Below are 57671 nucleotides of genomic sequence, written 5' to 3' on the forward strand. Positions count from 1 at the left end.
GTCGTTCATGCACTGGGGGTTTCTCGCATGGGCCATCCTGGGAGCCCTCACCAGCATCGTGTTGATGCAGGCCCATTATCGCTACGGAAAACCCTTGCAGCCGCGGACCCTGCTCTACCCCGTCTTCGGCGAGCGGGTGATGCGCAACCCCTGGGGCGGCATCGTGGACGCAGTATGCGTGATCGCCGTGGTCGCCGGCACGGTAGGGCCCATCGGCTTCCTGGCCACCCAGGTAAGCTTCGGTGCGAACACGCTGTTCGGTCTGCCCGAGGGCTTCGCCACGCAGTTCGGCGTGCTCATCGTGCTCGCCCTGATCTACGTGACCTCCGCGGTGACAGGTATTCACCGAGGCATCCAGGTACTCAGCCGCTTCAACGTGTTCCTTGCCCTGGGCATCGGGGCGTTCATCTTCGTATTCGGACCAACCCTGTTTCTGGTCAACAGCTACCTGCAAGGGTTCGGGACCTATTTGAACGATTTCCTGCCCATGGCCACGGTGACCAGCGAGACGGCACCGGACTGGTGGATGCAGTGGTGGACGGTGTTCTTCTTCGCCTGGTTCCTGGGCTACGGGCCGCTGATGGCCATGTTCATCGCCCGCATCTCCCGCGGGCGGACCATCCGGCAGATGATCATTGCCCTGGCGGTGGCGGCTCCCATTGCCTCGACCATCTGGTTTACTCTGCTCGGCGGCGCCGGCATCCACTACCAGCTGACCGGCGCCATTGACCTTGCCGAGCCGCTGGCGGATTTCCAGTTCGACGTGGCGACGCTGACCGTCGCGCAGGCCCTGCCGTTAGGGGGGCTCATGGCGGTGCTCATCCTGGTGCTGACCACCATCTTCGTAGCCACCACCGGCGATTCCATGAGTTACACCATCTCCATGGTGGCCACCGGCGACCAGGAGCCGCACACTGCGGTGCGCGCGTTCTGGGGCGTCGCCATGGCGGTCACTGCCGGCGTCCTGCTGTTCATGGGAGAAGGTGGCATCTCGGCGCTGCAGCAGTTCATCGTGGTGACCGCGGTGCCGGTCTCGCTGATTCTGCTGCCGTCCCTGTACACAGGACCGAAGATGGCCTATGCCATGGCGCGGGAACAGGGGATCGTCCGCTGAACACCCCGTCTTCCACGAAGACGGATCGGGGGCGCCGCGGTTGCGCGGCGCCCTACTCTCCGGCGCCGCGCCGGGACGCCTGGGTGGCCTCCACCAGGATCCGGGCGGCCAGGCTCTTGAGCTGCTGCCACAGCGCCTCGTCCACGGCAATCTGGGTGGCCATTCGCTCCTGCGAGCACAGGGCAAGATCCTCCGGGACCGCCGAATAGTGAATCCGCGCCCCATCCACATCCGGGTGGAGTTGCGGCAGCAGGTCGAAATCGCGACTGAAAGCCAGGGTGATTCCCTGATCCTGCCGCGGCCCGGCCGGGCTGTCGTCCCAGTAGACGCGGAGGGTGGGGAGGGCGTCGCCCGCGCGCTGGGCCACGGTGTACGCCAGCGGATGATCCCCGTGGTCGTTGCGCCAGACTGCCAGGGCGCTGACGCCCCGACGGCTGGCGCGAGCGAGATCGGCGAGTATGAAAATGCGGTTGTGACACCCCTCCATGCGCACGGTTGCCATGGGGTGGCGCTCGGACATCGCGATACCGGCATCCACCGCGACGGAGCCCCGACACAGTGCGCTGGCACCGTCGGCGTCCATGACGTACAGCCCGGGGCCGCGGTGAAGCGTTGTCAGCGGACGCGCCCGCTCATCGGGCAGAAAGTCGAGCGCCTTGTGCAATTCGCGCAGCCCCTCCAGGCCGTGACTCTCGAGCCAGAGCACCATGTGGGCCGCATCCTCGCGCTCGCCCGGATCGAACCCCATCCCCTCGAACGCCTTGCGCGCCATGGACAGCAGTTCATTGTGGGAGATCTTCATGACGCGGGCGGGGCAACGGGCAGGAACCAGTCGGGATCGTCGCTGGCATCCATTTCATCCAGCAACGGGGCGCCCTGGAACAGCGTGATGCGAACCCAGCGGTCCGAGCGCGGGTCGAACTTGCTGGCACCGAAAAAGGACAGCTTGCAGCGCAGCAGGTGGATCGGTCGGCAGTCGCGAGCCAGCAGGTTGCCACGGATCTCCCCGTAGGCGAGCGGGGCCAGTGTCTGGATGCGACGGACAATGCCACGCAGATCCCGACGCTGCAGCACCAGGTCCAGGACAGTGGTCTGGGCGTCCTCCGCCAGCAGGGCCTGGCAGGCGTCGTAGCACCGACGCACGTCCCGCGCGATCCCCAGGGGCATTTCACGATCGGCGCCCGGCTCGACATACCGCTCACCCAGCCGCGGCTCTTCTTTCTCTTCCGAGCGGTACCAGAAATAGTACGAGGCGTCCGGGTGTTCGAAGTCCACCGCCAGCGCCCAGTCGTAGGAGGACTCCAGCCACGCCACGAGCGTGCGCAGGGACATTCCCGGCTCCAGATCGCTGCGCTCGTCGGTGCCCATGCTGTCTTCCAGATCGTCCACCAGCTCCGGATGCAGTTCCAGCAACAGGCTGTTGACCAGCTCCTGCCCCTGCAGGCCGTAGTGCGACCCGGCGCGCTGCACCAGCCGTTGCCACAGGTCCTGAGGCGTGGGCGTCCCCCCGTCCAGCCAGGCCTTCAAGTCGTCGAGATCGGCGATGGTGCGATCGTTGGCCGCCTGTTGCGCGGCGTCGTCGGTCCACCACTCGGTCATGTGCTGTCGCGCCCGGGCCGTGAGGGTGCGCAGGCGCTGGATGCGCTCCGGTGACGCCGTGCCGAAAGTGCGCACACGGGCCAGCGCCGTCTCGCGCATGAGCACCCACTGGTTGATGAGCTGCGGGTGGTTGACGAGGAACGGGGCCATGCCGAGCCCCGTGGAGTTGCCCATGCCGATGTAGCGCGCCAGATCGCGCTGCATGGGCACAGCGGTCCGGGGCGCCCGGGCCCGCGCCATGTGCTCCACCTGCTCGATGCTGAAGTGACGGAGCAGGTAGACCGCCAGCATTTGCGGGCTGAAGGGGCGGTCGAAGAGCCGCCATCGGCGCACATAGTCGTAGTCCGCGATGCCGAATTTGCCGTTGCCGTACACGGCGGTGGTGCGGTAGAGATAGCCTACCTTCTGGAACCAGACCGGGTCCGGCTGCTCGCCCCGCGCCAGGGCCTCCGTGACCTGCTCGAAATTGCGCTGGCTGCGATTGCCACGGGTCAGCACGAGCACCCGGCTGCTGCACCGTCCTGCTTCCTGTCGCGGCACATTCTCGGCAAGCTCGGCGAGCATGACGTCGTCCAGGGGTGCCGTGCACAACGCGCAAGCCACGTCCCACTGCTCGGCAATCACACGATCACTCCGCTGGCTCTCATCCAGGTTCTGACTGAAGATCACGAAGCTGAAGCGGTCTTCCGGGGTGTCCACGGTGTAGATGGCGCGTCCGCAACCCTGCGCGTCCAGGTCGAATTCGGCGCAGGCCACGTGCCAGCGCTCCCGCGCCATCTGCCGTATGAGGCTGCGGGCAAAGCTGAGGCGGGTCTGGTGCAGACTCCCCAGGCGCGCCGGATCCATCACCTGCGACGCGGGGCGCAACGGCAAGCGGGCTCCCGACGGGTCGAGCGGCGTCACGGACACATTGGACACGGACTCCCCTCCTCTGACTCAGTGCATTGCGGCAATGCCGTCATCCAGCACACGCAGCCAGTTCTCGCCCATGATTCCCGTAATCTCCTCCCGGCTGAAACCCCGGGCCATCAGCCCGGCGGTGAGGTTCGGGAAATCGCGGCCATCCCGCAACCACGCCGGCTGCGGCGGCCAGCGGGGCGGCTCCGGTTCGTCGCCGTCGAGCACGCGGCGCCAGCGCCCGTTGCGCATCCAGCGCAGCACCTCGTCCGGCTGTTGCTGGCACAGATCCGATCCGATGCCTAGGTGCTCCGGCCCCATGATCTCGGCGGTGCGGGCGATCATCTCGCAGTACGCCTCCAGGGTGCATTCGGACCCGTCCCCGAGATGCAGCGGATAGGCACTGAAGCCGAGCAGGCCGCCACTTTCGGCCAGCGCACGCAGCACGCGCTCGGACTTGTTTCGTGACACGTCGCGGAAGAACAGCGGGTTGGCATGTGACACCACCACCGGGCGTGTGGAGTACTCCACCGCCTCAAGAGTGGTCCGCTCGGCGCTGTGCGACATGTCGATCAGCATGCCGACCCGGTTCATCTCGCGGATGACCTCGCGGCCGAAGCGGGTGATGCCGGTGTCGTTGTCTTCGTAACAACCGGTGCCCAGCAGGCTCTGGTTGTTGTAGGTCAGCTGCATCAGGAACACGCCGAGCTCCCGGAATACCGCCACCAGGTCAATATCATCCTCGATGATGGAGCAGTTCTGGGCGCCGTAGAAAACGCCGACCCGGCCTTCGTCCCGGGCCGCGCGGACATCGGCACCCGCGCGCACCGGGCGGATGAGGTCACCGTTGGCCGCGAACCGGCGGTTCCACTCGCCGATGCGGCTCAGGGTCTCGCGGGCGTTCTCCCAGTAGGCGATGGTCACGTGGATGGCATCCACACCGCCTTCGCGCAGCTGTTCGAAGATGGCGCGGTCCCAGTTGGAATACTGCAGACCGTCCACCACCGTGAGTTGCCGGTGCAGCGCCCGTGCCGCCTCCCTGTCCATCGTGTCTGATGGCATGTTCATGGCGCGTCAACTCCGGACGTAGCTGGTCTTGACCGTGGTGTAGAACTCGCGTGCATAGCGGCCCTGCTCCCGCGGCCCATAGCTGGACGTCCGCCGACCGCCGAAAGGCACGTGGTAGTCGGTGCCCGCCGTGGGCAGATTCACCATGACGCACCCGGCGTGCGCCTCGCGCCGAAAACGGTTGGCGTAAGACAGACTGCCCGTGACGATACCCGCGGTGAGGCCGAACACCGTGTCGTTGGTCACGCGGATGGCCTCGTCGATACCGGCCACGCGGATGACGGTGGCCAGCGGGCCAAAGGCCTCCTCCTGGTTGATGCGCATGCGGTTGTCGGTGCCTGTCAGCAGGCACGGCGACAGGTAATGGCCCGGCGTGTCCAGCTCCACGCGCGTGCCGCCCACCACGCGGTGGGCACCCTCCGTCTCGGCCAACCGGATGTAGCCTTCGACGTTTTCCAGCTGCGCGGCGTCTGCCAGTGGACCGATCTCGGTGGTCTCGTCCACCGCCGGCCCGACGGTCATGGCCTCGAGGCGTACGGCCAGCTTGTCCACGAAGGCGTCGTGTACCGCCTCGTGCACCACCAGCCGGGAGGACGCCGTGCACTTCTGACCGGTACCGGAGTAGCCGCCGGCCACCGCCGCCTGCACGGCCAAGTCCAGGTCGGCGTCGTCCATGATCACCAGGGCGTTCTTGCTCCCCATCTCCAGCTGGCAGCGCACAAGGTTGGCTGCCGTCGCACGCGCGACGCGTCGTCCCACGTCCTGGGAGCCGGTGAAGCTGATCGCGTCAATATCCGGGCTGTTGATCAACGCCTCCCCCACGCTGCTCCCGCGACCCATGACCAGGTTGACGACGCCCGGGGGCAGCTCGTGGCGATGCAGAACCTCCACCATGGCCCACGCGCTGGCCGGCACGAGGTTCGCCGGCTTGAACACCACGGCGTTACCAAACGCCAGCGCCGGCGCCAGCTTCCAGGCCGCGGTGGCCATCGGAAAGTTCCAGGGGCTGATGATGCCGACAACACCAACCGGCTCACGACGGATGTCGATCTCGATCCCCGGACGCACGGAATCCGCGGTTTCCCCGAACTGGCGGTGAACCTCTGCGGCGTAGTACTGGAAGAACTGGCCGGCGCGGTAGACTTCGCCGACCCCCTCCGCCAGGGGCTTGCCCTCTTCGCGTGACAGTTCGCGCCCGAGCTCGCGGCTGCGTTCCATGAGCTCTGCCCCCGCGCCCATGAGGGCCCGGTGGCGCTGTTCCAGGCCGGCAGCTGCCCATTGCGGCTGCGCCGCCCGCGCCGCCGCAATGGCATCACGTACCTGGGCGGCCGTGGCCTGGGCGGCATGGCCGATGACCTCCTCCGTATTCGAGGGATTCACGTTCGCCACCGTGCCGTCCCCGTCGAGCCACTGACCATCGATCAGATTCCGGTACAGCTCCCCCATGCAATCCTCCTGCGGCTATCGATTCAGGGCGGTTGTCACCGCCGGACCTTGATAAAGCGTAGACGTCGCGCCTTCATCAGGGAAATCTATGTTTGCTATCTTTCGATAAGGCTTTCTTATGAGAAATCACCGCCCATGATCGATCTCAAGGTTTCGCAGATTCGCTACTTCCTGTTAGTGGTCGAGCATGGCGGCTTCCATGCGGCGGCCGAACATGCGCACCGGACTCAACCCGCCATCTCCCAGGCCGTTCGCGAACTCGAACGCAAGCTGGGCGAGCCGCTCCTGGAGAAAGGGGCGAAGATTCAGCTTACGCCGTATGGTGAGCAGGCCTTGCCCATGCTCCAGGGCCTTGTCGACCATCACGACCGGGTGGGAGAAGAGCTGCAGCGACTGGCCCGGCACGAAGTGGGCCAGCTGCACATTGCCGCGGTCCCGTCCGTCGCCAGCCAACTGCTACCGGCCCTGCTGGAGGAGTTCATTCGCGACTATCCGCAGCTTGACATCACCGTGCAGGACGGCTCCGCGGACACGGTGCTGGGGCTGCTCAAGGCGCGACAGGTGGATTTCGGGATCACCAGCGTCCTCGAACCGCTGGACGAATTCCGGGTGGACCCGATCTATCGCGACAGCATCGGTGTGGTCTTCCGCGACGATCACCCACTGGCCCGGGGCACGGGGCCGGTGGCATGGAACCAGCTCACCGGCTACAAACTCATCCGCAATGGAACCTCGCGGTTGCTGGAGCATACCGAAGCGGTTCCCCTGCTCGCCGCGAGTCAGCTCTACGTGTCGAACATGATTTCACTGCTGGCCATGCTGGAGGCCGGCATGGGCGTTACCACACTGCCGCGGCTGGCCGTCCCGGACGAACGCACGCGACTGCGGTTCCGACCCCTGGGGCGGCCGGCACTGGAACGGGAAATCAGTATCGTTCGCCCCATGCGCCGGAGTCTGGCCCCTGCCGCGGCGCTGCTCGAGAGGAAGATCCTGGAGGCAAGCGGGCACTGGCAACAGTAAGCGCCGATTGTGCCTCCACCCGGAGACGCCCTCAGGACGTCCCGGTAGAACGCGAGCTTTCCGCGGGCGCATGGTCGCTCACGACAGGCGCGATCGACACCGCACAGTACTTGAACCCGGGGATCTTGCCGTAGGGATCCACCGCCGGATGGGTGAGCACGTTGGCGCAGGCCTCCCGGAAGTGCATGGGCACGAACACCCCACCCCGCGCCACACGGTCGTCCACGCGAGCGCGGATGGTAATGGCACCGCGGCGCGAGCGCACTTCCACCCAATCGCCATCATCAATCCCCCGGGCGGCCGCATCGCCGGGATGAATCTCCACCCTGCCCTCCGGGCTAATCCGGTGCAGCGCACCGGATCGCCGGGTCATGGTTCCCGTGTGCCAGTGCTCCAGGACCCGACCCGTGTTCAGCACCAGTGGATATTCTGCGTCCGTAGGCTCCACCGGCGGCGACTGCCGGGCGGGCACCAGCAACGCCCGCCCTCGCGGGAAGGATTCGCTGAACACGATCGGCTCGCCTTCACTGTGCTCCGGATCCGGGCACGGGTACCAGCGGCCCCGATCACCCAGGACGCCGTGACTGAGACTGGCGTAACTGTTGGTACTGGCAGCGAACTCGTCGAAAACGGCGGCAACGTCGTCATGGTCCATGGGGTAACCCACCTGCGCGGCGATCTGGCAGATGATGTGCCAGTCCTGGCGGGCCTCGCCGGGCGGTTGCAGCGCCTGGCGGCCGATCTGTACCCGACGGTCGGTGTTCGTGAACGTCCCCGTCTTCTCGGCGAAGGCGCTGCCGGGGAGGATGACATCGGCAAACTCGGCGGTCTCCGTGAGGAAGATATCCTGCACGACCAGGAACTCCAGGCGACTTAGCGCCTTGCGCACCTTTTCCACGTCCGGGTCGGAGACAAACGGGTTCTCGCCCATGATGTACATACCGCGAATGGCGCCTTCCAGCGCACCATCGGTGATCTCGGTGACGGTGCGCCCCGGTGTCGCTGACAGGGGCCGCCCCCAGAGTGCCTCGAAGCGGGCGCGGGCGGCGGCATCATCCACTTTCTGGTAGTCCGGGAACACCATGGGAATCAGCCCGGCGTCCGACGCCCCCTGAACGTTGTTCTGTCCCCGCAGTGGGTGCAGGCCGGTTCCCGGCCGGCCGACGTTGCCGGTGATCATGGCCAGGGCAATGAGGCAGCGGGCATTGTCGGTGCCGTGGGTGTGCTGGGAAATGCCCATGCCCCAGAACAGCATGGCCGCGCGGGCGCCACCAAACAGGCGCGCCGCCTCGGTGATCCGTTCGGCAGACACCCCGCAGAGGTCCGCCACCGACTCCGGGGCATAGTCCGCGACGTTCTCCTTCACGGCCTGGTAGTTTTCCGTGCGGTCACGAACGAACGCTTCGTCGATCAGCCCCTCGCGGATGATCACGTGCATCATGGCGTTGTAGAACGCCACGTCGGTACCGGGGTGAATCTGAACGTACATGGCAGCGTGATCGGCGATGGGCGGACGGCGTGTATTCACCACCAGCAGCTGCGTGCCCTGGGCCGCCGCCTCTTTCATGAACGTTGCCGCCACCGGATGGTTCTCCGTGGGATTGCAGCCGGTGATCAGGGCCGTATCGGCGCGGGCAATGTCGCGCACCACGTTGGTGACGCTGCCGGAGCCTATACCCTCCAGCAGGGCCGCCACGGAGGAGGCGTGGCACAGCCGCGTGCAGTGATCCACGTTGTTGGTGCCGAAACCCGCGCGCATCAGCTTCTGGAAAAGGTAGGCCTCCTCGTTGGAGCCCTTGGCCGAGCCGAAGCCGGCCAGGGCGTCCCCGCCGTGGATATCCCGGATGGCCGCGAGATGCCCTCCCACGCGCTCCAGCGCCTCCTCCCAGCTGGCCTCGCGGAAGGCCGGCAGCACCGTCTCCGGGTCCACCGGGCCACCGGGACGACGTGGCCCCTGGTCGCCCCAGGACAGGGCGCCCTTGGGATAGGCGTCGTCGCGCCGGATCAGCGGTTTCGTGAGCCGATGGGCGTGGGAGGTGTAGTCGAAGCCGTAGCGGCCCTTGACGCACAACCGGCCGGCGTTGGCGGCGCCATCCCGCCCCCGGGCTTCCAGAATCCGGTTGTTCCCCGGGTCCACCACCCAGCTCAAGGCGCAGCCCACGCCGCAGTAGGGGCAGACGGAATCAACAACGCGGGCACGGACGGGCTCGCCGGTCATGACGTTTCCTCCTCGACGATCTGCAGACCGTGCAGGCTGCGATTGGTCAGTGCACCAGTGGGACACACCGCCTGGCATTCCCCGCAGGCGACACAGGTGCTCTCGCCCATGGGCACGTCCAGATCGAAGGCAATGTGCGTGGCAGCACCCTTGCCGCTGCGAGTCATCACGTGGTTGTGCTGGAGTTCGTCGCAGCCGCGGATGCAGCGGTCGCAGAGGATGCAGGCCTGATGATCCACCACGATCACCAGCGACGAGTCATCGCGGCCGGCGCCGGCTTCAGCCTCGTCACTCCCGAAACGGCTCTCCTCCAGGCCATAGGCACGCGCCAGGGCCAGCAATTCGTCATCGCCGGTGGTCTGCTCCCGCAGACTCTCACGCGGGTAGTCGGCCAGGAGCAGTTCCAGCAGCATGCGCCGGTTGCGCTCGACGCGCCCGGTGTCCGTGCGCACCTCCATGCCCTCCTCGCAGGGGCGCACACAGGCCGCCTGCAGGTTGCGCGCGCCGGTGTCCACGACACACATGCGGCATACGCCCACCGGGCGCATGCGGGGGCTGTGGCAAAGCACCGGAATGTCGATACCGAGTTCCTGCGCTGCGTCCCAGATGGTGGTGCCGGCGGCGACCTGAACGCTGCGGCCGTCGATGGTCAGCGACACGGTTTCGGTCATGCTCCCTCCCCGCGCAGTCGGGCCGCTTCGTCCGGAAAATGCTTCAGAATGCTCATGATTGGCGTCAGCGCCACCTGACCCAGGCCGCAGATGGAGGTCTGGGCCAGGGTTTCGTCCAGCCCTTCCAGCAGCGCCGTGAGACCGGGCTCCGGCGCACCGGCCTGGGCGGACTCCAGCCGGCGCACGGCCTGGACGGTCCCCGTACGGCAGGGTACGCATTTGCCGCAGGACTCGTTGCGGAAAAAGCGCACCTGCTGGATGGCAAGATCCAGCAGATCGCGGCCCTCGCCCACCACGAACAGCGCACCGGACCCGAGACCTGCACCGGCGTCGGCCATGGCATCGAAGTCCACCGGCGTCTCGGCGCGGTCAGCGGGCAGGAACGGCGTCGAGGCGCCGCCGGGGCAGAATGCATGCAGCGATCGCCCATCGGCCATGCCGCCCGCCTGCTGAATGACCTCGCTCACCGGCGTTCCCGCGGCGACACAGTAGACGCCGGGCGCCCGCACATCACCGGAGACGGAGAGAAACTTGAGCCCGGCGTGGCCGTCACGCCCGCGGGCCTGCCACCCGTCCGCCCCGTCGGCGAGAATGCGCGGAATCAGGGCCAGTGTTTCCACGTTGTTCATCAGGGTGGGGCCACCCTCGAAGCCCACCTGGGTGGGGAACGGCGGCTTGTTCCGCGGCTCGCCGCGCTTGTCTTCGAGCCCTTCCAGCAGCGCGGTCTCTTCGCCCATGATGTAGCCACCGGGGGAGACGAACACTTCCAGGTCGAAGGCCATGCCGGTGCCGAGCACGTCCGGGCCCAGCACGCCGTGGGCACGGGCCCATTGCAGGGCATCCTCCAGATGGCGCTGCGCATGGGCGTATTCATGGCGCAGGTAGATGATCCCGCGCGGGGCTCCGATCACCCAGCCGGCCAGGACCATGGCCTCGATGACCAGATGCGGCACCCGCTCCAGCAACAACCTGTCCTTGAACGTTCCCGGTTCGCTCTCGTCGGCATTGCAGATCACCGTCCGCGGCTCGCCCCGGGCCCCGCGGGTGAATCGCCACTTGCGGCCGGTGGGGAAACCGGCGCCGCCCATACCGCGGAGGCCGGCCGCCTCCAGCGACTCGATGACACTCTCGGGACTGGCCTCGTGCAGCAGGCGCCGAAGCTCACCGTAGCGTTCGTCCGCCGACCGGTAGGGGTCGGCCATGGCGGTCTGCGCGGGTGGCTCGGCGACCACGGGATGCGGGCGAACCCCGGTCATGCCGTCACAGAGCGCGCGAACATCGCCGGCCACGGGTTCGTCACCGGCCAGGGCCGCCGGCGCGGCATGGCACAAGCCGAGACAGCTCACGGCCTCGACCTCAATGCCGTCATCGCCCGCCAGCGCCTGCGCGACGGCATCGACGAATCCCCGCCCGCCCCGCATGCGGCAGGCCACATCGCGGCAGACACTCAATTTCCGGGGCGCACCGGGGGCGGAGCGAAACGCGGGATAGAATGAGCGCAATCCCTCCAGGCGGTGCAGGGGCAGGTGCCACTGTCGCGCCAGGTCTTTGAGCGTGGCGTCGTCCAGGGCACCGTGACGGTGCTGGAGTTCCAGCAACCGGTTGAGAAGTTCCATCGGCCCCTCCATGATGGCATAGGCGCAGCTCTCGAGACTCTCTCTAGAGAACCACGGCCGCCGCGTGCGGTAAATAGGACCGCGCGGCAGCGACCATGCTGTTTGCGACACCACGCCACGCTAGCTCACCCGTTGGCCAGCCGCCGCCAGAGCGCCTCGAAGGGCCCCATGGTGAACAGGCTCCGCCAGCCGAGGGAGAAGGCAATCTGAAAGGCCCAGATCAGGAGCACCACCGCGAGCAGCTCGAGATAACCCAGGCGACTGAACAGGCCCAGACCGATGCCGTAGAAGATCAGCACACAGATGATGGACTGGCCAAGGTAGTTGGTCATGGCCATGCGGCCAACGGCCTCCAGCCATCGACCGACGGCGCCAAGGGCGTCCTGCTTGACCAGAAGAATGAAAAGGGCAATCCAGGCGATGGCAATGGCGATGCTGGCCCAGTGATTGGCGACGCGGCCCAGGAACATGGAATAGCGGAAGTCCCAGCTGACCACCTCATTGAACCACAGGCCGGCCAGCACCACCGGGACGCCGACGCCCAACCCCGCCACCACCACCCGGCGGTAGCTGGAAACAGACCATTGACCGGTGAGAAACCCGGTGCGCACCAGCGCCATGCCGAACAGCATCATCGCCAGCATGCTGAAGAAGCGGTCGGAGACGAACATCCACGCCTGCGCTCCAAGGGCATTCAACGCCCGCTCGCCGGCACTGCCCAGCCAACCCGTGGTCAATCGCTCCATCTCCGCGTAGACGAGCTCGGCGTGGGGCACCCAGAAGCGCGTTGCCAGGTGCACGATCCAGTCCACCGGCAGGGCGAACACCAGTACGGCGCTGAACACCATCCACAGAACGGTCATCGCCGCGAGCAACAGCACCCCCAGCCAGACCAGATCCGCCGTGGGTCGGTGGCGCAGCCGCAGGGCAATGGCCCCGCACACGGCATAGGCGGCAAGGATATCACCGGGCCACAGGAACATGCCGTGGGCAAGGCCGAAGAGAAACAGCCATGCCATGCGCCGCTGGAACCGTTGCTGGAAGGCATCTGCCGTCTCGCGGGAATTGCCGCCCATGATCACGATACCTGCGCCGAACAGGACCGTGAGCATGGCGATGAACTTGCCGTCCGCCACCACGTGGTTGATGATCCACACGGCCCAGTCCAGCGGCGGCGGCTCCCCCAGCGCCTTGGGGTTGAGGTACTCGCTGGAAAGCCGCCCGAAGGACTGGATGTTCATCAACAGGATGCCAAGGACCGCCACGCCCCGGAGAACATCCAGCACCGGCAGGCGCACGCTGTCGCTGCCCGACGGCGCTGCTGTGGCATGATGGGTCACGACCTGGGTCACGATATTGCTCCGGGCGGCGGGTAACTCAGCATTATCAGGGGGCCGGCGTTTGCGTCAGCATACCGTCATTATCGCTGTTTGCCTGGCGCTCGTCACACTGGGCTATGTGGTCTACACCCAGTACGCGGCGGGGCTCTACTACCTGGCGGGCCAGTACGACCGCATGATGAACCCCTACGGCATCGATGCAGATGCGCCGGAACCGGACGCCACCGATCGGGCACTGCATGCCGACATGTTCGTGGCCGATCTCCACATCGACACCCTCAAGTGGGAGCGCGATCTGCTGGAGCGCTCGGTCTTCGGCCATGCCGACGTGCCCCGGCTCGACGAGGGCAACGTTGCCCTGCAGGTATTCACCATCGTCACCAGGAGCCCCATCAACTGGCCGTGGATGGACTGTGTCAGCGGGCGGTCACCGGACACCAACACGGCGCTGTTCTTCATGCAGGGCCGCCCCGCCGGCCCCCTGCGCGAGCGCGCCATGTACCAGATCAATCGCTTCAAGGATGCAGCGGAGCGGTCCCGGGCCGGGCCAGGGCCCGAACTGCGGCTTATCGAGACCGCGGCGGACCTGGAGCACCTGGTGGCCGACCGTGCGGCAGGCAAGGCGGTCATCGGCGGGATCATCGGCATCGAGGGTGGTCACTGGATCGGCGGGCCGGGCTGGGACTCCGCGGCCGTTCGACGGGAAATGGCGGCTCTGCACGACGCTGGAGTTCGCCTGTTTGCGCCCGTGCACCGCTTCGACAATCACCTCGCCGGTTCCAATGAGGGATGCGAACGCCACGGCCTGACACAGCACGGACACGACGCCATCGGCGCCGCCCAGGAGTTGGGCATGGTCGTGGATCTGGCCCACATCTCCGGCGCGGCACTACGCGACGCAACAGCCTACCTGGATGACCCGGTCACCGTATCCCACACGGGCGTGCGTGCTGGCTGCGAAGCGCCCTGCCGTCCGGACCGGAACCTCTCGGATGACGATATCCGCCACCTGATCGATGCCGATGGTGTCATCGGCATCGGCTTCTGGCCCCAGGCCATCGGCCCCAGCGTCTGGCGGGTGCAGGCGGCCATGCAGCACATCACCGCCATCGCCGAGGACATGGGCGTCGCCGAACCCACCCGCCACGTGGCCATCGGTTCCGACTACGATGGCTCGGTAACCCCCATGATCGAAGTCACGCACCTGGACGTGCTGACCACCCTGCTGCGCAGGGGTCCGCAACCTTTCAGCGAGCAGCAGGTGCGCGGAATCATGGGGGCGAACACGTGCCGCCTGTTCGCCACCGTGCTGCCCGGCGGCGACGGGGCGCTGGCCGCGGACCTCTGCGACCCCCTTGCCGAGCCCATGCCGGCCGACTAGACAGCAAAAGAAACGGTACCAATCGGAGGAGAAGATGCCATGACGAATAACACCGTAACGAGCACCATCGGGGATGTACCCAACCAGGTGCCCCTTACGCCACTGTCACTGCTGGACTGGGCGGCATCCGTCTACCCGGATCACCCCGCAGTGATCCATGGCGACCAGACCACTAGTTACGCCGAGTACGAGCGCCGTTGCCGCCGCCTGGCTTCTGCCCTCCAGCAACGCGGCATCGGTGCGGGACAGACCGTGGCGGTGATGTTGCCGAACATCCCGCCCATGCTGGAGGCGCACTTCGGCGTACCCATGGCGGGCGCCGTGCTGAATACCATCAACATCCGCCTGGACGCGGCCACCATCGCCTTCATCCTCGACCACGGCGAGGCCGATGTGCTGATCACCGACACCGAGTTCGCCCCGGTGATCCGGGACGCGCTGGACCGCTGCTCACGGCAGCCCCTGGTGGTGGATGTGGATGACCCTGTGGGCCCGGGCGGTGAGCAGCTGGGCACCGTGGACTACGAAGCGCTGCTCGCCGAGGGTGATCCGGCCTTTCGCTGGCAGTGGCCGGCCAGCGAGTGGGACAGCATTTCACTGAACTACACCTCGGGGACCACCGGCAACCCCAAGGGAGCGCTCTACCACCACCGTGGCGCGCATCAAGGTGCTTTCAGCAACATCATTGCCTGCGACATGGGGCGCAATCCCGTCTACCTGTGGACGTTACCCATGTTCCACTGCAACGGCTGGCGGTTCCCCTGGACACTGCCGGCGGTGGCGGGCACCAGTGTCTGCCTGCGGCGGGTGGAACCGGGGCCCATCTTCGATGCCATCGGGCGCCACCGGGTCAGCCATTTCTGCGGTGCCCCGCTGGTGCTGAACACCCTGGCAAGCGCCCCGGAGGCCACGAACGCCCGCTTTGACCACAGCGTCACCGCCTACACCGGCGGCGCCGCCCCGCCCTCGGCGGTGATCGGCGCCATGGAGGGTATCGGCATCCACGTGGTGCATCTGTACGGCCTCACCGAGACCTACGGACCGTCCCACTACTGCGCCTGGCAGCACCAGTGGGACGATCTGTCCCTGGAAGAGAAATCACGCCAGACCGCGCGGCAGGGCGTGCGTTACCTGAGCATCGAGGAGAGCATGGTGGCCGACCCGGACACCTTGACCCCCGTGCCGCAGGATGGCGCCACCATGGGAGAGATCATGGTGCGCGGCAATAGCGTCATGAGCGGCTATCTGAAGAACCCGGCGGCCACCGACGAGGCCTTCCGCGGAGGCTGGTACCACACGGGTGACCTGGCCGTGTGGCACCCGGACGGCTACCTGGAGATCCGCGACCGCGCCAAGGACGTAATCATCTCCGGCGGCGAGAACATCTCCACCATCGAGGTTGAAGAGGTGCTCTACCGGCACCCGGCGGTGCTGGAGTGTGCCGTGGTGGCCGCCGCCAGCGAACGCTGGGGCGAGGCGCCCTGCGCCTTCATCACACCGCGCCCGGATATGGAGACACCGGCGCCGAAGGACATCATCGCCTTCTGCCGCGAGCATCTGGCCGGCTTCAAACTGCCCCGTCACGTCATTTTCCAGGATCTGCCCAAGACCTCCACGGGCAAGATCCAGAAGTTCGTCCTGCGGGAACACACGGAGAAACTGGGCGACGACAACGCGGTGCGCTAGGACAGCGCGCTGCGGCGGCTAATCCATCTCCGGCAGATAGGCCCGCAGCTTGTCCACCAGGGCATGCTGCGGGGTGTCGAAGCTCAAACCGAGCACCAGGCGGGAATCACCCGGGGTCTGCCTGCGTCGCACGACGCAGCGAATCTCCGCCGGCTCGCTCTGCCCGGGTAGATACGCCCAGATCACCACCTGCTTGCCCTCGGCGATGGCGCTGGCATCCACGTGCAGTAGATCGACCCGGCAGCCGGTGGCGCTGATGTCCGTGAGCGCGGCCTGCAGAACCTGGCGATCAACCTCCACCCGCGCGGCGGCGAAACACGGCACCCGCATCGCCGAACGAATGGCGTGCTCCGCCACTTCGTCGGGCCATTTCAAGTACAGCAACGTCTCCGGAACGCGGTGCACGGAAAGCACCGGCGAACGGAAGCCGAAAGCCACGCCGTCGAGAACGAACCGGGCCAGGGCCATTTCGTCCTGCATGAAACGCATGCGCTCGATACTGTCGTCGCTCCCGGCACCATTGCGCACGATCAGGTAACTGGCTGCGCACTGGCCGACGTAGCGGGTCACGATCTTGGCCTTGCTGTTCATCGCCTGGATCTGGATCTCGTGACCGGGACGCAGGTCCAGCCGGCGGGAGTGGCGATGCGGCGGAGAATCATGCTCGGCTGACGGCTGTTCGTTCTCGTTGGTCTCGGCCATGCGGCCTCCTCTCTGCGTTGCCGTCTCGTGCCCTGTCGCCACCGGGATCGTTCACAGCGCCAGCAGGCTGCGACTTTGCTCGTAGTGGCGGGCGAATGCAGGCCAGTCCCGGAAACGGACATCCGGCGGCACACCCAGCCTCTCCAGACTCGGCAGCCGCTGCGGGGACAGATCCCCCATGGGATGCTCGCTGTCCCGCCGCAGGTCGAACTGAGACGCAATCACCGCATCTGCAAGGTCCGCCTCGCCATCGCCGCTCGGTCGAAGCCAGTTCTCGTGCTCTGCGACTGCCACGGCTACCGACTCGGGAAACCGCCACTCACGGAGCAGCGCCGCCCCGACTTCCGGATGTGCCTCTTCCAGCAGCGCCTGCAACCGCGGCCAGTCGTCACCGAGCCAGTTGTGACTGCTGGCGAAATGCAGGGTCGCCAGTTTGCCGACATCGTGCAGCAGCCCGGCCAACAGGGCGCGCTCGGAGGCCACCCGCGCAGAGGACCGGGCCAGCGCGTGGCAATGCACGGCCACCTCGCGGCTGTGCCGGTAGATTTCCAGCACGCTGGCACGATAGGGGCCGCGAATGCGATGCACCATCTGCATCAGGGCGAAATTGGTCACCAGCACGCCGACGAGATTCAGCCCCAGGCGCTGCAGTGCGCCGGAGACCGTCCCGGTGTCGACGCCGCCCCGTTGCGCAACGCTGTTGGCCGTCTTGATGACGTACGCCGACACCCCGGGGTCCTGACGGATCATGTCGGCGACCACACGGGGATCGGGCTCCTCGGCGGTAAGCGCCTGGCGCACCCGCCCCATCGCCTGGGACGCCCCCGGCAAGCTGACGCGCCCGGCAGCAACCTCCTGGCGCAAGGTCGCCAGATCCTCCGCAATCATGTTCCTCGACACCCCCCGAAGCCTCCGGCACGACATCCCTCGACCAAACGACCGGCCAGCCATGTTTCAGTGTCCCATAAAGCCGCACCACATGCAGAACTGCGGCGTGTCCGCGAATCAGTCATTGCCGAAGAACATGCGCACGGTGTTGATGTCCCGCGTTCGGCCCATGGGCGGGAGACTGTTCAGGAACTGCCTGCCGTAGGGCTTTGCGGTGAGCCGCGGGTCACCGATCATGAGGACACCGAAGTCCTCATGATCGCGGATCAACCGCCCAACGCCCTGGCGTAGGGCAATGACCGCCTGGGGTAGCTGGTAATCGCGGAAAGGATTGCCGCCGTTGCGTTTGAGGTAGTCAATCCGCGCCTGGGTGACCGGATCGGAAGGTGCGGCGAACGGGAGCCGGTCGATGAGCACCGCCGACAGCGCCTCGCCCTTGACATCCACACCCTCCCAGAAGCTGCTGGTTCCGAGAAGCACGCCGTCGCCCGCCGCGCGGAACTGTTCCAGCAAACGGTTCTGGGAGGCGTCGCCCTGGACGAACACAGGGTAAGGCAGATGATCGCGGAACCGATCGGCTGCTTCACGCAGGGCGCGGTGACTGGTAAACAACACGAATGCCCGGCCACCGCTGGCGCGGATCACCTCCTCCGCCCGCTCCAGGAACGCAGCCCCGAAGGCCGGGGTGTTTGGCTCAGGCATACCGGCGGGGGCATACAGCAACGCGTTGTTACGGTAGTCAAAGGGACTGTCCACGGCCAGTGCCGGGGTCTCCTCGGGCAGCCCCAGGCGCCCGCGGAAGTGACCGAAGCCCCCGTTCACCGACAGGGTCGCGGAGGTGAACACCCAGGCGGCGCGATGACGCTGCATCCGGCTCTGGAACTGCTGCCCCACATCCAGCGGCGTCAGGCGCAGGATGAACGACTGCGCATAGGTCTCGTACCACTGCACGAAGGCATCACTGTCGCCGTCGGCGAAGCGATCCAGCAGCGCCACCATGTCCACCGCGCGCCGGTGGCAGTTCTCCAGCCCCCGCCCGCGCTCGGCCAGCGTCTCCAGGATGGCAGTCAGGTCCGCGGTCGCCCGGCGCAGTTCGTCCAGCCCGGCCTGAATCGCCTCCTTGCCGCTGACAACCGCCCAGGCGGCCCGCTGACCGGCTTCCCCCAACAGCAGGCGAAAGTCCATGGCCGCCTTGCGCAGAGCGTCCAGGGCGTCCGGCAGCGCCGGCTGGTCTCCCGCCTCGCGCAGATACTCGGCCTGGCTGTCGCGTACCAGCTCCTGAAACTGGCGGCTACTCACCGCCAGGCCGAAGAACTGCGCAGCCACCTCCGGCAGTTGATGGGCCTCATCCAGGACATAGGCGTCCGGAGTCGGCAGCACTTCGCCGAACCCGCCCTCCTTCAGCGCCATGTCGGCCAGCAACAGGTGGTGGTTGACCACCAGGAGGTCCGCCTCCTGGGCCCGGCGGCGTGCCGTCATGAGGAAGCAGTCGTCGAAGGCCGGGCACTCCTGTCCCAGGCAGTTGTCCGCCGTCGAGGTGGCTCGCGCCCACACCGGTGCGTCGGCGGGGACCTGGTCCAGTTCGGCAATATCGCCGCTGGCCGTCACCGCCGACCAGGCGCGGATCGACCGCAGCTGTTCGTGGGTTTCCGGATGTTCGCCGCGGGCATCCACCTCGGCCTGCTCCATGCGGTAGAGACAAAGGTAATTGCTGCGGCCCTTCAGCAGCGCAGTACGCACCGGCAGGTCCAGCGCCTCCCGCAGCATCGGCAGATCCTTGCGGTAGAGCTGGTCCTGCAGGGTCTTGGTGCCGGTGGAGACGATCACCCGCTTGCCGGAGAGCAGCGCGGGCAGCAGATAGGCGAAGGTCTTGCCGGTGCCGGTGCCCGCCTCCGCCACCAGGTTCTCCCCGGCCTCGATGGCCTGGGCCACGCCGCGGGCCAGGGTCCGCTGCTCATCCCGCGACTGGAAACCGGGCACAATGTCAGCGAGCACGCCATCGGGGCCCAGATGGTGATCAACGTCAGTCACCGCCGGCCTCCTGGAGCCCGGCGGCACGGGATCGGGCAGCCTCGGCGCCATCAGCGTCACCGTTCATGTGCCGGCTGACGGCGATGATCTCCCAGTTGCGTCGCTGCAGCTCGGCATTGCCGTCGGCATGACTCAGGGAGCGCTGGGCGAGCTGCTCTGCCTGGTCATAGGCCTCTTCCCGATAGCGCACGATGGCCAGGTTGTGCCACAGCACGGCGCTATCGGGGGCAATGCGCAGGGCGCGTTCCAGCAGGGCGCCGGCCCGCTCGTGGTCGCCGTCGTTGGAGGCGTCGCGGGCCTCGATCATAAGCCGTTCCACCGCCGCCGTTCCGGGTTCGTCATCCGGCGCGGGAGTGGCCTCTTCACGAGGCTCCGGCCCGGGCGCCCCGGCTTCTTCCGAAGGCTCCTCCAGCACCGCACAGCCGGCGAGAAGGACCACGAGGAACAACAGCAGTAGACGCAGACCCGATCTGTTGCTAGTCACCGAACCACCTTTGCAGAAGGCCGCCACCACCGCCGTTATCATCACCGCTGCGACGACCGCATTCCGTCCACTCTTCGGGGGCGTGATCCACCACATAAGGCAGTTCACGACTGCCACTGCAGGATTGATGGCTGCGCGCCCCGGTGTCCTGGTCAATCCAGAGCGGCTTCACACCCTCCGGGCGCGTCGGCTGAAACCCGCGCACAGCAGTGGCAGACAGCGCATCCGCCCATATCCCCAGTGCGCCGCTGGAACCAGTCAGCCCGATACCCGCATTGTCATCCCGGCCCAGCCACACCACACCCAGCGTGTCCCCGCTGAACCCGGCGAACCAGCTATCCCGGTAATCATTGGTAGTCCCGGTCTTCCCGGCCACCGTCATTCCCGCCGGCAGCGTTGCCCGGGCGTTCCGGCCAGTGCCCTCACGCATGACCTCGCCCAGGGCGTGGTTCAGCAGGTACATCGGTTCCGGGTCCACCACCCGCTCGGTGGACAGGCGGTAGCGTCTCAACGGCTCACCCGCAGCATCCGTAACCGCACGAACGGAGCGCAGCGGCGTACTGAACCCCTGGTTGGCGAATACCTGGTACATGCCGGCCACCTCCATGGGCGAGAGCTCCGCCGTTCCGAGCATGTACGACGGATAGGCGCGCCGCGGTGCGTTCTGTCCCAGGCGCCGCACGAGGCTGGTCACGGCGTTCACGCCGATTTCCTGACCCAGCCGCACGGCGGGTATGTTATACGAGTGGGCGAGCGCGTCCACCAACAGGACATCACCGCGGAACTCGCCGTCGAAATTCCGGGGTGCCCACTCGTTGCCCCGTTCGTCCTCGATGCGCAGCGGCGTGTCGTCAAGCACGCTGCCCAACCCCCATGCCGCAGGTCGCTCCAACGCTGCCAGGTACACGGCGGGCTTGATCAGCGAGCCGATGGGGCGCCGGGCATCCAGTGCGCGGTTGAACCCGGCGAAACCCGGGTCCCTGCCCCCCACCAGCGCGGACACCTCGCCGGCATCGAGATCCAGCATGACCACCGCCGCCTCCAGGGCGTCGCCACTGCGGTCCAGACGGTGGGTTACCGCCTCCTCCGCGGCATGCTGGACAGTGGGTGCCAGCGTCGAGAACACCCGCAGGCCCTCGCTCTGTAGGTCCTCCCGGCGGTAATCCCGTTGCAGGTGGCGCTGCACCAGATCCATGAATGCCGGGTAGTCGTGCCGGGGCTGGCGGCGCTGCTCCAGGACATCCAGCGGCCGCTGCCGGGCGGTGCGGGCGACGTCTGCTTCGATCACACCGGTATCGGCCATGACCCCCAGAACCAGATTCCGCCGCTGCCGGGCACGCTCGGGGTTGCGACGCGGATTGTAATAGCTCGGCCCCTTGATCATGGCCACCAGCAGCGCCTGCTGATCGATGCGCAAGGCGTCCAGCGGCTCGCCGAAGAAGTACTGCGCGGCCAGGCCGAAACCGTGCACGGAGCGGTCGCCGTCCTGGGCGATGAAGACCTCGTTCAGGTAGGTCTCCAGAATGTCGCGCTTGTCGTAGCGCAGTTCCAGCAGCACCGCCATGATGGCTTCGTTGACCTTGCGGGTGAAGGTCTGCTCGCCGGTGAGGAAAAGATTCTTGACCAGTTGCTGGGTGAGGGTGCTGCCACCCTGGACGATGCGCCCCGCACGGATATTGGCCATGGCGGCCCGGGCGATCCCCGACGGCGAGACGCCGAAGTGGCGGTGAAAGCGGCGATCCTCCACCGCCAGCAACGCACCGATCAGTGACACCGGAACGTCATCCAGCTGTACCAGAAGCCGGTCTTCCCGGCGGGTCGGGGCGATGGCACCAATGGTGGCCGGATCCAGCCGTGCGAGGTCCACTGGCTCGCCGGAATCCGGATCCCGCAGGGACTGCAGACGCCCGTCAGCAAAACGCAGCGCCAGAGTGCGAGCAGGCTCCCTACCGTCCCAGTACCCGAACGCCCGGGTGGTGAGCCGGAGGCGATCTCCGTCCTGCGCCCAGGTGCCGGGGCGCTGACCGCCGGCTGCAGGACGGTAGCCGGCGGCATCCAGCTCCGCCAGCAGCCCGTCCCGGGAAAGCGCCAACCCCGGATACAACTCCAGCGGTCGTGCATAGACCGTCGCGGGCACCGACCAGCGCTTGCCTTCAAACTGGCTGCGTACCTGGTAGTCCAACCAGGCGACATAGCCCCCTGCCGCCACCAGCACCAGCCATAGACCGCCGACCAACCATGATCGCAAAGGGTTGCGGCGCCGGGAGCGGGACCGGGATTGTCTGGCGGGCTTGCGCGGCATCGGGCGTTTGCTGGATCCGTGTCAGTCGATAATGGTGCCGGGGCATGGCGCGGGTCAGCGCGCCGGAATGGCGGGACAGGACGCTAGCGCGGGCGCCGGGTCATGGCGAGAGTCCACAGGCCCAGAAGCACGTACGCTCCCAGCGTCCATCCCGGCAGAGTAACGCCCAGCACAGCATGCACTTCAGCGCATTCTCCGGATCCCGCCAGCACCATGGGCACGGTCTCAAGGAACCCAAAGGCGTCGACCATGTAATCGAGCCCGGGGCCACATGCCGGGACATCCTCCGGCGGCAGGCTCTGCAGCCAGAGATGACGCGCCGCGACCGCCACACCGGAAGCCACCACCAGGGTGTTCAACCCCGCGTACACGAAACGCCCCCAACCGGGGCTGCCGTGAAGAAAGCCCACCAGGGCGACCAGAGCCATACCCACAAACACGAGCCGCTGCACCATGCATAGCGGACAGGGCTCCATTCCCGCCACCCACTCAAGCCCGTACGCCCCCGCCAGGATCAGCAGGCAGGCCAGCAGGACCACACCGTGACCAAAGCGCTGGCGCTGGCGCATACGGGTCTCACTTGTCGCAAACATGGAACGCATGGTCGTCACTTCGGCGGCGCATTCGGCGCATAGCGTAACAGACGCACCGCCCCGCAAAAGCGGGCACGTTCCACAAGGATGATTTTGCGACGCGCGGTACGCCGTGGTCGAGTTGACACCGCACGGCGACAACCAGGCTGTGACGAAACTCTCAAGGTTTCGCCGGCAACGCCGTTACTGTAATGAGGAAGCGGCGCAGACCGCAGGACATACCCGATCAGCGAGGAGCGAACAATGCACCTGCCCGTGTTTGGCAGAGGTCCCAGGGAGCGAAAGGATCAGGAACAACCGGCAGGGATGGTAAACGCGGACCTTCTGAGTCGCGTCGCATCGCACACTGATGGTCTCCAGGACACCGTGCGCCGTGTTCAGGAGGACCTTCAGGCGGTCAGCGCCCGGGTGGAGCAGGAAACCGAAGCCTTCCGGGCCTTGCTCGGGCACGGCGAACAACTCGTCGGCACCAACGAGACCACCGAGTCGGCGGCGGGAAGCGCAGGCGGGGCGGCTCGCCGCGCCAGCGGCGCCGTCAGCGACTCCAACCGGACCCTCGGCCGCTCCCTGGACGACATCGCCGCGCTCACGGACACCGTCACCGCCACGGAACAGCAAATGGCGGAACTGGAGTCGGCGCTGGACGGTGTTGACGGTGCCGCCGAGACCATCGCCACCATTGCCAAGCAGACTAACCTGTTGGCCCTGAATGCCACCATCGAGGCCACCCGCGCCGGTGGCCAGGGGCGGGGATTCGCCGTGGTGGCCGAACACGTGAAGGTCCTGGCCAAGCAGGCCGGCGATGCCACCGATGACATTGGCGGCATCCTCGACGAGCTGCGGGAGCAAGCGCGCCACCTGATCTCCGCGGCCAGCGAGTGCAGCAGTATCACCACCACCGTTCGCAGTGGCACCGACACCATGCAGACACTGCTGAACACGGTGGCCGGCGACGTGACCCGGGTGGAGGAGACCTACTCGGAGGTCAACGGTTCCGTGGAAGCCATCGACCGGCAATGCCGCCAAGTGGTCGAGGGTCTGCAGGGCATGGCCGGAGACGTGACCACCGCCCGGGAAGCACTCACGGGAGCAAGAGACCGGGCCGGTGACCTCCAGGGGACTGTCACCCAGCTGAGCACCGCCCGCGCCGGTGACACCGGCATGGAGGAAGCCGTGCAGCAAACGGCGGCGGCCACCGGCGAGCTGGCGGTCCATGTTTCGGACATCGCCGGCGATGCGGCCCGAGTCCAGGAGCGGGTTCACAACGAAACCCAGGTTCTGCAGGAGCTGGGCGGCAGGACTGCGGAACTCGCCGGCGCCACCCAGCAGGTCCATGCCAGCGCGGAAACGGCGCGGGAGACCGCGGACCAGGCGGTGAACGCCATCCATGAAGCCGCACCGGAAGTACGGGAAGCCGTTTCCGGCCTGCAGACCATGACCAGCCAGGTCAAGGATATGACCCAGCGTCTGGGCGCCTTCGAGGAAGCGCTTCAACGCATTCGCAAGGCATCCGGCGGTATCGCGGGAATCGCCAAGCAAACCAACCTCCTGGCAGTGAACGCCAGCATCGAAGCCGCGCGCAGCGGTAGCGCCGGCCAGGGATTCGGGGTTGTGGCAGAGCAGATCGGCACGCTGGCGGGCCAGACGGCGGAGGCAACTCAGGATATAGAACGCACCCTCCAGGGTCTGTCCGCAAGCACCCAGGCGCTGGTTCACCGTGGCCGCGACGGCAGCCAACGTGCGGCACAGGTGGACGAGGACAGCCGCCATATCAACGGCATTCTCGACACCATGGAGGAAGCCATCGCGTCCGTACGCGACGAATCAGCACGCATACGCGATGCGGCAACGGCCATGGAAGCGACCGGCAACCAGGTGAACAGCGGCCTGGAGGATCTGCAGCAGCAGGTGAACCACTCAGCCACGGACCTGGACAACACCAACCAGCACCTGGATGACCTCCTGCGCGCAGCCGAGACACTGCTGAACGTGTGCAACAGCACCGGCGCGGACACGACCGACCGGCCATTCATCGCGCATGCCCAGGCCGGCGCCAGGGCAATTGGCTCGGCACTGGAGCAGGCCATCGCCGAAGGCCGGCTCAGTGAGAGCGACGTCTTCGACCGGGACTACGTCCCGGTGCCGGACACCGACCCCCAGCAGTACACCACGCGCTTCGTGGAAATTACCGACGACGTCTTTCCGCCCATCCAGGAAGGCATTCTGGAAGCCCACGAGAAGATCATTTCCTGCTGCTGCACCGATGACCAGGGCTACATCGGCACCCACAACCTGCACACGTCGAAACCGCAGCGCCTCAACGAGCCGGACTGGAACCGGGCCAACTCCCGCCATCGCCAGATCTACGGCGATCGCGTCGGCCAGGCCGCGGCGAAGAACCGCGAGCCGTTCCTGTTACAGGCCTACCGGCGCAACATGGGGGAGAAGATCGTGCTGACCCGCGACACCTCGGCGCCCATTTACGTAAACGGCCGTCACTGGGGGGCGTGCCGGGTCATCCATCTGCCGTAGCCAGGGAAGAGCTGCGCAACTCGCGCGCCTCCGGCCGATTCCGGCAGGCTACTCGACCTCAGTGCTGGCCGCGCCGTCCTCGCCGTCGCCGGCCAGTGCCGCCTCCAGCGACGCCCAGGCAAGCCGCGCACACTTGACCCGGGAGGGAAACCGGCGCACGCCACGGAGCGGTTCCAGCCCCGCGGGGAGATCATCCTCGTCCTGACCGTTCATCACCGCACCGAACCGGGCGGCAATCGCTTTGGCCTCGTCCACGGGGCGGCCCTGAAGCGTTTCGGTCAGGAGAGATGCCGACGCGGTGGCAATGGCGCAGCTCTCGCCCTGGAAGCCGATGGCATGGATGAACCCGTCGCGCACGTCCAGGGTCAGTTCGATGCTGTCGCCGCACAGGGGATTGTAGCCGTGGCCGCGATGGGTCGCCGGGTCCACGGCCACGTAGTTCCGCGGGTTGCGGTTGTGTTCCAGAACCACGTCCTGGTAAAGCTGGAAGAGATCGTCGGCCATTCAGGCGAACAGTCGCCGGACCTTGTCGATGGAGGCCACCAGCTGATCCACCTCCGCCCGGGTGTTGTAGACGCCGAAAGACGCCCGCGCGGTGGCCGGAACGCCATAGCGCTGCATCACCGGCTGAGCGCAGTGGTGCCCCGAACGGATGGCCACCCCGTCATTGTCCAGGATGGTGCCGATATCATGGGGATGTGCCTCGTCCATGACGAAGGACAACGCCGCCGCCTTGCGCCGGGCGTTGCCGATGATCCGCACGCCCTCCATGACACTCACCTGCTCGTGGGCATAGGCGAGCAGATCCGCCTCGTGGGCTGCGACCTTGTCCAGCCCCAGCCCCATCAGCCACTCGATGCCGGCACCCATGCCGATGACGCCGGCGATGTTCGGCGTGCCCGCCTCGAACCGCTGCGGCGGTTCGGCGAACTCCGAGCGCTCGAAGGTGACGGTCTTGATCATGTCACCGCCGCCGTGCCAAGGCGGCATGGCAGCCAGCAGATCGTACCGACCCCACAGCACCCCGACGCCGCTGGGACCATAGGTCTTGTGCCCGGAGAAGACGAAGAAATCGCAGCCCAGGGCCTGCACGTCCACCGGCATGTGGGGCGCCGACTGGGCACCGTCCACCAGCACGGGCACATCCCGGGCGTGGGCCAGTTCCACGATCTCTCCCACCGGGTTGATGGTACCCAGGGCATTGGAGACGTGGATCACGCTGACCAGCCTGGTGCGCTCGTTGATGCGTGACGCCACATCGTCCAGGTCCAGTTCGCCAGCGTCGGAGAACGGCACCACCACCAGCTTCGCGCCCGTGGCATCGCAGAGCAGTTGCCACGGCACGATGTTGGAGTGGTGCTCCATGCCGGTGATCAGGATCTCGTCGCCGGCCTTGAGCCGCGGACGCAGGAAGCTGTTGGCCACCAGGTTGATGCCCTCGGTGGTGCCGCGGGTGAATACCACCTCGTCTTCCGAGGGGGCATTGAGGAACCGTTTCACCGTGCCACGCACCGCCTCGAAGGCGGTGGTGGAGCGTTGCGAGAGCTCATGGACGCCCCGGTGGATGTTGGCGTAATAACGGCGATAGCAGTTGCTCTCGGCGTCGATCACCACGTCGGGCTTCTGCGCCGTGGCGCCGTTGTCCAGATAGACCAGCGGCTTGCCGTTGATCTCCTGGTGCAGAATCGGGAACTGGGCGCGGATGGCCTCCACGTCCAGCGCCGACGCCATATTCACCACCGGGTCGAGCTGACTCATAACAGTTTCCTCACCGCCTCCTCACCGGGCAGCAGCGACAGCAACGCCTCCCGCTCATACGCCTGCAGCGACGGCAGCGCCATGTTGTCCAGCATTTCGTTGGCGAACGCGAAGGTTAGCACGCCCCGGGCCTCTTCGTCGGAGACGCCGCGGGTGCGCATGTAGAACACCGCGTGCTCATCCAGCTGACCCACGGTGGACCCATGGCCACACTTGACGTCGTCGGCATAGATCTCCAGCCGCGGGTTGGAGTGGGCAATGCCCTTGGGGCTGAGCAGCAGGTTGCGGTTCTCCTGGCCCGCATCGGTCTTCTGCGCGCCCTTGGCCACCTGGATCAGGCCGTCGAACACGGATTCCGACTTGCCCTCCAGAACCCCCTTGACCAGCTGGTCGCTGGTGCAGTGATCGGCGTTGTGGCGCACCCAGGTGTGGATGTCCGAGAACTGGCCGTGGCGCACCAGGTACAGGCCATTGAGGGTGGCGTTGGCGCCCGGACCGTCCAGGTTGACGTAGAAGTCCGTCCGCAACCGCTGCCCGCCTGCATGCACTGCATGAGCGTGCAGCTGCGAATCGCGATCGAGAGTGGTGTGGATCACCCCCAGGTGCGAGCCCTTGTCGCCCTCGCTGGCGTAATGGAACAGGTTGACCACGCTGTTGGCGTCGGCCACCACCTCGGTCACCGGGGCGGTCAGGTAGGCAGCGCCGTCGCTGCCCTCGTGCCGCTGCACGACAGTGAACTCGGAGCTGGTGGCGGCGTGGATGAGCACTCGCGGCCAGGCCGCTACGCCGGTGGACTCCGCCGTCATGACGCTGACCAGCTCCAAAGGCTGCTCAGGGGCAGCACCGCTGACCACTTCAATCACCACGCCCTGAGTCGCAAACGCGGTGTTCAGTGCCAGGAAGGGATGCGGCTCCGCGTCCGCGTGGCGCGCCAGATGCTGCTCGGCGACGCCGCCTTCTTCTTCCAGGGCCGCGGCCAGGGTGCGCACGCGCACACCGTCGGGAAGCCGCTCCAACTCAGACCGCCCGGTGTCCAGCACACCGTCCACCATGACAATGCGCACGGCATCTTCCACCACCGCAAGATTGGCGGCGGCCTCACTGCTGAGGGTGCCTGGCGACTGGGCTGGCCGGAAGTGGTCCTGGGTGACGTTGCCCAGGCGCGTCTGCTTCCAGGCTTCTACCTTGCGCCCGGGGAAACCGGCCGCCTCGAACCGCTGCATGGCCGCTTCACGGCGCGTTGCCCACCAGGCCGGCTCCGCCGAGCGATCGCGGGCCTGGAAATCCTGCAGGTAGACACTGCTCTGCTCTGCTACAGCTTCCATCATGTACCCCGTTGGTCGGCGTGGGCTCAAGCCGCGCTATCTTCTTCAAACAGCGCGTAACCGGACTCTTCCAGCTCCTCGGCAAGCTCCTTGCCACCCGACTTGACGATGCGGCCGTCCACCATCACGTGCACAGTGTCTGGCACGATGTGATTCAACAGGCGCTGATAGTGGGTGATCAACAGAAACCCGCGCTCCTGGGATCGCAGGGCGTTGACCCCGTGGGAAACAGTGCGCAGCGCATCGATGTCCAGGCCGGAGTCGGTCTCGTCCAGGATCGCCAGGCGCGGTTCCAGCACCGCCATCTGGAAGATCTCGTTGCGCTTCTTCTCACCGCCGGAGAAACCGGAGTTCACGGGACGCTTGAGCAGCGCTTCATCCATCTGCACCAGTTCCATGCGCTCACGCACGTGGCGCAGGAACTGTGCAGCATCCACTTCCGGCTCGCCGCGGTGCTTGCGCACGGCATTGGCCGCGGCGCGCAGGAAGTAGGTGTTGGAGACACCCGGGATCTCCACCGGGTACTGGAACCCCAGGAACAGCCCCTCGCGGGCCCGCTCCTCCGGTTCCATCTCCAGCACGTCCTTGCCGTCCAGCAGGACTTCACCCTGGGTGACCTCGTAGGCGGCGTCACCGGCGATGACCTTCGCCAGGGTGCTCTTGCCGGAGCCATTGGGCCCCATGATGGCGTGCACCTGCCCCACTTCCAGGGTCAGATTGATGCCCTTGAGGATTTCCTCGCCTTCGATCTCGGCGTGCAGGTTGCGAATCTCAAGCAATGCCATTGTCCAGACTCCAGATTCCTGTTGTATCCAGTCGGGCCCGACACCTCCGGGCGCCGGGCCGGTTCGATTCGTGTTGCCGGATCAGCCGACGCTGTCTTCCAGCGTGACCTCCAGCAGCTTCTGCGCCTCCACGGCGAACTCCATGGGCAGCGTACGGAAGACATCCTTGCAGAAGCCGTTGACGATCAGCGATACCGCTTCCTCGGCACCGATGCCGCGCTGCTGGCAGTAGAACATCTGCTCTTCGCTGATCTTGGAGGTGGTGGCCTCGTGCTCCACCTGGGCGCCCGGATGCTGAATGTCGATGTACGGGATGGTGTGGGCCCCGCACTGGTCGCCGATGAGCATCGAGTCGCACTGGGAGTAGTTGCGCGCATCCACCGCCGTAGGCGCCACCCGCACCAGGCCGCGGTAGGTCTGATCCGCTTCGCCGGCGGAGATGCCCTTGGCGACGATGGTGCTGCGGGTGTTCTTGCCCATGTGGATCATCTTGGTGCCGGTATCGGCCTGCTGCCGGTTCCGGGTCACCGCCACGGAGTAGAACTCGCCCACGGAGTCGTCGCCCTTGAGCACGCAGCTCGGGTACTTCCAGGTGATGGCCGAGCCGGTCTCCACCTGCGTCCAGGCGATCTTCGAGCGCTTGCCGGCACACAGCCCGCGCTTGGTCACGAAGTTGTAGATGCCGCCGACGCCGTTCTCGTCCCCCGGATACCAGTTCTGCACCGTGGAGTACTTGATGTCGGCGTCATCCAGGGCAACCAGCTCCACCACCGCGGCATGCAGCTGGTTCTCGTCACGCATGGGTGCGGTACAGCCTTCCAGGTAGGAGACCGACGCGCCCTCTTCGGCGATGATCAGCGTGCGCTCGAACTGCCCGGTGTGGTTGGCGTTGATGCGGAAGTACGTGGACAGCTCCATGGGGCACTTCACGCCCTTGGGGATGTACACGAACGAACCATCGGAGAACACCGCCGAGTTCAGCGCGGCGAAGAAGTTGTCCTTGCGCGGCACCACGGTACCCAGGTACTTCTGCACCAGCTCCGGGTGATCATGGATGGCCTCCGACATGGAGCAGAAGATGATGCCCTGCTCCTTGAGCTTCTTCTGGTAGGTGGTACCGACGGACACGGAGTCGAAGACGGCGTCCACCGCCACCTCCGGCTTCTCGCCCTCGGGGCGCTCGACACCCAGAAGCGCCTCGCGCTCGTGCATGGGAATACCGAGCTTCTCGTAGGTCTCGAGCAGCTTCGGATCCACCTCATCCAGGCTCTGGGGCTTCGCCTTGGGCGCCGCGTAATAGGAGATGGCCTGGAAGTCGATGGGCGGGAAGCGCACCTTCTGCCAGTTGGGATGCTCCATCTCCAGCCAACCGCGGTAGGCCTCCAGCCGCCACTCCAGCATCCACTCCGGCTCCTCCTTCTTGGCGGAGATGAAGCGGACGATGTCTTCGTTCAGACCCGGCGGGGCGTACTCCTGCTCGATGTCGGTAACGAAGCCGTACTCGTAGCCCTTCTTGGTAACCTGCTCGATGGTTTCATTGCTTGCAGACATTGACACGCTCCGCTCAGCTGACTGCCGTTTTGACCCGTATGTCGATGCCGCGGAGGCTGGGATGCTCCGGCGGCAGCGGTTGACTCATGTCCTTGATGCTCACGCCTTCCAGCGCCTGGTAGAAGGCTTCATTGATGCGCGCCCAGTTACTGCTCACTTCGCAGTACGGACTGTACTGGCATGCAGCACCACCGCCCTCGATACAGTCGGTGAGCGCGATGGGCCCTTCGATGGCCCGCAGCACATCGGCCAGGGAGATTTCCTCCGCCGGCCGTGCCAGACTGTACCCGCCCCTGGAGCCGCGGTGCGACGCGAGCACTTCGGAGCGCACCAGCTGCTTCAGGATCTTGCTGACGATGGCCTGCGGCAGACCGCGCTGCTCGGCAAGCCAGGCCGCGCTGAACCGATCCTCGCGCTCGGTGGCCATGAGCCCGAGGATGGCGGTTGCATAATCCGTTTCGCGGTTGATCCGTATCATGGTTAGACTCAGTCTACACTAAACAGGACCTTTTTGGTACACATTCATTATCACCCGGGCCGAGACCGGGGTGCAAAGGGGAGAGTCAACGGCGTGCGCGAACGGTTGTGGATCACTGCTCACCCGGGCGTGCTGATGGCGGCAATCGCCCTGCTGGCGCTCCCCGGGGGCACCGCCCTCGCCACCCCCGGAGACTTCTGGGAAGTCCGGCAGTATTCCACCAACCTGCGTACGGGCCCCGGCACGGATCACGGCATATACACCCAGCGCGGCCGCGGCGACGTGGTCATGGAACTGCGCCGCGAGGGCGACTGGCTGAAAGTCGCCATCGACGCCGACGGCCGCTCGGCGTGGGTCCATGAGCGGCTGCTGGAGCAGATCACCGCGGAACCCGGCGAGGCGGCCCCGGCACCGAACTTCGACAATTTTACCAGCCTGTTCGACCCCCAGGATCCCGGCAACCAGTTCGGTGTGCCCGTGTATTTCCGTGAACCTGTGCATCTGGAATACGGCGTCCTGCGGGTGGATGCCCAGGACGGCTTTCTCGAACTGGACGCCGACACCCGCGAAAGCCACCTGCACAGCCTGCTGCGTCTGTGGTCCACAGCGGACAACTCCGGTGTTCCGGTGACCGTTATCGTGCGGGACCCCAACACCGGGGAGCACCGCTACATCCGCAGCGACCTCCGCGGCGATCACGTCATCGGCGGCTCAGGCGAATAACCACAGGCACACCGCCACCGCAGCGATCACCGCCACCACGTCCGCCGTCAGCGCCGCCGCCAGGGTATGGCGGATCCGGCGAATCTGCACCGCCCCGAAGTACACCGCGATGACATAGAAGGTGGTCTCCGTGGAACCCTGCAGGGTGGTCACAAGCATGCCGGTGTAGCTGTCGGGCCCCACCGCCGGATCATTGATGATGGATGCCATGACACCGTAGGCCCCGGACCCGGACAGCGGCCGCAGCAGCGCCATGGGCAGGGCCTCCGCCGGCAGACCGAACTGCGCGGTGAAGCCGCCGATCCAGTGCACCATGGCCTCCATGGCGCCGCTGGCCCGGAGCATGCCCACTGCCACGAGGATGGCCACCAGGTAGGGAATGATACGCACCGCCACCTGGAACCCCTCCTTGGCCCCTTCCACGAAGACCTCGTAGATACGGACCCCGCGGATCACCCCGTAGAGCAGAAAGAACACGATCAGGCCCGGGATGATCCAGGGCGCGATCACCCGCCCGTAGACGATGCTCAGCGGGATCAAGCTCAGCAGGCCAGCCAGGAACAGGTAGGACACCCACACCGGGTAGCCCGTCTGCGATGCCTCGGCCGCCTCGGCCATGGCGGGCTCCTGCTCCTGTTCCTCCGCCGCGGCGTCCGCTGTCACCTCCTCCGCGCCCCGGATTGCGTGGGGCACAGGATCCGGTGCCGGCACGGCGCTCAGGCGCTGGTAAGTCTTGGCGGCAATGACGGCGGCCACGGTGGCACAGGCGGTGGCGAACAGCGTCGACGGCAGGATGGCGGCAGGTTCAACGGACCCGGACGCCGCCCGCAGGGCGATGACGCCGGTGGGCAGTAGCGTGATGCTGGAGGTGTTGATGGCCAGGAACAGCGCCATGCTGTTGGTGGCGGTGCCCTTGTGCGGGTTGAGCTTGTCCAGCTCCTGCATGGCGCGGATGCCGAAAGGCGTCGCGGCGTTACCCAGGCCCAGGGCATTGGCCGACATGTTCAGTATCATGGCGCCCATGGCCGGGTGGTCCGGGGGCACATCCGGGAACAGGCGCGTCATCAGCGGCCGGATCAGGCGGGCGAGCACGGTGAGCATGCCGCCGGCCTCGGCCACTTTCATCAGCCCCAGGAACAGCGTCATCACACCGATCAGGCCGATGGCCAGCTCCACCGCACCACCGGCGGATTCCACCACCGCCTCGGAGAGCTCGGCCATGGGCGTGGTGGTCTCGGGGTCGTCGGGGTCGTCCGGCGAACGGTTGATCTGATGCCACGCGGCAGTGACGAACGCCACCAGCACGATCAACAGGAAAACGACATTCATGGGCCCACTCGGCCTCCGTGGCGGCGGGCCTGGCCGGCCCCATCGGCGTCAAGCGATGAAGGGTCAGCGCTACGGTGGCACCGCGTCAAGCAGGCATTCCGACGGCGATGACACCGGGGGTGGACCTGTGCCGGCTCTCGCGCCATGCTATCGCGCCGCACTCATCCCTATGGAGGTTCACGCATGACCCGCGTGACGGGCTTTATCGTCTTCGCCGCCGCTGTGATCACGGCGCTCATCTTCGTCATCCTCGCCAGTTTCAACCGCATGCCGGAGCCTTACGCCAGCTGCGTCGACACTCACCGGGATCGCCCGGACGTCGCCCTGGAGGGGAGCTACGATACGGACCTGGTCCTGGACGAGGACGCCTCCAGCGTCGAGGAAGGCAGCCATGACGGCATCGGCTTCCGCATCATTGTCGCCGATGTGGCCCCCGCGTCACGCGCCGCGGGTCCGGGTGTCACCCTGACCTGCTACGAAGTGGACGGCCATGGCAGCCTGCTGTTGGACGAGGAGACCTTCCGGGACATGGTGGGGATGTAGGCCTAGTGTCCTACGCCTCACCCAATGACCGGAACGCGCGACGGAGTTCGTCGGTGGAACGCACGCCCTCCAGAATCCGATGAACCTCGCCGGAGCCGTCGAACAGCACCAGGGTCACGTGCGAGACGTCGTGTTCCCGCGCAAACCGTCTGCCTTCACTTGAGTCAATATCGACAACGCGGAAATCCATGCGATCGCTGAATTCCGGATAGGCGCTCTCCACGTTGCTCAGCAGGCGACGACACGTCGGACAACCGTGGTCGTGAACCTGCACGATCACCGGCTTCCCGTCGCCAATCACGCTGATGTCCGCACGCGCCTCCCTGGAACCCCATTCCATGCCCAACCAGATTGCCGGGATGCTCAGCACCGCGAGCCCGAGGAAACCCTGAATCCCTCCTGACAGCGCTGTTCCGGCGCAACCGCAATAGTTGCGGTCAATGTGTCACCAGGGCAGTCACATTTCCCTGGAAACCGTACAAGCATGACGCCTCCGAACTGCGTGCAGTCCTCTCCAAGAGGTGTCCCATGGGCAGCGAAGACAGCAAGCGCCGTGAACTGGCCAGAACCCTGGCGAAAGGTTTGGCGTACTCAGCGCCACTGATCGTGGCCGTTTCGCCGGCGTCGCCTCGGTGCACGCCATACTCGGCGATGCCACCGGCGCTGGCCGCGGCCATTACATGGCCGAAGCCGAGGGTGAAGGCCGAAGGGGAGGCTGAGAGCCGTTGAGGAAGCGCTGCTCAGCCCCGCAGGGCGCTTCCTTGACACTGCAGGAATAACATCTCCCCGGGATGCCCGGGGAGATGTGCGGTGCGTCGGCGATCAGGCTTCGCCTTCGGCTTCTCCCTCGCCCTCGCCTTCACCCTCGCCTGCGCCTTCACCCTCGGCTTCAGCGACGACGATCTGGTCCGTCTGCTCGACGTCCGCAGCACCGAGTTCGGCGGGGCTGGTCTCGCTGGCCACCGCCTGGCCTGCGCCATACGCGGCAACAAGCATCAGCGGCGCAGAATAGATCAGCCCGCGGGCGAGGGTTCCCTTCAAGGTCTGACGACTGTCTTTTGACTGTGACATTCACTCCTCCTTCGGTTGCATCACGGCACATCGTACCGTCGCACGCCGCAAAGACGGCGTCATTAGAGTATTGATGAGTATCCGCGGCAACGATATACGGGATTCAACGTACATGAGAGGCAGGCGTAAAGTGGTACGTTCACCGTAACGCAGCCCGGGACAAGGGGGGAGCCGGACCATGGTGTCGCAGACGCGGAAGCAGAAATACTGGCTTGGCGGCAAGCGCGAGGCGGCCCAGGACCGCTTCTTTCTTGAAGCCCTGGACCGGGCGCTGTGGACCGAGGGCGACGCCGATGACTGGGATACCTGCTGGTACACCGGCATGCCGGACAAATCCGCCTTCCGGCAACTCGATGCCACCCGGACCATCAACCATATTCCGGGCAACAACGGGCTCACCATCAAGAGCAACCTCTATCGCACGCTCGCGGAAATGCATGAGCGCATTGCGGCCCAGGAGGGGCATGACAGCGAGGCCGCCCGCCGGCTTCGCTTCTTCCCGAAAGTCTACTCCATGCCCACCGAGTATCACGCCCTCCAAGAGGCGGCCCGGGACAACCCCGCGGCACACTGGATTCTGAAACCGAAGAATGCGGCACGCGGCAAGGGGATCTCCGTCCTGGAGGACGTGGCGCTGGCGCCGCTGGACAACGCCTCCATGGTCCAGGCCTACGTGGGCAATCCCCACACCATGTGGGGGCACAAGTACGTCCTCAGGCTGTATGCGGTGATCACCTCCGTGGTGCCCCTGCGGGTGTACCTGTACGAAGAGGGCTCGGCCAAGCTGGCGTCGGCACCCTACGATCCGGAGCACTTCGACAACGTTTACGCCCACCTGACCAACCCGGACGTCAACGCCACCAACACGGAGAGTGAGTCGCCGGTGGTGTTCCGCAGCCTGGCCAGTTACCGGCAATGGCTGCGCGATGACGGCCATGACGACGAAAAGCTTTTCGCACGCCTGCGGGACATGGTGGCGCTGACGGCCATCGGGGTACGCGAGCGCATGCGCAACCGCCTGGCGGAGATCGATGCGGATACCTCCGGATGTTACGAACTGCTGGGATTCGACTGCCTGGTGGATGCGGATCTGAACCCGTGGATTCTGGAATGCAATCTGAGCCCCTCCCTGGAAGTCTGTGCCGCCCCGAAGGATGGCGGAGACGTGGAGGAGCAGACCAAGCGCCGACTGGTCGCCGATCTCGTACATCTGCTGAATCTGAACGGGACCACATCCGACGCCGACGGCATCGACGACCCGGTTGCGCGACTGCGTGCCGTCGCCGAGGGAGAACTGGCCCGCGCCGGCGACTACACACGCGTCTACCCCAATGCCGATCCCGCGGCCTACCTGCCCTTCTTTCCCCTGCCACGTCACGCGGATCTCGTGCTGGCGGACGCAGTGACGGGAACCGCGCCGCGGCCCTCGGTCAGGCCCCATAGGGTCCAGGAAATCATTGGCGAGGGCCGCCTCGGTCTCTACGGTGAACGGGACGGCACCCTGTATACACCCAATGACGTGGCGGCGTGGATCTGGTTGCAGGCCACCGACGGCATGGCGGCGGACGACATCGCCGACAGCATTCTCGAGGCCCAGCGGCAGGCCGGGCAGCCCGCGGACGACTGGACCGTGCGCCAGCAGGTCTGGGATGTGCTGGCAGACTCCGCCGTGTCCGGCCTGCTGCTGCAGCACGCCGCGACCGACGCGACCGAAGCCGCGGACAACCACCAGCGGGACAACGCCGCATCCGGGCAGACCGACGGCCAGCCCTCATCCTTCTGCGTGATCGCCGGTGAACGCATGTTCCGGATCATGCTGCCCGACGAGGCTGTCGCGGCGCGGGTCGCGCCGGTATTCCCGGCCGCATCCGCGGACACCCCCCCGGAAGAGACGCTCTCGGTGCTTCGCTCCGGACGCGGTTATGCGGTGGCCGATGGCGCCGGCATCCAGGCCGACGGCCTGCGTCTGGCGCAGGTGGCCCCCGTCCTCCGGCAGCTGTTGCTGGCGAGGGGGCCGGCCCGTGCCGATGCGCTCACCCTGGACGGCGTGCTGGTCCCCCTCGGGGACAGGGATGCAACCGGCCGGGCCGGTACCGCGGTGCTGGTCACCAGCCGGGACCCCGCCCTGGCAGGCAGTACGGCGACAATGCTGGCCGGCGCCCTGGCGAGCGCCCCCTGCAGCGGCGGCATCCACCTTGGAGCCGACCGGGATCCGGCCCGCGCCGCCGGGCTGCCGCTGCTGCTGCAACGCGGTCTCCATGCGGCCCCGACAACCGACCACGGAGCGCGCCACATTCATCAGACCCGGGCCGGGGCCACGGTGGACATGCTGGCTCCGCCGCGGTCGCCGGAGGCGTCCGGCTACACCGTAACCACGGTCCTGGTGGCAGGCACGGGTGCCTCCGGGGGCGCCGGCGATAGCCTGCAACCGGCGGACCGGCTGGACGTTCTATCCGCCATGCTGCCGGTACTCAACCGTGACGGCGGCCATCCCCCGTCCTGCAGCCAGCTCGACGGGCTGAGCCAGCGCCTGGATGAATGGGAGCTGCTGACCCTGGACGTCACCGATGCGGCAACCGCCCGGCAAGCCCTCGAGGGCTGGATCACCGCGGACACGAACGCGATTGCCGAATCCTCATGATCCGCCTGCTGACCGCGCTTGCCCGGCTGCTGGCACGGGCTCTTCCGATTGCCCTTTCCATGACGCACCCAGGCCCGGCATCCCACCGACGCCCAAAGCTGCCGGGGATCGGGTGAGGGAAAGGCGCGGCAGGTTCTATGGTCATGTCGAATCGATCTTGTCGGCAGCCTGTTGCGGCGTCATGCGGCCCGTATAATGGACTTATCATTCCCGAGCACACGAGGGGTCAACCATGCATCGCACACTCCTGAGATCGACGCTGTTGCTGCTGATCCTGCTCCCGCTCGCCGCCGGCGCCCGCTCCATGGAGCCTCTGGTCTCCGTGGACTGGCTGGACCAGGAGCTGGGCGCGGACGATCTGGTCGTGGTGGACATCCGCAGCGACATCGACGGCGGTGACCGCCAGGCCTTCGAGGAAGCGCACATCCCTGGTGCCGTGTACAGCAACTACGTCACGGCCGGCTGGCGACAGGACGAGGACGGTGTACCCGGGAAACTCCCGCCGGAGGACAAGCTGGCGGAGTTGATCGGCTCCCTGGGTATCGACAATGACACCGACGTGGTCATCGTCCCGGCGGGCGTGGGTTCCACGGACTTCGGCAGCGCCGCCCGGGTGTACTGGACGTTCAAGGTCCTGGGCCACGATCGTGTCGCCATTCTCAACGGCGGGCACAAGGCCTGGGTGGAGGCCGGCAAGCCCACCGAGTCCGGCTGGAACGAGCCGCGCCAGGCCAGTTTCGAGCCGGCGTTCCGGCCGGAACTCCTGGCCGACGCGGACGACGTGAACGCCGCCCGGGATGCCGGCATCCAGCTGGTGGATAACCGCCCGGCGAATCAGTTCCTGGGCGAGGAGAAGCACCCCGCGGCGCAGGCCGCCGGCACCATCCCTGAAGCGGTGAATCTCGAACAGCAGACGCTGACCCGGGAAGGTTCCGCGTTCATGGTGGACCGCGACACCCTCGACGCCCTGATGGACCAGGCCCGTGTCAGCGCGGACCAGCAGACCATCACCTTCTGCAACACCGGGCACTGGGCGGCCATGGGCTGGTTCGCCCTGAGCGAGATTGCCGGCCAGGACGACGTCGCCATGTACGACGGCTCCATGGTGGAATGGTCGCAGGACGAAAACCGCCCACTGCAGAGCGCGGGCCTGTTCGGCAACTGATTCGTGGTCAGGCAGTGAAGCCTGAAAAGGGCGTGGGTTGGCCGGAATTCGATGCCATCGTCAACCCACGGCATATGTCTGGCAGGGGTCTCGACTAGACGTTACTCGCGGCGCGGACAACCTGATCGCCTCCCCCGGGTTCCCGCTCGCGCTGCTTTTCCGCTCCCAGATAACGCCGCGTTGAAGGTGCCACACCGAATCCTTCCGGCACGTTGATGCCCGCGAGGCTCGCCATAACCCCGATAAGCGCCATGTGATGGATACTGTGACTTTGCAAAAAAGCAAGTTCGCGCGAGAGGCTTGTGTCCAGCCAGTGGTCCTCGAGGCCATGGGAGCAATCGATGACATGTCGTACCCTGATGAGAGTGTCATCGACGGCGCGCTGCCGCATCCCCTCGAAGCTGTTGATGACATCATCAAGGCGCTCAATGGCAAGAGTGCGCATAGTCTCGGTCCGGACATCCCGCTGACGGGCGTGGAAATCAACCGTGCCACCGGGCGCCGCAAGAAGTGCCTCCGCATGTTCGATGGTATGGCGGACCTGCTCACCAATGGTGCTGCCGTAGCAAGGGTCAGCAGCGGAGTTGAAGGCATCATCGTCGAGACGTAACAAAAGGCCTGTCAGGCCCTGAAGGATCTCGGCGTTCTCGGCAAGCAGGCGGTCGACGAGCTCAGACATCACTCCCCCTGGGTTGGGTCAGGCACCGGCTGAAGTCGATTCCCGGGCCATGCCAGACACAATATAACGACCCCCGTATTGCACCCCATGCGTAATTCTACGCAGTCACTCCAAGTATTGACCCGAAGAAACCAGGGAACAATTGGGCGCCTCGGTCTGCTCATCAGCGGGAGCGTGTGTGATCTGCATCCGGAACTACAACAACCAGTCACGATACCGATCCGTGGACAGCACCAACCGCACCATGTCAGAGCTGTTACGTGCGTGAAGCTTGTCCAGCACGTTGGCGCGGTGGACTTCAACGGTACGCACGCTGACATCCAGGTCCGAGGCGATGATCTTGTTCAGCTTGCCCTGCAGCATCCCCTCCATGACTTCCCGCTCGCGGGGCGTGAGCTCTTCCAGCCGCTTTTCCACGGCCAGGCGCTCCGAATGACTTTCACGGGCGTGCCGGTCGAGTTCGAGGCCATTGTTGACCTTCTCCAATAGCACCTCGTCGCGGAACGGCTTTTCCAGGAAATCCAGCGCTCCCGCCTGCACCGCACGCACAGCCATGGGAATGTCACCGTGACCCGAAATGAAGATGGCAGGCATCTCCACGGAGCGGTTTCTCAGGGCCTCCAGTAACTGCAGGCCATCCATCTGCGGCAGACGCACATCCAGAACCATGCAGCCCCGGCTGCTGCCGTCGACTTCATCCAGCAGCGGCTGCGGTTCGCCGAAAGCCCGCACCGGCAGCCCCTCGTTCTCCAGCAGAAACACAATCGCGTCCCGCACGTCGGGATCATCGTCCACCAGGTAGACGGCCTCGCTCATTTCCGACCTCCGTCGGCTTCGCCGCCATCACCGTGCAAAGGCAGAAGAATATCGAAACGGGCACCTGCACCGGGCTCATTGGACGCAAGGATACGGCCACCTTCAGCCTCTACGATCGAGCGTGAAATGGACAAACCCAGCCCCATCCCTGAACGACGGGTGGTAATGAAGGGCTCGAACAGGGTTTCATCTCCGGGAGTACGCAACCCCGGGCCACCATCAATGACAGACAGGCAGGCATGACGGCCGTCTCCGGTGACCGCCGTGCGCACCCGAACCCATCGGCGCGCGGCGTTGCCGCCCCCATCAACGGACTCCAGAGAATTCTGCAGCAGATTCACCACCACCTGCTGCATTCCCGACGCTTCAAGACAGACGCCAACGCGACGGGTGGCAAGTTCCAGGCGCAATTCCACTTCGCGTCGGCGAAATTCCGGGCGCATCAGATCACACGCCTCGCGAATCGGATGGTTCAGATCGACATGTTCGGCTTCCGAATCCCCCTCGGCGAGAAAACCGCGCATTCGCCGGACGATATCCGATGCCCTATCCGCCGTGGTGACGATGCGTTCCAGTGGTGCCTGCAGCTCGCCGGCATCGGCCCCACGCTGCAGTAACCGATTGGCACTCTGGGCGTAACTGCTGACCGCGTACAGAGGCTGGTTGATCTCGTGGGCGATACCCGCGGCCAGCGCACTCATGGCATTGACCCGGCCAGCTCGGGCGAGTGTATGCAGGTGTTCCCGGGACCTGGCTTCCGCCGCCAGCCGCTCCTGGCGCAACGCGGCAAGGAACAGCCCGGTCATCGCAAGCAACGCCAGCTGGGCGTGGAGGGAGAGTAGATCAGGGCCCATACCGGCGTGGGCGAACGGGCCCTTGTTCATGGCCGTGCAGTGGACCGCCACCAGACTGGTAACCATTACCGCCCCGGCTGCCATCCACGGCGGAAACCGCAGAGCCACCAGCATCACCATGGGAAACACGGCATAGGAGAGCGGCAGGGCTATCTGGTCAGAAACCAGGTCCGAGTAAATCACCAGGGTGGTGGCTGCGACCAGCAGCAGTGCACCCACCGCCGCGAGCCAGCGGCCGGCAGTAAGGCGCTCCCAGCGGGCACTGACAAACACCGGGGCAAACAGGGCGACCCCCATGGCGTCCGCCAGCCAGCACAGCAGCACAGCCTTGGCCAGATCGGGGCTCAGGCCGACGGCCACCAAGGCACCACCGAACCCGCTGAACAACGCCGTCACGCCCACGCCCACACCTGCCAACCGGTAGAGCTCCCCCATGGTCCCCAGATCACCGCGGAACCCGAGCCGGGCAAGCAGCCATGCGCCCAGCGCTGCACTCGCGGCATTCCCCAAGCCCATTAGCGTTGCGTCGAGCAGAACGAAGTCCAGCGCCAGATGGGCGATGAGCGAGGCCATGAAAACAGTGACCGTCACGCCGTAGCCGAAGCGCCAGATGGCAGCCAGAGCGATGCCTGTCGCCGGCCAGATCAGCGGGACCTCCGGCTTGTCGAAGGTGAACTCCGCCGCCCACAGCGCCAGCAGGATATACACCGCGAAGGTCAGTACATGCCCCACCAGCGAGAAGCCGGGAGATCGAAGCGTAGAACGTGCAGTCGCCACTTCAGCCATGGCTCGCCCCCGTTGTGCGCTGACGTCAGGCGTCATCGCCATTATGGCAACAGACGATGCAGCCAGCCGACGAGACGCCGGGTTCCCGGCGAATAAAGCTTGTCGGCGTACAGCGTATTCACGGCCCGTCGGTGGATCTGCGCCAGCGTCGGGTAGGCATGCACCGCCCCGGATAGGTGGCCGATCTTGACGCCGGCCTGCATGGCCAGCACCAGTTCATGGATGAGCTCACCGCCGTGCGGACCGAGCACGGTCGCCCCGAGAATACGCTTCCTGTGCACCACCAGCTTCAACAGGCCACCGGTAGAACCCTCGGCCAGAGCGCGGTCCACATCACTGAAGCGAAAGCGCGCGACCTCGACCTGATGCCCCGCGGCTCGGGCGGCCTCCTCGGTCATGCCCACATGCGCAAGCTCAGGTGCGGTGTACGTGACCCACGGCATCACCCGATAGTTGGCACGCTTGGGCAGCTTGAACACCACATTGGCGATCACCACCCCGGCCTGGTACTCGGCCACGTGGGTGAACGGGTAGGGGCCGCAGACATCGCCCACGGCAAAGATGTGCTTGACGCTGGTGCGCATACGCGCGTCCACCGTGATGCCGCTCTTGTCCACCTCGATCCCGGCGTTTTCCAGGGCGAGCGTATCGGTGTTCGGCTGACGCCCGGCGGCGACGAGAATACGGTGCACATCGAGGTGCTGGTCCGCGTCACCACGACGACAGGTCAAGCGGTAGCCACCATCGTGCCCTTCCACCGCGGTCACCGCGGTTCCAGTACGGATATCCAGGCCTTCGTCGGCCAGCAGACGCGCCAGCTCAGCGGTGATTTCCGGATCTTCCCGCGGCAGAATGCGATCCGCCATTTCGATCACGGCGACCTGGCTACCCAGGCGGGAGAACGATTGCGCCAGCTCCAGGCCGATGGGCCCACCACCCAGCACGGCGAGCCGCTCCGGCAGCTCGCGCTGCTGGAAGACGGTCTCGTTGGTCCAGTAATCCGCCTCGGCGAGGCCGGGCACCGGCGGCACGGCGGGGCGCGAGCCCGTGGCAATCAGGATGCGGCGGCCGTACAGCCGCCGGTCACCCACGGCCACCGTATGGGCATCGACAAAGCGCCCTTCGCCGAAGATGACGTCCACGCCGTAGGAGCGGAAACGGTCCGGATCATCATGTTTCTGAATCCCCGCGACGACCTCGGCGACGCGATCCATGACTTTGCCGAGATCGGTGGCGCCAGAGGACGCATCGACGCCGTACCGTTTTGCCTCCCCGGCCAGGTGCGCCACCTCTGCGGAGCGGATCAGCGTCTTGCTGGGCACACAGCCGTAGTGCAGGCAATCACCGCCGAGGTTGTCATCACGCTCGATGAGCGCCACCTTCAGCCCGAGTTGCGCTGCAACACTGGACGTCACCAGACCGCCGACACCCCCACCGATCACCACCAGATCGAACTTATCCGTCATTGTTTTTCTCACCCGCGGTCGCTGTTACCGGCGCCGAGTCGTCCGCTGCCTCGACGTCCAGCGTGGGATCATGCTTGAAGCGCTTGACCAGTCGTGGCAGGAAGATCACTGCTGCCAGCAGCCCCAGCGCGATGAGGATGGCGTTGATGCCGCTGCGCCCGCCGGCCACCGTTTCGGCACCCGCATGCCCGATCCAGGTATAGGCGAAGGCGCCAGGGGCCATGCAGATGAAGGTCGCAACGGCGTAGGGCATGAATCCGATACGGGTCAGGCCCAGCGCGTAGTTGAGCAGGTTGAACGGGAAGATCGGCACCAGCCGCGTGAACGCCACGAACCGCCAGCCCTCGCGCTCCACGCCGACGATCAGTTTCTTCAGCCGCCCGCCGGTGTAGGCAGCCACCAGATCCGAGGCGGCATAGCGTGCCACCAGGAACGCCAGCATCGCACCGACCGTTGCCCCCAGGAGGCTGTAGACGGTGCCGAAAACGGGCCCGAAGAGCACGCCACCGGCAATGGTAAAGACCAGGCCGGGCAGGAAAGCCACCGTTGCAACCGCATAGGCCGCCATGAAGGCGAACGGAGCCAGCATGCCCAGGTCATCCAGGCGCTGCTGCAGGAGCTCCGGGTTGAGTTCACCGCGGAACTGATACCCCAGGACCAGGAGCACCAGGACGCCCAGCCCGAGCGCAATGCGCATGATGAGTTTGCCTTGTCCCGCCATTCGCAACCTTCCTGTTCGATGAAATACGCTGCCAGTGTGCCCGCAAACGCCACACCGTGACATTCGTACTTCCCGTAGCCGGATCTGCCGTAGCGCCTACTCGGCAAGCAGACGGATTTCCCCGTACCACGCCTCAATGGGCTCACCGACATCGTCGCAATCCGTCATGATCGCCAGGGCGTCGATCTCATCCAGATCGCGATCGTGGAAGGTCTTGAAGTCTTCGCGAAGATTGCGCCGCTCGGTGACCCATTGGCCGCTCTCCTCCGGCGGCCCGGACTGCATGGCAATCATGCGCGCCTGGGACGCGTAGGCGTTCTCCCAGTCGGCCCCTTTCGCCATCTCACTGGCCCAGACATAGTTAAGTGCACGGGTTCGCCAGCGGAGAACGCGGTGCTCGTCGACGGCGTACAGACGCGCGGGATAGTCATCTCCCGCCCTGACGGTCTCGTCGATGCCACTGAACGTCTCATCAACCCGCCAAGTCCATTCAACCACCGGGGTCTTGTCCAGATCGATGGTTTCCTCGAGGAACAGCCCCGACGCAGTACCGTCGGTGCACTGGGCATGAACGGCCTCCCGGCCATCCACCTCCACCAGTTCGTAACGCGTTTCGCCCTCGAATGAATGCGGCTCCCAGTCGATGATGTCCGCCGGCGTGTAAACGACTTCACCGGCCATGGAGGCGGTCGCGGTCAGAAACGCGGCAAACCCCGCGATGCGTGTCGACCAAACGGGCAAATTCATGGGCGGAACTCCGTCCAGGAGGGAGAATGTCGAAACAATGTAACGGTTATACGCCGGCGCAGCACATCAGTGAAAACCGAAAGTCGCGGCAGGACGGAAGCCGGTCGGCGCCGAGCGACGCCGACCGGGATGGGGCTAGGGAAACGCCGAATAATTCGCGCGCGCCTCTGGCCGCTCAGCTACGGCCAGCGAAGGCGTCATCCACGGGCGTGTGGAAAATGTGGTTGGTGTAGTTGCTCAGCGTTTTCACCGCCAGCGCCAGGATCACCTCCATGACGTGGCGCTCGCTGAACCCGGCCGCCTTGAAGGTTTCCACGTCGGAGGGCTCCGGCTTGCCGCGGGTGTCGAACATGACTTGGACGAATCGCTGCAAGGCTGCCAGCGTCTCGTCCGGTGCCGGCTTGCCGTCAAGGATGGCATCGGTGACTTCCTTCGGCACCTTGGACATGTTGTCGGCAATCGTGCCGTGCGCGGAGCGGCAGTAGCCACAGCCATTGGCCACGCTGATGGTGAGGAACACCACTTCCTGCTGCTGCGGCGTGAACCCTGAGTTCTGCCGCAAATAGGCGTAGCCGTGTTGATAGGTGGTCAGCACACCGGGCGCATTCGCCATGGCGCCGTACATGTTCGGGACGAAGCCCAGTCCCTGCTTGGTCTCCTGCAGAACCCTGGCCGCGTCGCCCTCGGCGTTATCGGCAGTCTTCAGTTCCAGATCGGTACGGTACGGGGCACCCATGGGACCTCCTCGCGTTTAGGAATGATCGGTTCACAATAGGCTCTAAAAAATCCCCATGCAACGCCTGGCGCTCGCCGGGAATCCGTGAAAGTCCTTATTGTCCCTTTGCCCGCGCTGGCGTGTGATTGAAGGCCAAAGCATTTCAGGGGGCGAACACGATGCGCACGCACGTACTCACCGTATTGTCGTCGGCGGCGCTGGCGGTTCCAGCACTTGCTCTTGGCGATACACGGCTGCCGGTGACCGATCCGATCCTCATGCCACTGGAGCCCTCGGCGTATACCGACGACATGCGTTCCGGCGGTCCGGGGATGGACGGGATCCCCTCCATCGACGAACCGGCGTTCTGGTCCGCCGACCGCGGAGACGAATACCTGGAACCGGAGGATCGCGTCATCGGCGTCTACCGCAATGGCGAAGCGCGCGCCTACCCCCAGCGCATCCTGGTCTGGCACGAGATCGTCAATGACACCATCGGCGGGGACAACGTGGCCGTGACGTACTGCCCCCTCACCGGCACCGCCCTGGGGTTTAAGCGCGGCGAGAAGGAGCTCGGCGTCTCCGGCCGGCTGGTGAACAGCAATCTCATCATGTTCGACCGGGATACGGAGAGCTTCTGGCCACAAATCCTCGGTGCCGCCATCAATGGCGAGCACGAGGGGCACGGACTGGAGGAGTTCCGCGTCATCTGGACCACGTGGAAACAGTGGCGGGAACGGCATCCGGAGACGGAAGTCCTGACCACCGACACCGGCTACGTCCGCAACTACCGCCACGACCCGTACGGCAACTACAACCCGCTTTCGGGCTATTACGAGCCGGAGAGCGACCGGATTTTCCCGGTCCAGAACGAGAATGAACGCTACCCGCAGAAACACGAGGTGTTCGGCTTCCGCACCAGCGCGGGCGCCGTCGCCGTGGACACGGATCACCTTGCGGACGAGGGTGCACTGACCCTCGAGCACGGGGACCACCATTACCTGGTGCTCCACGACGAGGGCCTGGGAACCGCCTGGGTGTTCCGCGGCGACGAAACCGTCGCTGCCCCGCAGGACGTCACGTTCGGCCCCGCGGGTCCGGAGCACGGTGATCTGGATGATCTGGAACCGGTCAACGGCTTCGAGGCCATGTGGTTCGCCTGGGCGGCGTTCTACCCGGACACCAGGGTGATTGACGGCCAATGACACGCTGGATGGCTGCCGGCATCGGTGCGCTCTACGGCGCCATCTACCTGATGGGAGTCGGTGACCTGACCTTCGACAGGAGTGCCGGCTGGTTCATGCAGACCGGCGCCGCCAGCCTCGAGCGCATGACCACCATGCGCTCGCCATTCCTGTTCGAAGGCATTGCCCTGGCGGAAGCGGGCTGGTGGGTCATCCTGTTCAGTCCCCTGAACCTGCTGCTGGCAGTGATCCTGGGGGCGCTACTCACGGTGAACCTCCACGGTGCCATGACCCTGTGGCGGGAGCCTCGAGCCTGCGGGCTCTCCAGTGCGGGCAGCGCCAGCAGCGCCGTGCCGGCACTGCTGGCCGGTTCCGCCTGCTGCGCGCAAGCCTGCTGCTTCTTCTCGGCATGCCCGGCCTGGGCGTACTGGCCGCCGTCTTCGGCTACCTGATTCCGCTGTCGATCCTCGCCCTGGTCGCTTCGCGGATGTGGCAACGCCGCCTGGGTGCACCCCGGTTCCTGGCGCCCTTCTCCCCCACGCGACGCGCAGGGGTGTGATTCATGGTCCCTCGCCCACCCGCAGGATGCGCATGGTGTTGGTGCTACCGGCAATCCCGGTGAAGTCCCCCTTGGTGACAATCACGGTATCGCCATCCTTCACGGCGCCGCTGGTGCGCATGGTCTCCAGCGCATCGGCAATGACGTGGTTGGGGTCGGTGTGCATGATGTCGAAGGCGACCGGGTAGACGTCGCGGTACAGCGTCACCCGGCCGCGGGTGCGCTCGTGGCGGGTCAGCGCGTAGATGGGAATCCCGGAGCTGATACGCGACATCCACAGGGTGGTGGCACCGGATTCCGTGAGCGCAATGATGGCATCGGCGTGCAGGTGATTGGCGGTGTACATGGTGGCCATGGCAATGGCCTCGTCGATGCCCTCGAAGACCGAGTCCATGCGGTGGGTGGAGCGCTGGGTGGTCACCTGTGCCTCGGCGCCGACGCACACCCGCGCCATGGCCTCCACGGTGCGCACCGGGTACTTGCCGGCGGCGGTCTCCGCGGAGAGCATCACCGCATCGGTGCCGTCCATGACGGCATTGGCCACATCCAGCACCTCGGCCCGGGTGGGCATGGGCTGCTCGATCATGGACTCCATCATCTGCGTGGCGGTGATCACCGAGCGGTTGAGGCGCAGCGCGGTGGCGATGATGTGCTTCTGCACCCCGGGAAGCTCGGCGTCGCCGATCTCCACGGCCAGATCACCGCGGGCGACCATCACCGCGTCGGAGGCCAGAGTGATCTCGTCGATGGCGGCCACCGCCTCGGCGCGCTCGATCTTGGCGATGATGCCGGCGTCGGAGCCGACCTCCTTGAGCAGCGAGCGCGCCAGCTCGATGTCTGCCGCCGAGCGGGGGAACGACACGGCGATGTAGTCCACGCCCAGCGCGGCCGCCGCGCGCAGGTCCTGGCGGTCCTTGTCCGTGAGCGCGTCGGCGGAGAGACCACCCCCCTGGCGATTGATTCCCTTGTTGTTGGACAGCTCACCACCGAGTTCCACGCGGCAGTGCACCCGTGAGCCCTGAACCCGCTCGACCCGCATGGTGATCAGGCCGTCGTTCAACAACAGCAGGTCTCCGGGCCCGACATCATCGGGCAGATGCTTGTAGGCCACGCCCACCTGTTGCCGGTCACCCGCGGCCGGATCCAGTGCGGCGTCCAGACAGAAGGAATCCCCCTCCTCCAGCGTCACCGCCCCGTCGCGGAAGCGGTCGATGCGGATCTTCGGCCCCTGCAGGTCGGCGAGCACGCCCACGTCGCGGCCGACGCGTCCGGCGGCCTCGCGCAGGGCCTGCGCCCGCGCCTGGTGATCGGCGGCCTCGCCGTGGGAGTAGTTCAGCCGGACCACATCGACGCCGGCACGGATGATCTGCTCCAGCACATCGGGGGCATCGGTGGCCGGCCCCAGGGTGGCAACGATCTTGGTTCGGCGGGGCATGGCGGGGGCTCCTCTAGGCATCCAGCAGGGCGCGGGTGGTATCGAGCATGCGGTTGGAGAACCCCCACTCGTTGTCGTACCAGGCGCACACCTTCACCAGGGTGCCCTCGGCGACGCGGGTCATGAACGGGTCGTAGGTCGACGAGACCGCGTCGTGGTTGAAGTCCATCGATACCAGCGGCTCGTCGTTGACCGCGAGAATGCCCTTCAGCGGACCGCCAGCGGCCTCCCGCAGCACGTTCGTGACCTCGTCGACGGACGTCGCGCGTTGCGCCACGAAGCTCAGGTCCACCATGGAGACGTTCTGTGTCGGCACGCGCACCGCGAAACCATCCAGCTTGCCGTCGAGTTCCGGCAACACCAGGCCCACCGCCGCGGCGGCACCGGTGCTGGTGGGGATCATGGACTGGGTGGCCGAGCGCGCCCGGCGCGGGTCCTTGTGGTAGACGTCGTTCAACACCTGGTCGTTGGTGTAGGAGTGAATGGTGGTCATCAGGCCGTGTTGCACCCCGATGTGCTCGTGCAGCGGTTTGACCAGGGGCGCGAGGCAGTTGGTGGTGCAGGAGGCGTTGGAGATCACCTGATGGTCCGCCGTCAGGGTGTCGTGGTTGACCCCGTATACGATGGTGGCGTCCACATCGCTGCCACCGGGGGCGGAGATGACGACCTTGCGGGCGCCGGCCTCCAGGTGGGCAGCCGCCTTGGCCTTGCTGGTAAACAGCCCGGTGCACTCCAGCACCGCGTCCACGCCGAGCTCGCCCCAGGGCAGTCGGGCCGGGTCGCGCTCGGCGAGCACGCGAATGCGATCGCCGTTGACCAGCATGTCGTCGCCATCCACCCGGACCTCGCCCCGGAACGGTCCGTGCACCGTGTCGTGCCGGGTCAGGTGGGCGTTCATCTGCGCGTCGCCGAGATCGTTGATGGCAACGATGGCAATGTTCTCGTGGCGCTGCTCTTCGTAGAGCGCACGCAGGACGTTGCGGCCGATACGGCCGTAACCGTTGATGGCAACTCGATAGGTCATGGCTCCTTTGCTCTCCTCGTCGATATCACTATTGCGTGTCGGCGGCGGCGTCGGCCGCCAGCGCCTGGATCCGGGCCCAGTCTTGGGTGGCGAGCGCATGGGCGGGCGCGAGCCACGACCCCCCGACACAGGCCACGTTGGGCAGGGCCAGATAGTCCCGGAATGCGTCCGGCGTGATGCCGCCGGTGGGGCAGAACAGCACGTCCGGCAACGGCCCGGCCATGGCCTTGAGCATGCCCATGCCGCCGGCCTGTGCCGCCGGGAACAACTTGAGTTCACGGAACCCGTATGCCCGCGCGGTCATGGCCTCGCCGGGGGTCATCACCCCGGGCAGGAACGGGATCCGGGCATCGATTGCGGTTTCAGCCAGCATCGGCGTCAGCCCCGGACTGACGGCGAAACATGCTCCTGCGTCCACCGCCTGCCGCAGGTCCTCCGGCTCCAGCACGGTACCGATGCCAACGACGGCATCGGGCACGTCCCTGACCATGGCTGACACCGCGTCCAGGGCACGGGGTGTGCGCAGGGTGACTTCCAGCACCGGCAGGCCACCAGCCACCAGCGCCCGGGCCAGGGGCACAGCGTGTTCCGGCTCCTCGATGGTCAGCACCGGGATCACTGGTGCCGTTGTCATGATGTCGCGCATGGAGGCGCGGGGTGTCTCGCTTTGCCTGTTTCCCTTCGTCATGACTGCTCCGCTTCCCCCTCTGCCGCACCCCCGCTCGCTCGCGGTCAACCTGCTCAATAATTCCGGGAAACGCGCTCAGCGGCTGGCGAACCCGGAGGGTGCCGACGATAGACGGTCGATGACCGTGGGATCGAATTGTAGTTTTACTACAACATAGAAGACAAAAAACCCCGAAACAAGTCCAGCATCAGAACAGGCAGACCACCGGGTTAAGGAACAGAAGCACCCCCTAGCCCAACCTGCTTCCTGCAGCAAGTCCTCATTTAGATGTGTAGTTTAACTACACTTTCTATAGCCATCTTAGCTCGCCAACGCGAACGAGCCTGTCATGGGGGATCCACAGGCAGACGCACGTGTAGTCCGAAGCACCGACAAGGCCAATTCGCGGTACCGTGCGACGCCCCGGACGTTGGGGGCAACGACTGGGCACCGTAAGCGACAGATCGCGGTGGTACACTCGGCGGGCCAGTCCCGATCCACGTAGGCGACCGATACATGCTCACGAGAATCAAGGCGCTGTGCGGCGAGCTGCGTCGCTCCGAACAGAAAGTTGCGGACCTGGTGCTGGAGCACCCGAGCAGTGTCGTTGGCGCTTCCATCGCCGCCATCGCAAAAGGCGCAGGCGTCAGCGAACCAACCGTGATCCGCTTCTGCCGCGCGGTGGGCTGCGCCGGTTTCCAGGATTTCAAACTGCGCCTGGCAGGCAGCCTTGCCAGCGACATCCCTTACATCTCCAGCGGCGTCAATGTCGCGGACACCGCCGGCGATCTCTCGACCAAGCTTTTCGACCGCGCCATCGCCACGCTGGTACAGGCCCGCAACCACCTGAACGCGGACGGTGTCGAGCAGGCCATCGATCTGCTGGCGGCGGCGCCCCGTATCGAGTTCTACGGGCACGGGGCATCCGGCATGGTGGCACAGGATGCCCAACACAAGTTCTTCCGCCTGGGCGTGCCCACCATCGCCTACTCCGACGCCCACACGCACAGCATGTCAGCGTCCATTCTCCCGGCTGACAGCGTCGTGGTGGCCATCTCCCACACCGGGCGCTCGGCGGACCTTCTCCGGAGCGCTGAGCTGGCCCTGACGGCCGGCGCGCGCGTGGTTTCGATCACTGCCTGTGGCTCACCCCTGGCCCTGATCAGCACCGTGGCCCTTTACGCTGACGTCAACGAGGACACTGACACCTACACCCCCATGACCTCTCGCATTGCCCACCTGACCATATGCGACATCCTTGCCGTCGGCGTCGCCCTACGCCGCGGGCCCGAACTGGCGGCATCACTGGAGCGAACCAAGCGCACTCTGGCGGATAAACGGCTCCACGAGGGCACTGAAAACTAACAGGAGGCCCATCACAGGGGTATATGCCACCAGAGCGGAAACGCGTTTCAGAGTCCAGGCTGTGTTCCGGCCTCTCGAGGGCTGGCATTCAATCTCTCACAACCCTTGGCAGGACGGGTGATGAGGTTATAGTGCCGTCCAGTGATGGCATTCGATGGTGCCGAGGAACCCCTTGATAAGGTCAATCAAGTCCGGTCGCGCCATCGGCTCCTCGTCACCAACCGTGCTGGAAGTGGCGAAAATAGCCGGCGTCTCTGTCAGCACCGTGTCGCGGATTCTCAACGGCACGGCGCGGGTGTCGGAGGCCAAGCGCCAGGCGGTGGAGGACGCCATCTCCGCCCTGGATTTCGAGCCGAACGCGCTGGCGCAGAGCCTCAAGCGAGGCCGTTCCATGACCGTGGGCGTGCTCACGCAGGACGTAAGTAGCGCCTACTTTACCGAGACCCTGAAGGGCGTCGAAAGCGCATTGACCGGCACCGGTTACGCCCCGCTGATTGCCAGTGGGCACTGGAATGCGGCAGAGGAGTCCCACCGGGTTCGCCTGCTCATCGCACGTCGCGTGGATGGCATCATCATTCTCAGTGGGAATCTCACCGAGGAACAGATCGGGGAGTATTCCCGGCAGGTTCCGGTGGCGGCCACTGGGCACACCGTGAATGCCCCGCGCGCCTGGGCCGTGGAACTGGACAATGAGCGCGGAGGGTACCTTGCAACCCGACATCTCCTGGATCTAAACCACCGGCAGATCGCCCACGTTCAGGGCCCGGAACAGCACCGCGACGCAGTGCAACGGCTGGCGGGCTATCACCGCGCACTGTCGGAAGCCGGCATCGAGGCCGACCCGCGCCTGGTGGTGGAGGGCGACTTCTATGAGACCAGCGGGGTACTCGCAGCCACGGAACTGCTGAACCGCGGCACACCGTTTACCGCGATCTTCGCCGCCAACGATCAGATGGCATACGGCATCCGTCTTGCCCTGAGCCGGAGGGGAATTCGCGTTCCGGAAGACATCTCCCTGATCGGCTTTGACGATCTGCCCGGCTCCACCTATACGACCCCGCCGCTGACCACCGTTCGCCAGCCGCTCTTTGACGTGGGCCGCCTGGCAGCGCGGAACCTGCTGCACATCATCGAGGGGGAAGCAGTGGAATCCTACACGCCAGAGGTCGAGCTCATGGTTCGGGAGACCACCCGCAGATTGCGCTAGGCGGGCACGTCCCCGGAATCGATACGCCATGCGTCCCGGAACCCGTGCATGGGCCCGTGCTGGAGGCGATCGGCGTAGGACGCTGCGGCCGGGCTGCCCGAAGGCCAGGTGCGACGGAACCACGCATCCCATGCCTCCGATGCCCAGGGCACAGCCATCGCGTCACAGAAGACGCCGTTGAGCTCGGCCCCGTACAGACGGTTTTCTTCCGGGCACGGCGTACTGCCGATGCGAGTGACCACGCCGCGGCGATCGCCGCGGAAATTCGGCATGCCCGCCGACCCGTTGTTGATGACCATCCGGGCGCGCCCATCCACCGGGAACCGCTGAATGAAAGGCAGGCAGGTGTGACTGCAGGCAAACACATCCACCTGCGCGCGCCGGAACCAGTCGGCAATCACGGCTGGCGTCTCTCCGGGAGCAGGCATGTTCTCCACCGCGAGCCCCCACCCCGCCAGGGACTCCGGGTCACCGTGAATGATGCCTGTACGAACGCCGCCGACGTCAGCCACTATCTGGCGGGGCAATCGCGATACGGCTTCCGCATGGCCAGGAGCCCGAGTTGCTGCACCCTGCAGGCGCTGCATGATGGCGTTGGAGCGGGCCACCGTGGCGTCATCCACCCATTCCGGATACGCGCACCCACAGCCGGCCTCGCCGTCGGGTGAGCCGAGTTCTGCCTCGACATTGCCCTGGAGGGCAACGTGCCGGAGGACTTCGGTGTTAATGCGATCAAACGTCTGGTCGTCGACGTTGAACCAGTTGAAGTCGCCGTTGAACACCAGCGTGGGCGCTGGTCTTCCCTGCTCTTCCTCGGCGGCCGCCAGCCGCAGCACAGCGTCCAGCGCCGCCGTATTGCCGTACATGCCACCGATCACGTAGACGGTCTCGGCAACGACATCGGTCCTGCCCGCAAGGGCGGCAGGGTCAGTGCGGTAATGCAGCGGACAGTGGCGACCCGGGGTGCTCATGCTGTGCCTCCGCTCGCTGCTTTGCCGGCGGGCCGCTGCCCCAGCGCAAAGGCGGCCATGCCGCCCGCAAGGATTGCCACCGTTACCACCAGCAGCTTGCTGTAACTGTGCTCCAGCCCCGTCAAGAAGCCGATCCAGTCGATGTATCCCGAATCCTCGAGAAAATAGAGGCCGGACCCCGCCATGGCCAGCGCAAACGCCACCAGCAGGCTCCAGCGGGCAACTTCGCACCCCTTCAGGATGGAGAAGACAATCACCGGGGCCAGGAACAGCGATGCGGTGCCGCTCACGGCCACCGCGGCAAACAGATCGTCCGTGCCCACCAGCACCAGCACCAGGCCGCCCAGTGCGGTGAGGACCATCGCCAGGCGACCGGCACCCGGGGAGTGTCTCCCCAGCCCCATGTCCACTACGGCGAGCTTGGCCGTGCTGGAATACACGGAGTCCATGGTGGACGCGGCGGAGAGAACCAGAGCCACCGCCAGCACCAGCATGGCCGAACCACCCAGCAACGACTCCAGCGACTTGAGGAACTCGCCCTCGCCCCCGGCGTTCAGCCCGGCGAACACGCCCAGCAGCCCGAAGGCGAGAATGCACAGGGAAGACAGCCAGAACGCATGCAGGAAGCTTCGACGCGTGGTGCGCCGGTCGGCGATGAAACCCCGGTCCATCATCACGGGATCGTGCAGCGGATAGCTCAGGACCTGCAGCAGCGCCACCGCCAGCAGGATCCATCCGGGACTGGTGATCTCCGGGCTGCTGACCACCACGGCGGTGGTGCTGAACTGGGGGTGCACCAGCACCAGTCCCAGCAACAACAACAGGGCACCGGCCAGAAGTACCATCTGCAGGGCATCCGTGCGCAGGGACGCGCGCAACCCGCCGAATGCTGAATACGCCAGTGTCACGCCCGCCACCGCGATGATGGCAACCGTGCTCAACTGCTCGCCGGCGGCAGAGAAGACAATGCCAATGACCAGCAGGTTGGCAAATACTTCGCTCAGCAGCCGCAGGCTGATCAGCAGGTTGAAGCACCAGGTACCGACCCGCCCGAAGCGCTGGAACAGAAACGCCTGGACACTCGGTGCCCCGTGGCGGAAACGCAGCCGGTCGGTGATCAGCCAGCCGGTGAGAAACGAGCCGTAGTAGGCCGTATAGGCGAGCACCCCGGCAATGCCGAAAAAGTAGCCGAGGATGCCGGCGTTGAGCAGCGAACGCGCGAAAATCCAGGTGGTGACCTGGGAGAGGGTGAGTGTCAGCACGCCCGGCGGTTCACCGGTATCCGTCCAGCCGCGGAAAAAGCCGTCTGCCGTGCGCACCTTTGGTGCGAGGGCCACGCTGGCGGCAGCGAGAAGCACAAGGATTGCGGTCAGTGCCGTCAGATTGAGACTGGTCAAGATCACCCCACCTGCGTTTTCCGAAGGCCGTCACCTTAAGCTGCGGAGCCTGACCGGGGAATACGGGATTCCCGAAGGCACACGGAACACGGCACCACGACCAACACGGGGGGAGCGGCAGACGACCACGAGGAGGTTGTCATTGCGAGCATAGCGAAGCAATCTCCCAGCTTCGAGGTTTCAAGGCATCGCGAGATTGCTTCGTCGCTGCGCTCCTGGCAATGACGACGTCTTCAGCGTTTCCCTACTTCTCGGCCATCTCCAGGATGGGCGTGACAATATCGTTTCGGGTCACGATGCCCTGGAGTTCGCTGTCCCGCAGCACCACCACCCGCCGGAACCGCTGATTAACCATGAGCCGGGCCACATGGCGGACATCCATTTCGGCGTGGACGGTAATCACTGGCTTGGTGCACACGTCATAGACGTTGATCAGATCGATGTCACCCTCTTCGGCGACGATGGTCCGCAGGATGGTGGTGTAAGTGATGATGCCGTAGGCGTCATGGTTGTCCCTCTTGTCCACCACCAGGGACTTCACCTTGTGTGTACGCATTGTCTGCATGGCTTCACGGATGCTGGCAGTCGCCCGGATGGTGACCACCTCAGTCCGCATGATGTCCTTGACTAGCATCGCGCCCCCTGCCCGTTGTCAGATGTCATCCCGGATCTGGGATTCGAATTTTTCCAGCTGCTGCATGTCGATGCCGGCGATATGCTCCAGCGGTAGCGTGAACACCACGCCCTTGCTGTGGGAGTTCAGATCCAGGTCCCGGGTCATCTGCTTGAGCACTCGGACCGAGAGCTTCTTCTCCAGCACGAACAGCAGCACCGACTGGCTGCCCTCATAGGTCAGCCCGAAGAAGGTCTTCTTCTCCTTGGTGCCAATGCCCCGCGCATCGAGAATGGTGACGCCACCGGCCCCCGCCTTCTTGGCAGAGTCGATGGCCTGCTCTTCCAGATCCTCGGCCAGGATGGCCACCAGTGCCGCGAATTTCATGTCGCACCTCCTCTCGCCTTGGCGACGAGCTCCACGGAAATAGCGTAGAGCATGACGGTAATGATCGGGAAAATGGACGCGAACGCAATCAGGCCGAAGCCGTCGATCAGCACGCTGCGCCCTTCGATATGGGTGGCCAGGCCGATGCCCAGCGCCGTGACCAGGGGTACGGTGACCTCCGAGGTGGTCACGCCGCCGAGATCGAAGGCCAGCGCCACGATGTACTTCGGCGACAGCCAGGTCAGCAGAATGACCACGGCATAGCCGCCCATGATGTAGTAATGGATGGAATCACCGGTGATGATGCGGTGCACCCCGATGGTAATCCCGATGGCCACGCCCAGAGCCACCAGCAGGCGAATGACGTTGCCCTTGAGCTGCCCCTTGGCCGCCTCCTCCGCCTTCTCGCCAATGGCGATCAGTGCCGGCTCCGCCATGGTGGTGGCGAAGCCGATGCAGAAGGCGAACAGGTAGACGAACAGGATCTGATCCCGACCGATGAGCTGTGCGGCCATACTCTCACCGATAGGGAACAGGCCGAGCTTGAGCCCCACGACGAAGGCGTACAGACCGACGATCACCAGTGCGAAACCCACGATCACCTTATGCAGGTGGGCGATGTGTTTGCGCAGCACTAGGTACTGAAACACCAGTACCACGGCGATGATGGGCAACACATCCCGGATCATCACCAGCAGATCCGTCACCATGCCCAGGGCCAGACTGCCGGCCACCGGGTCCGCAACACCCTCCGTTTCGGCATCCATCGGCACGCCGTTGGCGGCAACATCCCCGGTCTCGCCGAAGGTGTAGACCATGATGCCGTAGAGCTGCACCGAGATCATGGGCACCATCACCGCCAGCGCCACCAGGCCGAAGCCATGCATGAGTGCAGTGCGGCCACGAATCGAGACAGCCAGCCCGATACCCAGAGCGGCGATCAATGGCACGGTGACAATGTTGGTGGTCACGCCCCCGGAGTCGTAGGCCAGGCCAACGATCTCCTCCGGCGCGAAGAAAGTGACGAACACCACCAGCAGGTAACCGGCAATCATGTACCAGTGCAGGCTGTGGCCGAGGATGATGCGCACGATACCGAGCCCCACCACCGCGCCCACGGA

At 65.8% G+C, this 57671-nt stretch carries 51 protein-coding genes (2 of these 51 running past the window's edge); 13 read left to right on the top strand and 38 right to left on the bottom strand.

What is annotated here, in order from left to right; translation table 11 throughout:
• Window positions 1-1114, top strand: partial view of a BCCT family transporter gene (locus tag KU884_RS13195; protein WP_167783052.1) — the 3' portion only. It extends 443 nt beyond the left edge of the window; 1114 of the gene's 1557 nt are visible here — the last part of the coding sequence; its start codon lies off the left edge, out of view; it ends in the stop codon at window positions 1112-1114.
• A gap of 52 nt (window positions 1115-1166) precedes the next feature.
• Here the strand turns inward: KU884_RS13195 and KU884_RS13200 are convergent, their stop codons facing one another.
• Genes KU884_RS13200 through KU884_RS13215 form a run of 4 tightly spaced genes read right to left on the bottom strand, consistent with a single transcriptional unit; the run spans window position 1167 to window position 6124 of the window.
• On the bottom strand, window positions 1167-1916 hold the full coding sequence (locus KU884_RS13200; RefSeq protein ID WP_167783053.1) for a DUF3726 domain-containing protein: 750 nt from the start codon (window positions 1914-1916) through the stop codon (window positions 1167-1169).
• Window positions 1913-3631: a hypothetical protein gene (locus KU884_RS13205; protein WP_217351366.1), complete on the bottom strand. Its 1719-nt coding sequence runs from the start codon at window positions 3629-3631 to the stop codon at window positions 1913-1915. Before KU884_RS13205 ends, KU884_RS13200 begins: the two co-directional genes overlap by 4 nt.
• 18 nt (window positions 3632-3649) lie before the next feature.
• Window positions 3650-4678: a dipeptidase gene (locus KU884_RS13210; RefSeq protein WP_254432059.1), complete on the bottom strand. Its 1029-nt coding sequence runs from the start codon at window positions 4676-4678 to the stop codon at window positions 3650-3652.
• A gap of 6 nt (window positions 4679-4684) precedes the next feature.
• A complete protein-coding gene (locus tag KU884_RS13215) occupies window positions 4685-6124 on the bottom strand; it encodes an aldehyde dehydrogenase family protein (RefSeq protein WP_167783054.1) in 1440 nt (479 codons plus the stop codon).
• A 135-nt stretch (window positions 6125-6259) separates the two neighbouring features.
• Between KU884_RS13215 and KU884_RS13220 the strand changes: the two genes are divergently transcribed.
• Window positions 6260-7144 (top strand): LysR family transcriptional regulator, encoded by an 885-nt coding sequence (locus tag KU884_RS13220; protein ID WP_167783055.1) that lies wholly within the window; start codon window positions 6260-6262, stop codon window positions 7142-7144.
• A gap of 31 nt (window positions 7145-7175) precedes the next feature.
• On the opposite strand, the gene fdhF is transcribed toward KU884_RS13220, so the two are convergent.
• From fdhF to KU884_RS13240, 4 genes are all read right to left on the bottom strand, one after another.
• On the bottom strand, window positions 7176-9362 hold the full coding sequence (gene fdhF / locus KU884_RS13225; RefSeq protein ID WP_217351367.1) for a formate dehydrogenase subunit alpha: 2187 nt from the start codon (window positions 9360-9362) through the stop codon (window positions 7176-7178).
• A complete protein-coding gene (locus KU884_RS13230) occupies window positions 9359-10033 on the bottom strand; it encodes a 2Fe-2S iron-sulfur cluster-binding protein (RefSeq protein ID WP_217351368.1) in 675 nt (224 codons plus the stop codon). The genes fdhF and KU884_RS13230 overlap by 4 nt, the downstream gene beginning before the upstream one ends.
• Entirely contained in the window at window positions 10030-11649 is a 1620-nt protein-coding gene (locus tag KU884_RS13235) for an NADH-ubiquinone oxidoreductase-F iron-sulfur binding region domain-containing protein (RefSeq protein WP_167783056.1), read from the bottom strand. Before KU884_RS13235 ends, KU884_RS13230 begins: the two co-directional genes overlap by 4 nt.
• Window positions 11650-11774: 125 nt before the next feature.
• Window positions 11775-13001, bottom strand: a complete 1227-nt coding sequence (locus tag KU884_RS13240; protein WP_371807938.1) for a DUF418 domain-containing protein — start codon at window positions 12999-13001, stop codon at window positions 11775-11777.
• A 49-nt stretch (window positions 13002-13050) separates the two neighbouring features.
• Here KU884_RS13240 and KU884_RS13245 point away from each other — a divergent pair, with 49 nt between their 5' ends.
• Both KU884_RS13245 and KU884_RS13250 read left to right on the top strand, forming a co-directional pair.
• Window positions 13051-14370, top strand: coding sequence for a dipeptidase (locus tag KU884_RS13245; protein WP_167783057.1), 1320 nt, complete (start codon window positions 13051-13053; stop codon window positions 14368-14370).
• A 39-nt stretch (window positions 14371-14409) separates the two neighbouring features.
• Window positions 14410-16056, top strand: a complete 1647-nt coding sequence (locus KU884_RS13250; RefSeq protein WP_167783058.1) for an acyl-CoA synthetase — start codon at window positions 14410-14412, stop codon at window positions 16054-16056.
• An 18-nt stretch (window positions 16057-16074) separates the two neighbouring features.
• Here the strand turns inward: KU884_RS13250 and KU884_RS13255 are convergent, their stop codons facing one another.
• The 6 genes from KU884_RS13255 to KU884_RS13280 all read right to left on the bottom strand — a co-directional run bounded on the left by KU884_RS13255 (window position 16075) and on the right by KU884_RS13280 (window position 23065).
• Entirely contained in the window at window positions 16075-16758 is a 684-nt protein-coding gene (locus KU884_RS13255) for a PilZ domain-containing protein (RefSeq protein WP_167783059.1), read from the bottom strand.
• A 51-nt stretch (window positions 16759-16809) separates the two neighbouring features.
• Window positions 16810-17646, bottom strand: a complete 837-nt coding sequence (locus tag KU884_RS13260) for an HDOD domain-containing protein (protein WP_167783060.1) — start codon at window positions 17644-17646, stop codon at window positions 16810-16812.
• Between the two features lie 117 nt (window positions 17647-17763).
• Entirely contained in the window at window positions 17764-19677 is a 1914-nt protein-coding gene (locus KU884_RS13265) for an ATP-dependent DNA helicase (RefSeq protein ID WP_167783061.1), read from the bottom strand.
• The gene (locus tag KU884_RS13270) at window positions 19670-20161 is read right to left on the bottom strand and encodes a tetratricopeptide repeat protein (protein WP_167783062.1); all 492 of its coding nucleotides are present in this window, start codon (window positions 20159-20161) and stop codon (window positions 19670-19672) included. The genes KU884_RS13265 and KU884_RS13270 overlap by 8 nt, the downstream gene beginning before the upstream one ends.
• Window positions 20154-22397: a penicillin-binding protein 1B gene (gene mrcB, locus KU884_RS13275; protein ID WP_167783063.1), complete on the bottom strand. Its 2244-nt coding sequence runs from the start codon at window positions 22395-22397 to the stop codon at window positions 20154-20156. The genes KU884_RS13270 and mrcB overlap by 8 nt, the downstream gene beginning before the upstream one ends.
• Before the next feature lie 149 nt (window positions 22398-22546).
• Entirely contained in the window at window positions 22547-23065 is a 519-nt protein-coding gene (locus tag KU884_RS13280) for a disulfide bond formation protein B (RefSeq protein ID WP_254432060.1), read from the bottom strand.
• 297 nt (window positions 23066-23362) lie between these two features.
• On the opposite strand from KU884_RS13280, the gene KU884_RS13285 reads away from it, so the two are divergent.
• Window positions 23363-25588, top strand: a complete 2226-nt coding sequence (locus KU884_RS13285; protein WP_167783064.1) for a methyl-accepting chemotaxis protein — start codon at window positions 23363-23365, stop codon at window positions 25586-25588.
• Window positions 25589-25636: 48 nt separating this feature from the next.
• Here the strand turns inward: KU884_RS13285 and sufU are convergent, their stop codons facing one another.
• From sufU to KU884_RS13315, 6 genes are all read right to left on the bottom strand, one after another.
• A complete protein-coding gene (sufU, locus tag KU884_RS13290; protein WP_167783065.1) occupies window positions 25637-26092 on the bottom strand; it encodes a Fe-S cluster assembly sulfur transfer protein SufU in 456 nt (151 codons plus the stop codon).
• Window positions 26093-27346 (bottom strand): cysteine desulfurase, encoded by a 1254-nt coding sequence (locus KU884_RS13295; protein WP_305793262.1) that lies wholly within the window; start codon window positions 27344-27346, stop codon window positions 26093-26095.
• Window positions 27343-28674, bottom strand: a complete 1332-nt coding sequence (gene sufD / locus KU884_RS13300) for a Fe-S cluster assembly protein SufD (RefSeq protein WP_167783066.1) — start codon at window positions 28672-28674, stop codon at window positions 27343-27345. The genes KU884_RS13295 and sufD overlap by 4 nt, the downstream gene beginning before the upstream one ends.
• 23 nt (window positions 28675-28697) lie before the next feature.
• Window positions 28698-29450, bottom strand: coding sequence for a Fe-S cluster assembly ATPase SufC (gene sufC, locus KU884_RS13305; protein ID WP_217351505.1), 753 nt, complete (start codon window positions 29448-29450; stop codon window positions 28698-28700).
• Window positions 29451-29537: 87 nt separating this feature from the next.
• Complete coding sequence (sufB, locus tag KU884_RS13310; RefSeq protein WP_167783068.1) at window positions 29538-31007, bottom strand: Fe-S cluster assembly protein SufB; 1470 nt, start codon at window positions 31005-31007, stop codon at window positions 29538-29540.
• 13 nt (window positions 31008-31020) lie between these two features.
• Entirely contained in the window at window positions 31021-31485 is a 465-nt protein-coding gene (locus tag KU884_RS13315; RefSeq protein ID WP_167783069.1) for an SUF system Fe-S cluster assembly regulator, read from the bottom strand.
• Window positions 31486-31578: 93 nt separating this feature from the next.
• Here KU884_RS13315 and KU884_RS13320 point away from each other — a divergent pair, with 93 nt between their 5' ends.
• Window positions 31579-32208 carry an SH3 domain-containing protein gene (locus tag KU884_RS13320; RefSeq protein ID WP_167783070.1) on the top strand — a complete coding sequence of 210 codons (630 nt, stop codon included), beginning with the start codon at window positions 31579-31581 and terminating at the stop codon, window positions 32206-32208.
• Here the strand turns inward: KU884_RS13320 and KU884_RS13325 are convergent.
• Complete coding sequence (locus tag KU884_RS13325) at window positions 32197-33537, bottom strand: nucleoside recognition domain-containing protein (RefSeq protein WP_167783071.1); 1341 nt, start codon at window positions 33535-33537, stop codon at window positions 32197-32199. The two genes, KU884_RS13320 and KU884_RS13325, sit on opposite strands and share 12 nt — an antisense overlap.
• A gap of 183 nt (window positions 33538-33720) precedes the next feature.
• Here KU884_RS13325 and KU884_RS13330 point away from each other — a divergent pair, with 183 nt between their 5' ends.
• Complete coding sequence (locus tag KU884_RS13330; RefSeq protein WP_167783072.1) at window positions 33721-34080, top strand: hypothetical protein; 360 nt, start codon at window positions 33721-33723, stop codon at window positions 34078-34080.
• A 10-nt stretch (window positions 34081-34090) separates the two neighbouring features.
• Here KU884_RS13330 and KU884_RS13335 read toward each other — a convergent pair whose 3' ends face one another.
• A complete protein-coding gene (locus KU884_RS13335; protein WP_167783073.1) occupies window positions 34091-34420 on the bottom strand; it encodes a thioredoxin family protein in 330 nt (109 codons plus the stop codon).
• Between the two features lie 482 nt (window positions 34421-34902).
• On the bottom strand, window positions 34903-35151 hold the full coding sequence (locus tag KU884_RS13340) for a hypothetical protein (RefSeq protein ID WP_167783074.1): 249 nt from the start codon (window positions 35149-35151) through the stop codon (window positions 34903-34905).
• Between the two features lie 178 nt (window positions 35152-35329).
• Between KU884_RS13340 and KU884_RS13345 the strand changes: the two genes are divergently transcribed.
• Together KU884_RS13345 and KU884_RS13350 are read left to right on the top strand one after the other, a co-directional pair.
• Window positions 35330-37792 (top strand): tubulin--tyrosine ligase family protein, encoded by a 2463-nt coding sequence (locus KU884_RS13345; RefSeq protein WP_167783075.1) that lies wholly within the window; start codon window positions 35330-35332, stop codon window positions 37790-37792.
• Between the two features lie 232 nt (window positions 37793-38024).
• A complete protein-coding gene (locus tag KU884_RS13350) occupies window positions 38025-38957 on the top strand; it encodes a sulfurtransferase (protein WP_167783076.1) in 933 nt (310 codons plus the stop codon).
• Window positions 38958-39051: 94 nt separating this feature from the next.
• Here KU884_RS13350 and KU884_RS13355 read toward each other — a convergent pair whose 3' ends face one another.
• The 7 genes from KU884_RS13355 to KU884_RS13385 form a co-directional block, all read right to left on the bottom strand.
• Entirely contained in the window at window positions 39052-39636 is a 585-nt protein-coding gene (locus KU884_RS13355; RefSeq protein ID WP_167783077.1) for a DinB family protein, read from the bottom strand.
• Window positions 39637-39831: 195 nt separating this feature from the next.
• A complete protein-coding gene (locus tag KU884_RS13360) occupies window positions 39832-40452 on the bottom strand; it encodes a response regulator transcription factor (RefSeq protein WP_167783078.1) in 621 nt (206 codons plus the stop codon).
• Window positions 40449-42092, bottom strand: a complete 1644-nt coding sequence (locus KU884_RS13365; RefSeq protein ID WP_167783079.1) for an MASE1 domain-containing protein — start codon at window positions 42090-42092, stop codon at window positions 40449-40451. Before KU884_RS13365 ends, KU884_RS13360 begins: the two co-directional genes overlap by 4 nt.
• A 41-nt stretch (window positions 42093-42133) precedes the next feature.
• The gene (locus KU884_RS13370) at window positions 42134-43558 is read right to left on the bottom strand and encodes an NAD(P)/FAD-dependent oxidoreductase (RefSeq protein WP_167783080.1); all 1425 of its coding nucleotides are present in this window, start codon (window positions 43556-43558) and stop codon (window positions 42134-42136) included.
• Window positions 43548-44279, bottom strand: coding sequence for a TVP38/TMEM64 family protein (locus KU884_RS13375; protein ID WP_167783081.1), 732 nt, complete (start codon window positions 44277-44279; stop codon window positions 43548-43550). The genes KU884_RS13370 and KU884_RS13375 overlap by 11 nt, the downstream gene beginning before the upstream one ends.
• A gap of 96 nt (window positions 44280-44375) precedes the next feature.
• A complete protein-coding gene (locus KU884_RS13380; protein ID WP_167783082.1) occupies window positions 44376-45026 on the bottom strand; it encodes a DUF3047 domain-containing protein in 651 nt (216 codons plus the stop codon).
• A 175-nt stretch (window positions 45027-45201) separates the two neighbouring features.
• Complete coding sequence (locus tag KU884_RS13385) at window positions 45202-45762, bottom strand: carboxymuconolactone decarboxylase family protein (protein WP_167783083.1); 561 nt, start codon at window positions 45760-45762, stop codon at window positions 45202-45204.
• A gap of 158 nt (window positions 45763-45920) precedes the next feature.
• Here KU884_RS13385 and KU884_RS13390 point away from each other — a divergent pair, with 158 nt between their 5' ends.
• Both KU884_RS13390 and KU884_RS13395 read left to right on the top strand, forming a co-directional pair.
• Window positions 45921-46946: a DUF3179 domain-containing protein gene (locus KU884_RS13390; RefSeq protein WP_167783084.1), complete on the top strand. Its 1026-nt coding sequence runs from the start codon at window positions 45921-45923 to the stop codon at window positions 46944-46946.
• A complete protein-coding gene (locus KU884_RS13395; RefSeq protein WP_167783085.1) occupies window positions 46943-47377 on the top strand; it encodes a hypothetical protein in 435 nt (144 codons plus the stop codon). Before KU884_RS13390 ends, KU884_RS13395 begins: the two co-directional genes overlap by 4 nt.
• A gap of 108 nt (window positions 47378-47485) precedes the next feature.
• Here the strand turns inward: KU884_RS13395 and pyk are convergent, their stop codons facing one another.
• From pyk to eda, 3 genes are read right to left on the bottom strand one after another with little or no spacing between them, the layout of a single operon-like run.
• Window positions 47486-48919 (bottom strand): pyruvate kinase, encoded by a 1434-nt coding sequence (gene pyk, locus KU884_RS13400; RefSeq protein ID WP_167783086.1) that lies wholly within the window; start codon window positions 48917-48919, stop codon window positions 47486-47488.
• A 13-nt stretch (window positions 48920-48932) separates the two neighbouring features.
• Window positions 48933-49943 (bottom strand): type I glyceraldehyde-3-phosphate dehydrogenase, encoded by a 1011-nt coding sequence (gene gap / locus KU884_RS13405; RefSeq protein ID WP_167783087.1) that lies wholly within the window; start codon window positions 49941-49943, stop codon window positions 48933-48935.
• Between the two features lie 28 nt (window positions 49944-49971).
• Window positions 49972-50631: a bifunctional 4-hydroxy-2-oxoglutarate aldolase/2-dehydro-3-deoxy-phosphogluconate aldolase gene (gene eda / locus KU884_RS13410; protein ID WP_254432061.1), complete on the bottom strand. Its 660-nt coding sequence runs from the start codon at window positions 50629-50631 to the stop codon at window positions 49972-49974.
• 495 nt (window positions 50632-51126) lie between these two features.
• Between eda and hexR the strand changes: the two genes are divergently transcribed.
• Both hexR and KU884_RS13420 read left to right on the top strand, forming a co-directional pair.
• Window positions 51127-51975, top strand: coding sequence for a transcriptional regulator HexR (gene hexR, locus KU884_RS13415; RefSeq protein WP_167783088.1), 849 nt, complete (start codon window positions 51127-51129; stop codon window positions 51973-51975).
• A 172-nt stretch (window positions 51976-52147) separates the two neighbouring features.
• Complete coding sequence (locus tag KU884_RS13420) at window positions 52148-53182, top strand: LacI family DNA-binding transcriptional regulator (RefSeq protein WP_217351369.1); 1035 nt, start codon at window positions 52148-52150, stop codon at window positions 53180-53182.
• On the opposite strand, the gene KU884_RS13425 is transcribed toward KU884_RS13420, so the two are convergent.
• From KU884_RS13425 to KU884_RS13445, 5 genes are all read right to left on the bottom strand, one after another.
• Window positions 53179-54153: a metallophosphoesterase gene (locus tag KU884_RS13425; RefSeq protein WP_174813743.1), complete on the bottom strand. Its 975-nt coding sequence runs from the start codon at window positions 54151-54153 to the stop codon at window positions 53179-53181. The two genes, KU884_RS13420 and KU884_RS13425, sit on opposite strands and share 4 nt — an antisense overlap.
• A complete protein-coding gene (locus KU884_RS13430; protein WP_167783090.1) occupies window positions 54150-55550 on the bottom strand; it encodes a sodium:proline symporter in 1401 nt (466 codons plus the stop codon). The genes KU884_RS13425 and KU884_RS13430 overlap by 4 nt, the downstream gene beginning before the upstream one ends.
• 244 nt (window positions 55551-55794) lie before the next feature.
• Window positions 55795-56184 (bottom strand): CBS domain-containing protein, encoded by a 390-nt coding sequence (locus KU884_RS13435; protein WP_167783091.1) that lies wholly within the window; start codon window positions 56182-56184, stop codon window positions 55795-55797.
• Window positions 56185-56202: 18 nt separating this feature from the next.
• Complete coding sequence (locus tag KU884_RS13440) at window positions 56203-56550, bottom strand: P-II family nitrogen regulator (protein ID WP_167783092.1); 348 nt, start codon at window positions 56548-56550, stop codon at window positions 56203-56205.
• A protein-coding gene (locus KU884_RS13445) for a DUF1538 domain-containing protein (protein ID WP_167783093.1) crosses the window boundary here: on the bottom strand, window positions 56547-57671 show its 3' portion. 387 nt of this gene lie beyond the right edge of the window; 1125 of the gene's 1512 nt are visible here — the last part of the coding sequence; its start codon lies off the right edge, out of view — the gene reads right to left on this strand; the stop codon is at window positions 56547-56549. Before KU884_RS13445 ends, KU884_RS13440 begins: the two co-directional genes overlap by 4 nt.

Origin of the sequence: Aquisalimonas sp. 2447 (assembly GCF_012044895.1) — a bacterium.
Lineage (GTDB): Bacteria > Pseudomonadota > Gammaproteobacteria > Nitrococcales > Aquisalimonadaceae > Aquisalimonas.

Coding starts and splice junctions, on each gene's coding strand:
- KU884_RS13200 (WP_167783053.1), bottom strand. CDS start 1,916: ATGAAGATCTCCCACAATGAACTGCTGTCCATGGCGCGCAAGGCGTTC.
- KU884_RS13210 (WP_254432059.1), bottom strand. CDS start 4,678: ATGAACATGCCATCAGACACGATGGACAGGGAGGCGGCACGGGCGCTG.
- KU884_RS13215 (WP_167783054.1), bottom strand. CDS start 6,124: ATGGGGGAGCTGTACCGGAATCTGATCGATGGTCAGTGGCTCGACGGG.
- KU884_RS13220 (WP_167783055.1), top strand. CDS start 6,260: ATGATCGATCTCAAGGTTTCGCAGATTCGCTACTTCCTGTTAGTGGTC.
- fdhF (WP_217351367.1), bottom strand. CDS start 9,362: ATGACCGGCGAGCCCGTCCGTGCCCGCGTTGTTGATTCCGTCTGCCCC.
- KU884_RS13230 (WP_217351368.1), bottom strand. CDS start 10,033: ATGACCGAAACCGTGTCGCTGACCATCGACGGCCGCAGCGTTCAGGTC.
- KU884_RS13235 (WP_167783056.1), bottom strand. CDS start 11,649: ATGGAACTTCTCAACCGGTTGCTGGAACTCCAGCACCGTCACGGTGCC.
- KU884_RS13250 (WP_167783058.1), top strand. CDS start 14,410: ATGACGAATAACACCGTAACGAGCACCATCGGGGATGTACCCAACCAG.
- KU884_RS13255 (WP_167783059.1), bottom strand. CDS start 16,758: ATGGCCGAGACCAACGAGAACGAACAGCCGTCAGCCGAGCATGATTCT.
- KU884_RS13260 (WP_167783060.1), bottom strand. CDS start 17,646: ATGATTGCGGAGGATCTGGCGACCTTGCGCCAGGAGGTTGCTGCCGGG.
- KU884_RS13280 (WP_254432060.1), bottom strand. CDS start 23,065: ATGCGTTCCATGTTTGCGACAAGTGAGACCCGTATGCGCCAGCGCCAG.
- KU884_RS13285 (WP_167783064.1), top strand. CDS start 23,363: ATGGTAAACGCGGACCTTCTGAGTCGCGTCGCATCGCACACTGATGGT.
- sufU (WP_167783065.1), bottom strand. CDS start 26,092: ATGGCCGACGATCTCTTCCAGCTTTACCAGGACGTGGTTCTGGAACAC.
- KU884_RS13295 (WP_305793262.1), bottom strand. CDS start 27,346: ATGAGTCAGCTCGACCCGGTGGTGAATATGGCGTCGGCGCTGGACGTG.
- sufD (WP_167783066.1), bottom strand. CDS start 28,674: ATGATGGAAGCTGTAGCAGAGCAGAGCAGTGTCTACCTGCAGGATTTC.
- sufB (WP_167783068.1), bottom strand. CDS start 31,007: ATGTCTGCAAGCAATGAAACCATCGAGCAGGTTACCAAGAAGGGCTAC.
- KU884_RS13315 (WP_167783069.1), bottom strand. CDS start 31,485: ATGATACGGATCAACCGCGAAACGGATTATGCAACCGCCATCCTCGGG.
- KU884_RS13325 (WP_167783071.1), bottom strand. CDS start 33,537: ATGAATGTCGTTTTCCTGTTGATCGTGCTGGTGGCGTTCGTCACTGCC.
- KU884_RS13330 (WP_167783072.1), top strand. CDS start 33,721: ATGACCCGCGTGACGGGCTTTATCGTCTTCGCCGCCGCTGTGATCACG.
- KU884_RS13335 (WP_167783073.1), bottom strand. CDS start 34,420: ATGGAATGGGGTTCCAGGGAGGCGCGTGCGGACATCAGCGTGATTGGC.
- KU884_RS13340 (WP_167783074.1), bottom strand. CDS start 35,151: ATGTCACAGTCAAAAGACAGTCGTCAGACCTTGAAGGGAACCCTCGCC.
- KU884_RS13345 (WP_167783075.1), top strand. CDS start 35,330: ATGGTGTCGCAGACGCGGAAGCAGAAATACTGGCTTGGCGGCAAGCGC.
- KU884_RS13350 (WP_167783076.1), top strand. CDS start 38,025: ATGCATCGCACACTCCTGAGATCGACGCTGTTGCTGCTGATCCTGCTC.
- KU884_RS13355 (WP_167783077.1), bottom strand. CDS start 39,636: ATGTCTGAGCTCGTCGACCGCCTGCTTGCCGAGAACGCCGAGATCCTT.
- KU884_RS13360 (WP_167783078.1), bottom strand. CDS start 40,452: ATGAGCGAGGCCGTCTACCTGGTGGACGATGATCCCGACGTGCGGGAC.
- KU884_RS13365 (WP_167783079.1), bottom strand. CDS start 42,092: ATGGCTGAAGTGGCGACTGCACGTTCTACGCTTCGATCTCCCGGCTTC.
- KU884_RS13370 (WP_167783080.1), bottom strand. CDS start 43,558: ATGACGGATAAGTTCGATCTGGTGGTGATCGGTGGGGGTGTCGGCGGT.
- KU884_RS13375 (WP_167783081.1), bottom strand. CDS start 44,279: ATGGCGGGACAAGGCAAACTCATCATGCGCATTGCGCTCGGGCTGGGC.
- KU884_RS13380 (WP_167783082.1), bottom strand. CDS start 45,026: ATGAATTTGCCCGTTTGGTCGACACGCATCGCGGGGTTTGCCGCGTTT.
- KU884_RS13385 (WP_167783083.1), bottom strand. CDS start 45,762: ATGGGTGCCCCGTACCGTACCGATCTGGAACTGAAGACTGCCGATAAC.
- KU884_RS13390 (WP_167783084.1), top strand. CDS start 45,921: ATGCGCACGCACGTACTCACCGTATTGTCGTCGGCGGCGCTGGCGGTT.
- KU884_RS13395 (WP_167783085.1), top strand. CDS start 46,943: ATGACACGCTGGATGGCTGCCGGCATCGGTGCGCTCTACGGCGCCATC.
- pyk (WP_167783086.1), bottom strand. CDS start 48,919: ATGCCCCGCCGAACCAAGATCGTTGCCACCCTGGGGCCGGCCACCGAT.
- gap (WP_167783087.1), bottom strand. CDS start 49,943: ATGACCTATCGAGTTGCCATCAACGGTTACGGCCGTATCGGCCGCAAC.
- eda (WP_254432061.1), bottom strand. CDS start 50,631: ATGACGAAGGGAAACAGGCAAAGCGAGACACCCCGCGCCTCCATGCGC.
- hexR (WP_167783088.1), top strand. CDS start 51,127: ATGCTCACGAGAATCAAGGCGCTGTGCGGCGAGCTGCGTCGCTCCGAA.
- KU884_RS13425 (WP_174813743.1), bottom strand. CDS start 54,153: ATGAGCACCCCGGGTCGCCACTGTCCGCTGCATTACCGCACTGACCCT.
- KU884_RS13435 (WP_167783091.1), bottom strand. CDS start 56,184: ATGCTAGTCAAGGACATCATGCGGACTGAGGTGGTCACCATCCGGGCG.
- KU884_RS13440 (WP_167783092.1), bottom strand. CDS start 56,550: ATGAAATTCGCGGCACTGGTGGCCATCCTGGCCGAGGATCTGGAAGAG.